The organism is Achromobacter xylosoxidans (assembly GCF_002192695.1).
In the GTDB taxonomy this organism is placed as follows: domain Bacteria; phylum Pseudomonadota; class Gammaproteobacteria; order Burkholderiales; family Burkholderiaceae_B; genus Achromobacter; species Achromobacter xylosoxidans_C.
The window spans coordinates 55,468-111,653 of sequence record NZ_MTLG01000104.1 but is presented as its reverse complement, the minus strand read 5'-3'; the positions used below and the strand labels follow the sequence as shown (position 1 = coordinate 111,653).

General features: G+C 68.4%; 54 protein-coding genes (2 of these 54 only partly in view). 41 read left to right on the top strand and 13 right to left on the bottom strand.

What is annotated here, in order from left to right; genetic code table 11:
- Together moaA and BRO63_RS25095 are read right to left on the bottom strand one after the other, a co-directional pair.
- Positions 1 to 278, bottom strand: partial view of a GTP 3',8-cyclase MoaA gene (moaA, locus tag BRO63_RS25100; RefSeq protein ID WP_088142394.1) — the 5' end (the start) only. It extends 826 nt beyond the left edge of the window; only the first 278 of its 1,104 coding nucleotides appear in the window; its start codon is at positions 276 to 278; its stop codon lies beyond the left edge, outside the window.
- Positions 279 to 313: 35 nt separating this feature from the next.
- Positions 314 to 1,393 (bottom strand): substrate-binding domain-containing protein, encoded by a 1,080-nt coding sequence (locus BRO63_RS25095; protein WP_088142393.1) that lies wholly within the window; start codon positions 1,391 to 1,393, stop codon positions 314 to 316.
- A gap of 140 nt (positions 1,394 to 1,533) precedes the next feature.
- Here BRO63_RS25095 and BRO63_RS25090 point away from each other — a divergent pair, with 140 nt between their 5' ends.
- From BRO63_RS25090 to BRO63_RS25060, 7 genes are all read left to right on the top strand, one after another.
- A complete protein-coding gene (locus BRO63_RS25090) occupies positions 1,534 to 2,091 on the top strand; it encodes a formate dehydrogenase subunit gamma (RefSeq protein ID WP_179215208.1) in 558 nt (185 codons plus the stop codon).
- Positions 2,088 to 3,659, top strand: a complete 1,572-nt coding sequence (locus tag BRO63_RS25085) for a formate dehydrogenase beta subunit (protein WP_088142392.1) — start codon at positions 2,088 to 2,090, stop codon at positions 3,657 to 3,659. Before BRO63_RS25090 ends, BRO63_RS25085 begins: the two co-directional genes overlap by 4 nt.
- Before the next feature lie 13 nt (positions 3,660 to 3,672).
- Positions 3,673 to 6,549, top strand: coding sequence for a formate dehydrogenase subunit alpha (gene fdhF, locus BRO63_RS25080; RefSeq protein ID WP_088142391.1), 2,877 nt, complete (start codon positions 3,673 to 3,675; stop codon positions 6,547 to 6,549).
- 29 nt (positions 6,550 to 6,578) lie between these two features.
- A complete protein-coding gene (gene fdhD, locus BRO63_RS25075) occupies positions 6,579 to 7,400 on the top strand; it encodes a formate dehydrogenase accessory sulfurtransferase FdhD (RefSeq protein ID WP_088142390.1) in 822 nt (273 codons plus the stop codon).
- Positions 7,401 to 7,418: 18 nt separating this feature from the next.
- Entirely contained in the window at positions 7,419 to 7,676 is a 258-nt protein-coding gene (locus BRO63_RS25070; RefSeq protein ID WP_088142389.1) for a formate dehydrogenase subunit delta, read from the top strand.
- Positions 7,677 to 7,783: 107 nt separating this feature from the next.
- Positions 7,784 to 9,451, top strand: coding sequence for an OFA family MFS transporter (locus BRO63_RS25065; RefSeq protein ID WP_088142388.1), 1,668 nt, complete (start codon positions 7,784 to 7,786; stop codon positions 9,449 to 9,451).
- A gap of 139 nt (positions 9,452 to 9,590) precedes the next feature.
- Complete coding sequence (locus BRO63_RS25060) at positions 9,591 to 10,709, top strand: methyltransferase (protein WP_088142387.1); 1,119 nt, start codon at positions 9,591 to 9,593, stop codon at positions 10,707 to 10,709.
- A gap of 108 nt (positions 10,710 to 10,817) precedes the next feature.
- On the opposite strand, the gene BRO63_RS25055 is transcribed toward BRO63_RS25060, so the two are convergent.
- The 3 genes from BRO63_RS25055 to BRO63_RS25045 are packed head-to-tail and all read right to left on the bottom strand — an operon-like array spanning position 10,818 to position 12,635.
- Complete coding sequence (locus tag BRO63_RS25055; protein WP_088142386.1) at positions 10,818 to 11,504, bottom strand: DUF1345 domain-containing protein; 687 nt, start codon at positions 11,502 to 11,504, stop codon at positions 10,818 to 10,820.
- A 34-nt stretch (positions 11,505 to 11,538) separates the two neighbouring features.
- Entirely contained in the window at positions 11,539 to 12,063 is a 525-nt protein-coding gene (locus BRO63_RS25050) for a chromate transporter (protein ID WP_088142385.1), read from the bottom strand.
- Positions 12,060 to 12,635 (bottom strand): chromate transporter, encoded by a 576-nt coding sequence (locus BRO63_RS25045; RefSeq protein ID WP_373557796.1) that lies wholly within the window; start codon positions 12,633 to 12,635, stop codon positions 12,060 to 12,062. The genes BRO63_RS25050 and BRO63_RS25045 overlap by 4 nt, the downstream gene beginning before the upstream one ends.
- A gap of 127 nt (positions 12,636 to 12,762) precedes the next feature.
- Here BRO63_RS25045 and BRO63_RS25040 point away from each other — a divergent pair, with 127 nt between their 5' ends.
- The 4 genes from BRO63_RS25040 (at position 12,763) to BRO63_RS25025 (ending at position 15,508) form a co-directional block, all read left to right on the top strand.
- The gene (locus BRO63_RS25040; protein ID WP_088142383.1) at positions 12,763 to 13,683 is read left to right on the top strand and encodes a LysR substrate-binding domain-containing protein; all 921 of its coding nucleotides are present in this window, start codon (positions 12,763 to 12,765) and stop codon (positions 13,681 to 13,683) included.
- Between the two features lie 46 nt (positions 13,684 to 13,729).
- Positions 13,730 to 14,533, top strand: a complete 804-nt coding sequence (murI, locus tag BRO63_RS25035) for a glutamate racemase (RefSeq protein WP_088142382.1) — start codon at positions 13,730 to 13,732, stop codon at positions 14,531 to 14,533.
- Between the two features lie 104 nt (positions 14,534 to 14,637).
- Complete coding sequence (locus tag BRO63_RS25030; protein WP_088142410.1) at positions 14,638 to 15,063, top strand: universal stress protein; 426 nt, start codon at positions 14,638 to 14,640, stop codon at positions 15,061 to 15,063.
- A 16-nt stretch (positions 15,064 to 15,079) separates the two neighbouring features.
- Positions 15,080 to 15,508, top strand: a complete 429-nt coding sequence (locus BRO63_RS25025; protein WP_088142381.1) for a universal stress protein — start codon at positions 15,080 to 15,082, stop codon at positions 15,506 to 15,508.
- A gap of 15 nt (positions 15,509 to 15,523) precedes the next feature.
- Here BRO63_RS25025 and BRO63_RS25020 read toward each other — a convergent pair whose 3' ends face one another.
- The 3 genes from BRO63_RS25020 to BRO63_RS25010 are packed head-to-tail and all read right to left on the bottom strand — an operon-like array spanning position 15,524 to position 17,858.
- Positions 15,524 to 16,900, bottom strand: coding sequence for a sensor histidine kinase (locus BRO63_RS25020; protein ID WP_088142380.1), 1,377 nt, complete (start codon positions 16,898 to 16,900; stop codon positions 15,524 to 15,526).
- Positions 16,897 to 17,559 (bottom strand): response regulator transcription factor, encoded by a 663-nt coding sequence (locus BRO63_RS25015; protein WP_088142379.1) that lies wholly within the window; start codon positions 17,557 to 17,559, stop codon positions 16,897 to 16,899. Before BRO63_RS25015 ends, BRO63_RS25020 begins: the two co-directional genes overlap by 4 nt.
- Positions 17,559 to 17,858 carry a PepSY domain-containing protein gene (locus BRO63_RS25010; protein ID WP_223283490.1) on the bottom strand — a complete coding sequence of 100 codons (300 nt, stop codon included), beginning with the start codon at positions 17,856 to 17,858 and terminating at the stop codon, positions 17,559 to 17,561. Before BRO63_RS25010 ends, BRO63_RS25015 begins: the two co-directional genes overlap by 1 nt.
- A gap of 219 nt (positions 17,859 to 18,077) precedes the next feature.
- On the opposite strand from BRO63_RS25010, the gene BRO63_RS25005 reads away from it, so the two are divergent.
- From BRO63_RS25005 to BRO63_RS24980, 6 genes are all read left to right on the top strand, one after another.
- Positions 18,078 to 18,386, top strand: coding sequence for a PepSY domain-containing protein (locus BRO63_RS25005; protein ID WP_088142377.1), 309 nt, complete (start codon positions 18,078 to 18,080; stop codon positions 18,384 to 18,386).
- A gap of 74 nt (positions 18,387 to 18,460) precedes the next feature.
- Positions 18,461 to 19,804 (top strand): ferredoxin reductase family protein, encoded by a 1,344-nt coding sequence (locus BRO63_RS25000; RefSeq protein WP_088142376.1) that lies wholly within the window; start codon positions 18,461 to 18,463, stop codon positions 19,802 to 19,804.
- A 62-nt stretch (positions 19,805 to 19,866) separates the two neighbouring features.
- Positions 19,867 to 21,201, top strand: coding sequence for a PQQ-dependent sugar dehydrogenase (locus tag BRO63_RS24995; RefSeq protein WP_088142375.1), 1,335 nt, complete (start codon positions 19,867 to 19,869; stop codon positions 21,199 to 21,201).
- Positions 21,202 to 21,220: 19 nt separating this feature from the next.
- Positions 21,221 to 21,925 carry an SDR family oxidoreductase gene (locus tag BRO63_RS24990; protein WP_088142374.1) on the top strand — a complete coding sequence of 235 codons (705 nt, stop codon included), beginning with the start codon at positions 21,221 to 21,223 and terminating at the stop codon, positions 21,923 to 21,925.
- 99 nt (positions 21,926 to 22,024) lie between these two features.
- Positions 22,025 to 23,590 carry a DUF1800 domain-containing protein gene (locus BRO63_RS24985; protein WP_088142373.1) on the top strand — a complete coding sequence of 522 codons (1,566 nt, stop codon included), beginning with the start codon at positions 22,025 to 22,027 and terminating at the stop codon, positions 23,588 to 23,590.
- Complete coding sequence (locus BRO63_RS24980) at positions 23,587 to 24,978, top strand: DUF1501 domain-containing protein (RefSeq protein WP_088142372.1); 1,392 nt, start codon at positions 23,587 to 23,589, stop codon at positions 24,976 to 24,978. Before BRO63_RS24985 ends, BRO63_RS24980 begins: the two co-directional genes overlap by 4 nt.
- A gap of 22 nt (positions 24,979 to 25,000) precedes the next feature.
- Here BRO63_RS24980 and BRO63_RS24975 read toward each other — a convergent pair whose 3' ends face one another.
- Together BRO63_RS24975 and BRO63_RS24970 are read right to left on the bottom strand one after the other, a co-directional pair.
- Positions 25,001 to 26,638: an acyl-CoA synthetase gene (locus tag BRO63_RS24975; protein WP_088142371.1), complete on the bottom strand. Its 1,638-nt coding sequence runs from the start codon at positions 26,636 to 26,638 to the stop codon at positions 25,001 to 25,003.
- A gap of 36 nt (positions 26,639 to 26,674) precedes the next feature.
- Complete coding sequence (locus BRO63_RS24970) at positions 26,675 to 27,964, bottom strand: hypothetical protein (protein WP_088142370.1); 1,290 nt, start codon at positions 27,962 to 27,964, stop codon at positions 26,675 to 26,677.
- A gap of 101 nt (positions 27,965 to 28,065) precedes the next feature.
- Between BRO63_RS24970 and BRO63_RS24965 the strand changes: the two genes are divergently transcribed.
- The 17 genes from BRO63_RS24965 to BRO63_RS24885 all read left to right on the top strand — a co-directional run bounded on the left by BRO63_RS24965 (position 28,066) and on the right by BRO63_RS24885 (position 42,297).
- Positions 28,066 to 28,911, top strand: a complete 846-nt coding sequence (locus tag BRO63_RS24965; protein WP_088142369.1) for a GntR family transcriptional regulator — start codon at positions 28,066 to 28,068, stop codon at positions 28,909 to 28,911.
- 73 nt (positions 28,912 to 28,984) lie between these two features.
- Positions 28,985 to 30,166, top strand: coding sequence for an ABC transporter substrate-binding protein (locus BRO63_RS24960; RefSeq protein ID WP_088142368.1), 1,182 nt, complete (start codon positions 28,985 to 28,987; stop codon positions 30,164 to 30,166).
- A 66-nt stretch (positions 30,167 to 30,232) separates the two neighbouring features.
- Positions 30,233 to 31,162, top strand: coding sequence for a ferritin-like domain-containing protein (locus tag BRO63_RS24955; RefSeq protein WP_088142367.1), 930 nt, complete (start codon positions 30,233 to 30,235; stop codon positions 31,160 to 31,162).
- Positions 31,163 to 31,179: 17 nt separating this feature from the next.
- Positions 31,180 to 32,085: a hypothetical protein gene (locus tag BRO63_RS24950; protein ID WP_088142366.1), complete on the top strand. Its 906-nt coding sequence runs from the start codon at positions 31,180 to 31,182 to the stop codon at positions 32,083 to 32,085.
- Between the two features lie 27 nt (positions 32,086 to 32,112).
- Positions 32,113 to 32,991 carry a branched-chain amino acid ABC transporter permease gene (locus BRO63_RS24945; protein WP_256943403.1) on the top strand — a complete coding sequence of 293 codons (879 nt, stop codon included), beginning with the start codon at positions 32,113 to 32,115 and terminating at the stop codon, positions 32,989 to 32,991.
- A gap of 11 nt (positions 32,992 to 33,002) precedes the next feature.
- Positions 33,003 to 34,019 carry a branched-chain amino acid ABC transporter permease gene (locus tag BRO63_RS24940; RefSeq protein WP_088142364.1) on the top strand — a complete coding sequence of 339 codons (1,017 nt, stop codon included), beginning with the start codon at positions 33,003 to 33,005 and terminating at the stop codon, positions 34,017 to 34,019.
- Positions 34,012 to 34,791 carry an ABC transporter ATP-binding protein gene (locus BRO63_RS24935; protein WP_088142363.1) on the top strand — a complete coding sequence of 260 codons (780 nt, stop codon included), beginning with the start codon at positions 34,012 to 34,014 and terminating at the stop codon, positions 34,789 to 34,791. Before BRO63_RS24940 ends, BRO63_RS24935 begins: the two co-directional genes overlap by 8 nt.
- Positions 34,784 to 35,497: an ABC transporter ATP-binding protein gene (locus BRO63_RS24930; RefSeq protein ID WP_088142362.1), complete on the top strand. Its 714-nt coding sequence runs from the start codon at positions 34,784 to 34,786 to the stop codon at positions 35,495 to 35,497. Before BRO63_RS24935 ends, BRO63_RS24930 begins: the two co-directional genes overlap by 8 nt.
- A gap of 18 nt (positions 35,498 to 35,515) precedes the next feature.
- Positions 35,516 to 36,388, top strand: coding sequence for an alpha/beta hydrolase (locus BRO63_RS24925; protein ID WP_088142361.1), 873 nt, complete (start codon positions 35,516 to 35,518; stop codon positions 36,386 to 36,388).
- 20 nt (positions 36,389 to 36,408) lie between these two features.
- On the top strand, positions 36,409 to 36,801 hold the full coding sequence (locus BRO63_RS24920; RefSeq protein ID WP_088142360.1) for a RidA family protein: 393 nt from the start codon (positions 36,409 to 36,411) through the stop codon (positions 36,799 to 36,801).
- A gap of 34 nt (positions 36,802 to 36,835) precedes the next feature.
- The gene (locus tag BRO63_RS24915) at positions 36,836 to 37,597 is read left to right on the top strand and encodes an SDR family NAD(P)-dependent oxidoreductase (RefSeq protein WP_088142359.1); all 762 of its coding nucleotides are present in this window, start codon (positions 36,836 to 36,838) and stop codon (positions 37,595 to 37,597) included.
- A 14-nt stretch (positions 37,598 to 37,611) separates the two neighbouring features.
- On the top strand, positions 37,612 to 38,835 hold the full coding sequence (locus BRO63_RS24910) for an acyl-CoA dehydrogenase family protein (RefSeq protein ID WP_088142358.1): 1,224 nt from the start codon (positions 37,612 to 37,614) through the stop codon (positions 38,833 to 38,835).
- The gene (locus tag BRO63_RS24905; protein WP_088142357.1) at positions 38,832 to 39,875 is read left to right on the top strand and encodes a phosphotransferase; all 1,044 of its coding nucleotides are present in this window, start codon (positions 38,832 to 38,834) and stop codon (positions 39,873 to 39,875) included. The genes BRO63_RS24910 and BRO63_RS24905 overlap by 4 nt, the downstream gene beginning before the upstream one ends.
- A gap of 128 nt (positions 39,876 to 40,003) precedes the next feature.
- Positions 40,004 to 40,468 (top strand): GNAT family N-acetyltransferase, encoded by a 465-nt coding sequence (locus BRO63_RS24900; RefSeq protein WP_088142356.1) that lies wholly within the window; start codon positions 40,004 to 40,006, stop codon positions 40,466 to 40,468.
- 100 nt (positions 40,469 to 40,568) lie between these two features.
- The gene (locus BRO63_RS24895; protein WP_088142355.1) at positions 40,569 to 40,937 is read left to right on the top strand and encodes a COG4315 family predicted lipoprotein; all 369 of its coding nucleotides are present in this window, start codon (positions 40,569 to 40,571) and stop codon (positions 40,935 to 40,937) included.
- A 30-nt stretch (positions 40,938 to 40,967) separates the two neighbouring features.
- Positions 40,968 to 41,480: an RNA polymerase sigma factor gene (locus BRO63_RS24890; protein ID WP_013395832.1), complete on the top strand. Its 513-nt coding sequence runs from the start codon at positions 40,968 to 40,970 to the stop codon at positions 41,478 to 41,480.
- 1 nt (position 41,481) lies between these two features.
- Positions 41,482 to 42,297: an anti-sigma factor family protein gene (locus BRO63_RS24885; RefSeq protein ID WP_088142354.1), complete on the top strand. Its 816-nt coding sequence runs from the start codon at positions 41,482 to 41,484 to the stop codon at positions 42,295 to 42,297.
- On the opposite strand, the gene BRO63_RS24880 is transcribed toward BRO63_RS24885, so the two are convergent.
- The 3 genes from BRO63_RS24880 to atzF are packed head-to-tail and all read right to left on the bottom strand — an operon-like array spanning position 42,294 to position 48,541.
- Positions 42,294 to 43,043, bottom strand: coding sequence for a GntR family transcriptional regulator (locus BRO63_RS24880; RefSeq protein ID WP_088142353.1), 750 nt, complete (start codon positions 43,041 to 43,043; stop codon positions 42,294 to 42,296). The genes BRO63_RS24885 and BRO63_RS24880 overlap by 4 nt on opposite strands.
- A gap of 2 nt (positions 43,044 to 43,045) precedes the next feature.
- Positions 43,046 to 46,678: an urea carboxylase gene (gene uca / locus BRO63_RS24875; RefSeq protein WP_088142352.1), complete on the bottom strand. Its 3,633-nt coding sequence runs from the start codon at positions 46,676 to 46,678 to the stop codon at positions 43,046 to 43,048.
- Between the two features lie 42 nt (positions 46,679 to 46,720).
- Positions 46,721 to 48,541: an allophanate hydrolase gene (atzF, locus tag BRO63_RS24870; protein ID WP_088142351.1), complete on the bottom strand. Its 1,821-nt coding sequence runs from the start codon at positions 48,539 to 48,541 to the stop codon at positions 46,721 to 46,723.
- A gap of 367 nt (positions 48,542 to 48,908) precedes the next feature.
- Between atzF and urtA the strand changes: the two genes are divergently transcribed.
- The 7 genes from urtA to BRO63_RS24835 form a co-directional block, all read left to right on the top strand.
- Positions 48,909 to 50,162: an urea ABC transporter substrate-binding protein gene (urtA, locus tag BRO63_RS24865; protein ID WP_088142350.1), complete on the top strand. Its 1,254-nt coding sequence runs from the start codon at positions 48,909 to 48,911 to the stop codon at positions 50,160 to 50,162.
- Positions 50,163 to 50,182: 20 nt separating this feature from the next.
- Positions 50,183 to 51,814 (top strand): urea ABC transporter permease subunit UrtB, encoded by a 1,632-nt coding sequence (urtB, locus tag BRO63_RS24860; RefSeq protein ID WP_088142349.1) that lies wholly within the window; start codon positions 50,183 to 50,185, stop codon positions 51,812 to 51,814.
- Positions 51,811 to 52,938, top strand: coding sequence for an urea ABC transporter permease subunit UrtC (gene urtC, locus BRO63_RS24855; RefSeq protein ID WP_088142348.1), 1,128 nt, complete (start codon positions 51,811 to 51,813; stop codon positions 52,936 to 52,938). The genes urtB and urtC overlap by 4 nt, the downstream gene beginning before the upstream one ends.
- On the top strand, positions 52,935 to 53,774 hold the full coding sequence (gene urtD / locus BRO63_RS24850) for an urea ABC transporter ATP-binding protein UrtD (protein ID WP_088142347.1): 840 nt from the start codon (positions 52,935 to 52,937) through the stop codon (positions 53,772 to 53,774). Before urtC ends, urtD begins: the two co-directional genes overlap by 4 nt.
- 1 nt (position 53,775) lies before the next feature.
- Positions 53,776 to 54,474, top strand: coding sequence for an urea ABC transporter ATP-binding subunit UrtE (urtE, locus tag BRO63_RS24845; protein WP_088142346.1), 699 nt, complete (start codon positions 53,776 to 53,778; stop codon positions 54,472 to 54,474).
- Positions 54,475 to 54,549: 75 nt separating this feature from the next.
- Complete coding sequence (locus BRO63_RS24840; RefSeq protein ID WP_088142345.1) at positions 54,550 to 54,963, top strand: DUF2946 family protein; 414 nt, start codon at positions 54,550 to 54,552, stop codon at positions 54,961 to 54,963.
- Between the two features lie 180 nt (positions 54,964 to 55,143).
- Positions 55,144 to 56,186, top strand: the 5' portion of a protein-coding gene (locus tag BRO63_RS24835; RefSeq protein ID WP_088142344.1) for a TonB-dependent receptor. 1,159 nt of this gene lie beyond the right edge of the window; the window shows 1,043 of its 2,202 coding nt (coding positions 1–1,043); its start codon is at positions 55,144 to 55,146; its stop codon lies beyond the right edge, outside the window.

Genomic DNA, 56,186 nt, shown 5'->3' with positions numbered 1-56,186 from the left:
TCCACGCCCAGTTGCGTGAAGATGCCCGCCAGGCGGCTGATTTCCTCGAACGACAGCAGTGCCGAATGCGGCATGAAGGTATAGCTGCTGTCGAAGACTTCGCGCGGCATGCAGTAGGTGCAGCGGAAGTTGCAGCGGTCCGTGACCGAGATCCGCAGGTCGCGCAGGGGACGCGCGCGCAGGTCCAGCGCGGGCTGTCCGTGCGGCGGCAGTTCGCCGGGCGCCAGAGGGGCCAACGGGCCGCCGCGGCGATCGGCAAGAAAGATCACTTTGCTCATGGGAGCATCATATCCCGGCGCATCGCGTTTCGCGCTCATGGAAAGGCCTCCTGCAGCGACTGCAACCGGCCGGTGTCGCGGGCGTCGTAGCCTGCCAGCTGGCTGACGTAGCCGACATAGTCCGGGCTGCGCATGATGGACAGCAGGTCGCGCATGGCGGGCGTCTCCAGCGACGATTTCCGGATGGCGAAGAAATAGCGCTCGCGCACCAGCGGGATGAAATCCAGCCCAAAGCGGCAGGCGGCCGTCTCCACCCCCACGCCCGTGTCGGCCATGCCGCTGGCGATGTGCGCGGCGATGGCCATATGGGTGAATTCATTGGTTTCGTAGCCCTGGACCTCGCTGATCGAGACTCCCGCGCGCTGCAGCATCAGGCCCACCAGATAGCGGGTGCTGGAGCCGATCTGGCGGTTGACGAAGCGCACGTCGGGCCGCGCCAGGTCCGCCATGCCGCGTATGTGCTTGGGGTTGCCGGCGGTGACGAACAGGCCGGCATTACGCACCGCCAGGTGGATCAGCATGTACTCGTCCGCATGCAGCCATTGCGCGTAACGCTCCATGATGGGCGCCTCGAAATCGCCCAGCGGCACCTGGAAGCCCGCCAGGTCGCACTCGCGCCGCTCCAGCGAGGCCAGCGCCTCGATGGCGGTGCGGTAGCGCAACTCCAGGCCCGGCTTGCGGTTGCCCATGTGCTGCATCAGCGATTCCACCGCGAAACCGTGGCTGGCATGCAGCCGCAGGTGCGGGCCGCTCTCGGGCAGCAGGCGCTCCAGCTCTTCCTGCAATTCCGAGGCCATGCTGTCCAGCGTCGGCATCAGGCGCGCCTCGATGCGGCGGTTGGCCCACAGCAGGCGCTGCGCGAATGGCGCCAGTTGCGTGCCCTGGCGCCGGTTGGTGATGAGCAGCTGCGTGCCGAAGATGGCCTCGAAACGGCGCAGCACGCCCCAGGCGTGCCGGTACGACAGGCCGCAGGCGCGACAGGCCCCGGCAATATTGCCAGTGGCGTCGATCGCCGACAGCAGCGCCAGCATATCCTGCAGCGGTACGGGCGCCGGGTCGTCGTCTCCGCCCAGGCTCCATTGCGGCCGCAGGCCGATACGGAACTTATATGTCATTTATTTCTTATTGAAGACGGTGAATTACCCCGCTAGAGTACACAAATAACGCGGTTGGAGGGATTTTTATATGCTTTTTAAAACATATAAAACCACAAAACATCCAGCCCGACACAACAGCAACACAGGAGGAGACCGACGTGCAACAGCGCGAGGCAACATCCGATCTGGCGTCCAGCGGCGGCGCCCGCGGCGGCCAGATGGCCCTGGACGCGGCCCAAGCGTCCCCCACCCCGGCCATTGCGGCCACCGCCCGCATACTCGCCCGGCTGAAGGACCAGCCCGGCCCGCTGCTGCCCGTGCTGCACGCGGTCCAGCATGAACTGGGCTGTATTCCGGCCGCGGCGGTGCAGACCATCGCCGAGGCCCTGAACCTGTCCCGCGCCGAAGTCCACGGCGTCATCACCTTCTACCCCCATTTCCGCAGCGAACCCGCCGCGCGCCACACCCTGGAGGTCTGCCGCGCCGAAGCCTGCCAGGCCATGGGCGGCGAACGCCTCGCCGCCCATGCGCGCACGGCGCTGGGCTGTGATTTCCACGCCAACAGCAAGAACGGCGATTTCACCCTGGAACCGGTGTACTGCCTGGGCCTGTGCGCCCAGTCGCCGGCGGTGATGATCGACGGCCGGCCCCACGCCCGCGTCACGCCGGAAAAGCTGGACCGCCTGCTGGCCCGCACGCTGGAGGCGCAATCATGAGCTCCCCCATCGTCATCTACGTGCCGCGCGACGCCGCGGCGCTGGCCATGGACGCCGACACGGTGGCGCGCGACATCGAACGCGCCGCCGACGCCCGCGGCCTGTCGGTGCAAATCGTGCGCAACGGCTCGCGCGGCCTGCTGTGGCTGGAACCCATGGTCGAAATCACTACCCCGCAGGGCCGCGTCGCCTACGGACCGGTGCAGCCCGAGGACGTCGCCGCGCTGTTCGACGCCGGCTGGCTGGCGGGCGGCGAGCACCCGCTGCGCCTGGGCCTGACCGAAGAAATCCCCTACCTGAAGCACCAGGAACGCCTGACCTTCGCCCGCGTCGGCGTGACCAATCCGCTGTCCTTGCAGGACTATGCCGCCCATGGCGGCCTGCAGGGCCTGCAACGCGCCCTGGCGATGGAGCCGGGGCAGATCGTCGACGAAATGGTGGCCTCGGGCCTGCGCGGCCGCGGCGGCGCGGCATTCCCGACCGGCATCAAGTGGAAGACGGTGGCCGGCACCCCCGGCGCCCAGAAATACATCGTCTGCAACGCCGACGAAGGCGACTCCGGCACCTTCGCCGACCGCCTGCTGATGGAAGGCGACCCCTATGTGCTGATCGAAGGCATGACCATCGCCGGCCTGGCGGTGGGCGCGACCTACGGCTACATCTACGTGCGCTCCGAGTATCCGCAAGCCATAGCCACGCTGGAAGCCGCCATCGCGCGGGCGCGCAGCGTGGGCTGGCTGGGCGATGACGTGCACGGCAGCGGCCGCCGCTTCGACCTGGAAGTGCGCAAGGGCGCGGGCGCCTATATCTGCGGCGAGGAAACCTCGCTGCTGGAGAGCGTCGAGGGCAAGCGCGGCGTGGTCCGCGCCAAGCCCCCGCTACCCGCAATCTCGGGCCTGTTCGGCAAGCCCACGGTCATCAACAACGTGATTTCGCTGGCCACCGTGCCCATCATCCTGGCCAAGGGCGCGGCCTACTACCGCGACTACGGCGTGGGCCGCTCGCACGGCACGCTACCGTTCCAGCTGGCCGGCAATCTAAAGCACGGCGGCCTGGTCGAAAAGGCCTTCGGCCTGAGCCTGCGCGACCTGCTGTACGGCTTCGGCGGCGGCAGCGCCTCTGGCCGCCCGCTGCGCGCGGTGCAGGTGGGCGGCCCGCTGGGCGCCTACCTGCCGGAATCGCAATGGGACGTGCCGCTCGACTACGAGGCCTACATCCAGATATCCGCCATGGTCGGCCACGGCGGGCTGGTGGCCTTCGACGACACCGTCGACATGGCGCGCATGGCGCGCTACGCGATGGAGTTCTGCGCCATCGAATCCTGTGGCAAATGCACGCCCTGCCGCATCGGCTCGACCCGCGGCGTGGAAACCATAGACAAGATCGTCGCGGGCGGCCCCGGCCGCGAGCAGCAGGTGCATCTGCTGCGCGACCTGTGCGACACGATGCTGGGCGGCTCGCTGTGCGCCCTGGGGGGCATGGCGCCCTACCCGGTGCTGTCCGCGCTGAACCACTTCCCGCAGGACTTCGGCATCGAGTCCTCCCAGTCTGCCGCGCACGCGGCCTGAACCCGAGACCGACATGCTAGAAACCGTCATCAAGCGCGATCGCGACCTGGGCACGCCGGCGCGCGAGTCCGCCGTAACCGTCACCCTGACCATAGACGGCCAGGAAATCACGGTGCCCGAAGGCACCTCCCTGATGCGCGCGGCCGCCGAGGCCGGCATCAACATTCCCAAGCTGTGCGCCACCGACAGCCTGGAGCCCTTCGGCTCGTGCCGGCTGTGCCTGGTGCAGATCGAAGGCCGCCGCGGCTATCCGGCATCGTGCACCACCCCGGCCGAGAACGGCATGGTGGTCTACACCGAAACCCCCAAGCTGCACGACCTGCGCCGCGGCGTGATGGAGCTGTACATCTCCGACCACCCGCTGGACTGCCTGACCTGCCCGGCCAACGGCGACTGCGAGCTGCAGGACATGGCCGGCGTGGTGGGCCTGCGCAATGTGCGCTACGGCTACGACGGCGCCAACCACCTGAAGAGCGAAAAGGACGAGTCCAATCCGTACTTCACCTATGACGCCTCCAAGTGCATCGTCTGCAACCGCTGCGTGCGCGCCTGTGAGGAAACCCAGGGCACCTTTGCCCTGACCATCTCCGGCAAGGGCTTCGAATCGCGCGTGTCGCCGGGGCAGGACCAGCCTTTCCTGGACAGCGAATGCGTGTCCTGCGGCGCCTGCGTGCAGGCCTGCCCGACCTCCACGCTGCAGGAAAAGACCGTCATCATGATGGGCCAGGCCGAACACTCGGTCGTGACCACCTGCGCCTACTGCGGCGTGGGCTGCGGCTTCAAGGCCGAAATGAAGGGCCAGGAAGTGGTGCGCATGGTGCCCTGGAAGGACGGCCAGGCCAACCGCGGCCATTCCTGCGTCAAGGGCCGCTTCGCCTGGGGCTACGCCACGCACAAGGAACGCGTGCTCAAGCCCATGATCCGCAAGCACATCACCGACTCCTGGAAGGAAGTGTCCTGGGACGAGGCGATCAACTACGCGGCCTCCGAATTCCGCCGCATCCAGGGCCAGTACGGCCGCGACGCGGTCGGCGGCATCACCTCGTCGCGCTGCACCAACGAAGAAACCTGGCTGGTGCAGAAGCTGGTGCGCGCCGCCTTCGGCACCAACAACGTCGACACCTGCGCGCGGGTCTGCCATTCACCCACCGGCTACGGCCTGAAGCAGACGCTGGGCGAATCCGCCGGCACCCAGACCTTCGATTCCGTCATGCACACCGACGTGGTCATCGTGATGGGCGCCAACCCCAGCAGCGGCCATCCGGTGTTCGCCTCGCGCCTGAAGCGCCGCTTGCGCCAGGGCGCGCGCCTGATCGTGATCGATCCGCGCCGCATCGAACTGGTCAGCTCGCCGCACATCAAGGCCGACTTCCACCTGCAGGTGCGCCCCGGCACCAACACCGCCCTGCTATCCTCGCTGGCACACGTGATCGCCACCGAAAACCTGATCGCCGAGGACTTCGTGGCCGAGCGCTGCGAGGCCAAGGCCTTCAAGGAATGGCGCGACTTCGTCTCGCTGCCGGAAAACTCGCCGGAAGCGATGGAAGAGATCACCGGCGTGCCGGCGCAGGCCGTGCGCGGCGCGGCGCGCCTGTTCGCCACGGGCGGCAACGGCTCCATCTATTACGGCCTGGGCGTGACCGAGCACAGCCAGGGTTCCACCACCGTCATGGCGATCGCCAACCTGGCCATGGCCACCGGCAACATCGGCCGCGAGGGCGTGGGCGTGAACCCGCTGCGCGGGCAGAACAACGTGCAGGGTTCCTGCGACATGGGCTCGTTCCCGCACGAGCTGCCGGGCTACCGCCACATCTCCGACAACACGGTGCGCGCGCAGTTCGAGCAGGACTGGGGCGTGACCCTGCAGCCTGAACCGGGCCTGCGCATCCCCAACATGTTCGAAGCCGCGCTGGGCGGGACCTTCAAGGGCCTGTACTGCCAGGGCGAGGACATCGTGCAGTCGGATCCCAACACCCAGCACGTGGCGGCGTCGCTCGCGGCCATGGAGTGCATCGTGGTACAGGACCTGTTCCTGAACGAAACGGCCAAGTACGCCCACGTGTTCCTGCCCGGCTCATCGTTTCTGGAAAAGGACGGCACCTTCACCAACGCCGAACGCCGCATCTCGCGCGTACGCAAGGTGATGGAACCCAAGAACGGCAAGTCCGACTGGGAAGTGACGGTGGCGTTGTCCAACGCGCTGGGCTACCCCATGGACTACAAGCATCCGCGCGAGATCATGGCCGAGATCGCGCGCCTGACGCCCACCTTCTCCGGGGTCAGCTACGAAAAGCTGGACAAGCTGGGCAGCCTGCAATGGCCCTGCAACGACGAAGCGCCCGACGGCACGCCCATCATGCACATCGACGAATTCGTGCGCGGCAAGGGCAAGTTCATGATCACCAAGTACGTGCCCACGGACGAGCGCAGCACGCGCCGCTTCCCGCTGCTGCTGACCACCGGCCGCATCCTGTCGCAGTACAACGTGGGCGCGCAGACGCGGCGCACCCCCAACGTCATGTGGCATGGCGAGGACGTGCTGGAACTGCATCCGCAGGACGCCGAGGACCGCGGCGTGAAGGACGGCGACTGGGTCGGCATCCAGAGCCGCGCGGGCGAGACCGTGCTGCGGGCCACGCTGACCGACAGGGTGCAGCCGGGCGTGGTATACACCACCTTCCATTTTCCCGAGTCCGGCGCCAACGTCGTCACCACCGACAGCTCCGACTGGGCCACCAACTGCCCTGAATACAAGGTGACGGCCGTGCAGGTCACGCGCGTGTCCCAGCCTTCGGAGTGGCAACGCCAGTGGTCGCGCTTTGCGGACATCCAGCACAAGCTGCTGCGCGAGCGTTCGCGCGAAAGCGAGGCGGCGCTGACCGGGAAATAACCCCCAGCCCGAACCGCCAGGACGCCGCCATGCCCACGCCACCGCCTTCCCGCCCCGACTGCACGCAGGTACAGGTCACCCGCGTGCGGGGCGGCGCCCTGGTCCCCGAGGTCGAAACCGACTCCGTGGCCGAGGAAACCCCGGTGGCGCTGGAGTTCAACGGCATCAGCCACGCCACCATGCTGGCCACGCCGGCCGACCTGGAAGACTTCGCCGTGGGCTTCGCGCTGTCCGAAGGCATCATCGACGGCGTCAACGACGTGCGCGGCATCGACCTGTTGCCGCAATGCGACGGCATCGTGGTCCAGCTGGAAATCTCCACCGCCTGTGAAGTGCGGCTGAAGTCGCGCCGCCGCGCCATGGCCGGACGCACCGGCTGCGGCCTGTGCGGCGTGGAAACGCTGCCCGAAGTACTGCGGCCGGTGGCGCCGGTCACCAATGGTTCGCCCGTGCGCATCCAGTCCGTGCTGGCCGCCATGCGCGACATGCGTGCGCGCCAGGCGCTGCACGACATCACGGGCGCCACCCATGCGGCAGGCTGGGCGGGCGCCGATGGCACTGTCGCGCTGGTGCGCGAGGACGTGGGCCGCCACAACGCGCTGGACAAACTAATAGGTGCACTGGCGCGCCAGGCCATGCATGCTGGCGACGGCATCGTGGTGGTGTCCAGCCGCGCCAGCTTCGAAATGGTGCAGAAAACCGCCGCCGCCGGCGTCGCGGTGCTGGCATCCGTGTCCGCGCCCACCGCGCTCGCCATCCGCCTGGCCAATGACGCCAACGTCAGCCTGCTGGGTTTTCTGCGCGGCGACGACGCCACGCTGTACTCACACCCCCAACGCATCATCTCCTGAACCGGACTTCACGCAAGCATGGAAATCGGCAACCTGATCCGCATGGCCAACCGCATCGGCCAATTCTTCGAAGCCATGCCCGACCGGCCTGAGGCCCTGGAAGGCGTGGCCAACCATATCCACAAGTTCTGGGAGCCGCGCATGCGCAATGAACTCCTGAACTTTCTCGAACAAAACCCCGACGGCGATGCCGGCGGGGAACGCCTGCGCCCGCTGGTGCTGGAAGCGGTCACGCAGAACCGCCAGCGCCTCACGCCGCTCGCCCGCGTGGCGTAGCGCGGCGGCAGCAGGCAAGACGGCAGGAACATCACAAGAAAAGGCGGCGGGACCGGCCGGATGCCGGACCACGCGCGCCAACGAGCGGCCCCCAAAGAGGAGACAACATGCAAAGCACTGCCACGCTGGACCTGCCCGGTTCGAAGCCGGGATTTTTCGACAAGGAACGCACCATCGCCGGCCCGGGCTTCTCGCGCTGGCTGGTTCCCCCGGCCGCCCTGGCCATCCATCTGTGCATCGGCATGGCCTATGGCTTCTCGGTGTTCTGGCTGCCGCTGTCCAAGGTGGTGGGCGGCGCCAAGCCGCTGGCCTGCCCCGCGGACATGAGCCTCGCAGCCGAGCTGTTCGCCACCAACTGCGATTGGAAGATCTCGACCATGGGGTGGATGTACACCCTGTTCTTCGTGCTGCTGGGCTGCTCGGCCGCGCTGTGGGGCGGCTGGCTGGAACGCGCCGGTCCGCGCAAGGCCGGCGTGGTGTCGGCCCTGTGCTGGTGCGGCGGCCTGGTCATCTCCGCCATCGGCGTATACCTGCACCAGATGTGGATGCTGTGGCTGGGCTCGGGCGTTATCGGCGGCATCGGCCTGGGACTGGGCTACATCTCGCCCGTGAGCACGCTGATCAAGTGGTTCCCCGACCGCCGCGGCATGGCCACGGGCATGGCCATCATGGGCTTTGGCGGCGGCGCCATGATAGGCGCGCCGTTGGCCGACCTGCTGATGCGCCACTTTGCCACCCCCGATTCGCCGGGCGTCTGGCAGACCTTCCTGACCATGGCGGCGGTGTACTTCGTCTTCATGATGTCGGGCGCGCTGGGCTACCGCGTGCCGCCCACCGGCTGGAAGCCCGAAGGCTGGACCGCTCCGGCCAAGCATGCCGGCAACGCCATGATCACCAAGGGCCACGTCCATGTGCAGCGCGTCTGGGGCGTGCCGCAGTTCTGGCTGGTGTGGTGGGCGCTGTGCCTGAACGTCACGGCGGGCATCGGCATCCTGGGCATGGCTTCGCCGCTGCTGCAGGAAGTGTTCGGCGGCGGCCTGATCAACCAGCCTGAACTGGGCTACTCGCAGCTGGACAAGAGCCAGTTGGCGGCCATCGCCGCCATTGCCGCCGGCTTCACCGGCCTGCTCAGCCTGTTCAACATCGGCGGCCGCTTCTTCTGGGCCAGCCTGTCCGACAAGCTGGGCCGCAAGACTACCTACTTCATCTTCTTCGTGCTGGGCTTCGCGCTGTACTCAGCCATCCCCTGGACCGCGCACATCGGCGCGCTGGCCCTGTTCGTGGCCGCTTTCTGCATCATCCTGTCCATGTACGGCGGCGGCTTTTCCACCGTGCCGGCGTACCTGGCCGACCTGTTCGGCACGCAGATGGTAGGCGCCATCCATGGCCGGCTGCTGACGGCCTGGTCGGCGGCGGGCATCTTCGGACCGGTGCTGGTGAACTACATCCGCGAATATCAGTTGTCCATCGGCGTGCCGCGCGCCCAGGTGTACGACATCACCATGTACATCCTGGCGGGCATGCTGGTGCTGGGCTTCCTGTGCAACCTGGCGATCCGGCCCGTGAATCCCAAGTACTTCATGAATGACGAGGAACTGGCGCGCGAAAAGGCGCTGGCCCACGAACGCGCGGTCGCCACGGAAACGCACGGGGTCGGAACATCCGCGTTCCGCACGCCGGCGGCGCTGGTGGTTTTTGCCTGGGCCTGCGTGGGCATCCCGCTGGCCTGGGGCATCTGGATCACGCTGCAGAAGGCGGTGGTGCTGTTCCACTGAAGCCGGCATCTGGCATCGCGGCAGGCGGCGCCTGCCGCGACGGGGCGCGAAGCTGCTACATTGGCAGCCCGCGCCCCTTCTTTTTTGCCTTCTCCATGACCACCCTGCCCCGCGCGCCCCGCCTTGCTGGAGCGACACGTTGACCGTCCCTGAAATCCGCTGGGAAGAAAACCAGACCCCGCACGCCGCCCGCTGGCGCTCCGAATCCGGCGCCGCGCCGCCCAAGCGCGTGGTGGTGGCGGACGACACCATGACCGCCGACATGGCCTACCGCCAAGCCTGCGAAGGCGTCGGCCTGCTGTGGCGCGGCGACTTCCAGAACGCGCGGCAACTGCTGCAGGCCATCACGCGGCGGGTCGACAAGCGTCCCCGTAAACCCGTGGACAGCCTGCTGGACGCCTTCAACCAGCACCGCCAGATCCAGTCCCAGCGCGCCCGCATCCTGGGCATGCTGCTGATTCCGTTCGACGCCGGCCACGGCATTCCGCTGCGCCGCGCGCCCGACGCCCGGCTCGCCTGCGAGGAAGCCCATGGCCCCGCCGCGGAACCCTATGTGGCATCGCTGCGCGAACTGCTGGGCCTGATCGGCGCCTTCGAATGGCGCAAGAAGGGCGTGGAAATTCCTGCGCTGAACGCCCGCATCCATCCGCACTACGGCGTGTTCTCGCCGCTGCGCGGCGAGTACGTCGATCTGGTGGCGCGCACCCCGATGCCGCGCGGCAGCGTGGCCTTCGACATCGGCACCGGCACCGGCGTGCTGGCCGCCGTGATCGCGCGCCGCGGCGGCAAGCGCGTCATCGCCACCGACACGGATCCCCGCGCCCTGGCCTGCGCCCGCGAAAACCTGGAGCGGCTGGGCCTGTCCAAGCAGGTCGACGTCGAAGAAACGGACCTGTTCCCCGAAGGCCGGGTGTCGTTGATCGTCTGCAACCCGCCGTGGCTGCCCGCCCGCCCCAGCTCGCCCGTCGAGCATGCGGTCTACGATCCCGACAGCCGCATGCTGCGCGGTTTCCTCAATGGCCTGGCGGCACATCTGACGCCCAACGGCGAAGGCTGGCTGATCCTGTCGGACCTGGCCGAACACCTGGGCCTGCGCAGCCGCGAAGCGCTGCTGGAAATGATCAGCCAGGCTGGCCTGCAGGTCATCGAGCGCATCGACACGCGCCCCACGCACGGCCGCGCGCAGGACGCGAGCGACCCGCTGCATGCGGCCCGTTCGAAGGAAGTCACGTCCTTGTGGCGCCTGGGCGCGGCCTGACTCGCGGCCCGGCCTGACTCGCGGCCCGGCCTAACTCGCGGCCCGGCCTAACTCGCGGCTCGGCCTAACTCGCGGTCCGCCCCCGGCCATGGCGCCGGGGGAGTGTCCCTAGGCCCGCCCCGCCGCCACGTTCACGCTGATGGCGATGATGAAGACGTTGAAGAAAAAGGCGATGACGCTGTGCGTCAGCGCCGTGCGGCGCAGGCGCCGGTTCACAATCTGCACGTCCGACACCTGGAACGTCATGCCCAGCACCAGCGCGAAATAGGCGAAGTCCCAGTAATCCGGGTCTTCCGTGCCCGGGAAGTCCAGCCCCTTGTGCATGGCGTTGCGGTGGCCGTAATAGCCATGCGCGTAATGCAGGGCGAAGATCATGTTCATGTAGAGCCACGACAGGATGATGGTCGCGGCGGCGGCCAGCATGGCCAGCACGCTGCCCACGCCGCTCTCCCCCTGCAGCTCCACCCACAAGGCCATCATCACCATGCAGGACAGCGCCACGCTGCTCCACAGCACGCCGGTGCGCCCCACGTCCTGCTGCTGCGCATGCTGCCGCATGGCCGCCGCGCTGGTGCGGCCGAACACCCGCGCCGTCATCAGCAGGAACACCAGCGCCCCCGCGTCGAACCCCAGCAACAGCGCCAGCACCCACGGCACGCCCAAGGCGTACAGCGCGCCCGCCATGACCAGCAACAGCGCGGCGCAGCCGACCAGGCGGCGATGCGCATGGAAGAACGGCAAGGCTGCGCCGGCAGCGGAATCGTCCTCGGGCTCGAAATCCTTGAGTGGCGGCATGCGGCTGCTCCTTTTGGTATGAGCAGCCCTAACGCTAACCGATGCCGAGCAAACCGGCCAGCGCGCCGCCGAACAGCAGCCACAACGGATGGATGCGGGTGAGGCTGCCCAGCAGCGCCACCACAGCGGTAATGGCGCCCAGCAGCCAGGTATGCACCGAGGCTTCGGTGATGAGCGCCGCGCTGGCCGCCACCAAGCCAACCGTCATCGGGAAGATGCCCGCCTGGATCACCCCGCGCCAGGGGCGGTCCTTGAAGCGTTCCCACAGGCCCAGCGCGATCACGGTGATGATGGACGAAGGACCGAACTTGGCGATGGTGGTGACCAGCATGCCCAGGCCGCCCGCCACATGCCAGCCGACCAGCGTGACCACCATCAGGTTGGGGCCCGGAGCGGCCTGGCCCAGGGCGAACAACGCGGAGAAATCCGCCGCGCTCATCCAGCCGTGCACTTCCACCACCTGGCGCTGCATCTCGGGCAGGATGGTGTTGCCCCCGCCGAACGCCAACACGGACAACTCGGAAAAGATCAGGGCCAGGGCGATCAATGTATGGATCATCGACGTTGCCTCCAGACCATCAGGATGCTCAGCGGCGTCAGCACCGCCATGGTGGGCAGGAGCGGAATGCGCAGCACGGCGATGGCGATGAAGCAGGCCGTGGCCACCACGCCGGCCAGCCAGTCTCGGCGCTTGACCACCGGCAGCCCGATCTTCACCGCCATGGAAATCAACAGGCCCGCGGCGGCGGCGGCCAGCCCGGCGAACAGGTGCTGAATATGCGGATCGTTCTGGAAGCGGTCGTACACCATGCCCAGCAACACCACGATGGCCGACGGCGCCAGGATCAGCCCCATCAGCGCCGCGAACGCGCCGCGCGGGCCGCGGAACTTCATGCCCAGGGCCACCGACAGGTTGATGATGTTGCCGCCGGGCAGGAACTGGCACAGGCCCAGCAGGTCGGTGAACTCGGCGCCGCTGAGCCAGCGGTGCTTTTCGACGACCATGCGGCGCGCCAGGGGCAAGGCGCCGCCGAAGGCCGTCAGGCCGAGCATGAGGAAGCCGTAGAACAGTTGCCCGCAAGTGGGCGCGGGCCGCAGTTCGGCCTCGGACGTCAAAGGTGCTGCATTCATCATTTTCATGCCGGCGCCGGGGAAAGGGCGCGGGGTGGAACCAGGGAAGGACAACGAGATTGCAGCCTACTCTTCGCCTCGGATAATGTCTAATATATGACTATCTATATATTCATATCGGTTGAATATGGCATCCGTAGACTTGAGGCTGTTGCGCTACTTCCTGGCCGTGGCCGAGGAATCCCACCTGACCAAGGCCGCGGCGCGGCTGGGCATACGCCAGCCGCCGCTGAGCCAGCAGATCCGCGTGCTGGAGCAGGAACTGGGCGTGACGCTGTTCCACCGCCTGCCGCGCGGCATGGAGCTGACCGAAAGCGGCCGCGCACTGCTGGACGACGCGCGCAATATCGTGGCCCTGGTGGACCAGGCCGTGGAAGGCGTGCGGCGCGTGTCGCAAGGCGAGGCCGGGCGCCTGACCGTGGGCTTCACCGGGTCGGCGGCCTTCCACCCCTTCGTGCCGTCCGTCATCCGCCGCTTCCGCGAAGCCGCGCCCAATGTGCGGCTGGTGCTGGAGGAAAGCAGCACCGGCGAACTCATGGAGGCCGTGGCCGCGGGCCGCGTGGACGTGGCGTTCATCCGCGGCCCCTATGGCCTGGGCCCGGGCGTGGCAGTGGAAACCGTGCTGGAAGAGCCCATGCTGGCCGCGTTTCCCGCCGACCACCCCACCGTCAAGGGCCGGCCGCGCAAGCGCATCGCGCTATCCGAGCTGGCCGACGAATCACTCATCCTCTACCGCCGCCACAGCGGGCCAGGCCTGTACGACGCCATCATCGCGGCCTGCGGCGCCGCCGGCTTCAGCCCGCGCGTGGCCCAGGAAGCGCCGCGCATGCTGTCCACCCTGAGCCTGGTGGCCGCCGGTCTGGGCGTGTCGCTGGTGCCCGCGTCCCTGCGCCGCGTGAACATCGAAGGCGTGGTCTACGTCAACCTGGCCCAGCCCGCGGAACTGCGCGCGCCGCTGAACCTGATTTGGCGCGACGAAGCGCTCTCCGGCGCAGCCCGCAAGCTGATCGGCGAGGCGCGGCGGCAGCGCGAGGAATCGCCGGCCTGAGCGCGCGGCGCTACACTGCCCGGCACCCGCACTCCGCATTGCAGCCATGTTCCCAGATTCACCCATAGGCATCTACGACTCCGGCGTCGGCGGCCTGAGCGTGCTGCGCGCCATCCGCGACGCCCTGCCCCACGAACCCCTGCTGTACGTGGCCGACTCCGCCCACGTGCCCTATGGCGAAAAAACGCAGGACTACGTCGAGCAGCGCGCCAGCACGATTGCCGATTACTTCGTGTCGCGCCAGGCCAAGGCCATGGTGGTGGCCTGCAATACCGCCACCGCGGCCGCCATCGCCCAGCTACGCCTGCGCCATCCGCAACTGATCATCATCGGCGTGGAACCGGCCATCAAGCCCGCCGCGCACCTGACCACGAGCGGCGTGGTCGGCGTATTCGCCACCACAGGCACCCTGGCCAGCCCCAAATTCGCGGCGCTGGTCCGGCGCGAGGCGCCCGAAGTCCACATCCTGTTCAGGCCCTGCCCCGAGTGGGTACGGTTGGTGGAACAAGGCGTGCTCAGCGGCCCCGAGGCCGAAGCCGCGGTGCGCGCGCCCGTGGCGGAATTGCGCGAGGCGGGCGCCGACGTGCTGGTGCTGGGCTGCACCCACTTTCCCTTCCTGCGCGACGCGATCCAGGCGGCCGCCGGCGCCGACGTGCCGTTGCTGGAAACAGGCGCGCCAGTCGCGCGCCGTCTGCGCCACCAGTTGCAGGAACGCGGCCTGCTGCGCGCCGATGGCCCGGGCGGGTTGCGCCTGGAGACCAGCGGCTCGGCCGAGGCCCTGGGCGCGCTGGCCGCCCGCCTGCTCGGGCAGGCCCCCGCCGCGCACGCGCTGGAGCCGCGCTGGCGCTGATTGCGCCCGGTTTGATCCCGCGCATGACGCGCCTGTCCGATTCGGCGAATAATTCGGATAAAGTGGACTACAACGCCGCCCGCGGCGCGCACAAGGAGACGCTCATGAAACGCATCCTGATCCCCGTGGACGGCTCCCAGCCCGCCGTCCATGCGGTCCAAGCCCTGCTCGACGCCCGCAGCTACGACCCGGTCGAACGCGTGGAGCTCCTGACGGTCCAGATCCCCCTGAAAGCCGGCAAGATCGGCCGCGGCCTGCCGCAAGCCGAGATCGACGCCTATCACGAGGAAGAAGGCCGCAACGCGCTGCAAGCCGCCAGCGAACTGCTGACCCAGGCCGGCGTGCCCTTCCAGACCCACATCGAAATCGGCGCCGCCGCCGAGACCATCGTGCGCGTGGCGGACGAATCCGGCGCCGACGAAATCTACATGGGCTCGCGCGGGCTGGGCTCGGTGTCGTCCTGGTTCCTGGGTTCGGTCGCGACCCGCGTCCTGCATCTGACGGAGTTGCCCGTCACCCTGGTCAAGTAACCGTCAAGGAGCATCCATGCTGAACATCCTGGTCCCTGTCGACGGCTCTGAAAACGCCAACCGCGCCGTCCTGTACGCCCGCCAGCTCGCCCAAGGCGCCGGCGCCGCGCGCATCCATCTGCTCAACATCCAGACGCCCGTGCAAGGCCGCGCGGGCCTGTCGCGCCTGATCACGCAGGACATGATCGACGAGTTCTACCTGCGCGAAGGCCAGGAGGCCACGGACGAGGCGCGCAAGCTGCTGGACGTGACCGGCGCCGACTACACCAGCCACGTGGCGTTTGGCCACGCGGCCACGGAAATCGCCGGCTACGCCCAGGACCACGGCTGCGCCCGCATCGTCATGGGCACGCGCGGCAACGGCTCGCTGACCAACATCCTGATCGGCTCGGTGGCCAATCAGGTGCTGCAACTGGCCGAAGCGCCGGTCACGCTGGTGAAGTAAGCCCGAGCGCCGGCCTCAGGCGGCCGGCAGCCACAACGACACCCTCAGGCCGCCCAGCGGCGAACGCTCGGCGCGCGCCTGGCCGCCGTAGGTACCGGCCAGGTCGCGCACGATATCCAGGCCCAGGCCCGATCCGGGACGCTGTTCATCCATGCGCACGCCGCGCAGGAAGATGCGTTCGCGCTCATCGTCGGCGATGCCGGGGCCGTCATCGTCGATCTGGATCAGCAACTGGCCCGGGCCGGCGGCGCTTGCGCTGACCTGCACCTGGCGTTCGGCCCATTTGCAGGCGTTGTCCAGCAGGTTGCCGACCATCTCCTGCAGATCCTGTTCCTCGCCGCGAAACACCAGGCCGTCGGCGAACGCCGGCATTTCCAGCTGCAGCCCACGCTGCGCGTACAGGCGCTGCATGACGCGCAGCAAACCCTCGATGGGCTTGCGCAGCGGCGTGCGGCTGTCGGCCGCGCCGGATGCGGCGGCGGCGCGGGCGCGCGCCAGGTGATAGTCGATCTGGCGGCGCGCCATGCCGACCTGCTCCTGCACCAGCGCCGCCAGCGGCCCGTCCTCGCGCGCCGCGGCATTGCCCAGGATCGTCAACGGCGTCTTCACCGCATGCGCCAGATTGCCGGCCTGCGTGCGCGCGCGCTGCACCATGTCGGCATTGACGTCCAGCACGCGATTGAAATCATCGACCAGCGGCTGGATTTCGCTGGGAAAACTGCCCTCGATGCGCACGCTGGCGCCCCCGTGCTGGCGCGCGAGCTGCCGCCTGAGCCTGGCCAGCGGCCGCAACCCGACCAGGACCTGGACCACGGCCGCCAGCGTCAGGCCTGCCGCCAGCGCGCCCAGCGAAATGAGCAGCATGTGGTTGAAGCGTTCGATAGGCTCGGCCAGCACCTGGCTGTCGGCGGCCACGATCAGGCGCAACGGCGATGCCTCGGTCTCGGCCGGTTCCAGCGTGCGCGTCAGGGCCGTCAGGCGGTGCTTTTCCGGCCCCGCGATTTCATAAACGCCATCGGCGCTGTCCGCGGCCGGAAGCGCCAGCACCTGGTCCCACAGCGAACGCGAGCGCGCCGCGCCCACGGCCACGGAACGGCCCTGCTCGTCGAGCCGGTCGATCTGCCAGTACAGGCCGGACAGAGGTTGCTCCAGCCGCGGGTCGCTCAAGGGCGGGGAAACCACCAGGCGGCCATCCGGAGCGGTGTTCACCGCGGCCGTCAGCTGGTTCAGGTGCAGGGTCAGTTCGGCGCGCAACTGCTCGGTGACGTGCTGGCGGAACAGGCTGCCCAGGCCCCAGCCGGCCAGCACCACCGTGACCAGGATCCAGGCCAGCGTGCCAGCCAGCAGGCGCCAGCGCAGCGAGCCCGGCGCACGCGCGCGTTGCGGCATCATGCGGCGCAGGCCAGGCGGTAGCCCAGGCCGCGCACGGTCTCGATGGTGTCGGGCGGCAGTTTCTTGCGCAGCCGCGCGATGAACACATCGATGGTGTTGGAATCACGGTCGTGGTCCTGGGCGTAGACGTGCTCAGTCAGCTCGCTGCGCGAAATCACTTCGCCCGCGCGCTGCATCAGCACCGCCAGCACCTTGAATTCATGGCTGGTGAGGGACAGCGCCTGGCCGTCCACCGTGACCTTGGCCAGCCGCGTGTCCAGCATCAGCGGCCCGCAGCGCCATTGCGCGCTGGCGTGGCTGCTGGAACGGCGCAAGAGCGCCCGCACCCGCGCCAGCAGCTCTTCCATGTGGAAGGGCTTGGTCAGGTAATCGTCGGCGCCGGCATCGATGCCGGCGACCTTCTCGTGCCAGTTGTCGCGCGCCGTGAGGATCAGCACCGGCATGCCCTGGCCGCCCGCGCGCCACTGCTTGAGCACGGTGAGGCCGTCCATGACCGGCAGGCCCAGGTCCAGCACCACCACGTCGTAGGTCTCGACCGCGCCCATGTACTGGGCCGTTCCGCCGTCCGCGGCGGTGTCGACGGTATAGCCCGCTTGGCGCAAGGCATCGGCCAACTGCGTGGCCAGGGTCGGCTCGTCTTCAACCACGAGTATGCGCATCAGTGCTTGTCCCGGAATTGGATGTCGCGCCCCTTCACGCCCAGCACCTTGCCGTCGCGCGCGTCGATCTTCAGCTTGACCAGCCGGCCGCCGCTTTGCAGCAGCCGGATCTCGTAGATGAACTCGCCGTCGTCCTCTTCGAACTCGACCTTGACCACCTGCCCAGGATAGTCGCGTTCGACGATGTCCAGCACCGAACGCAGGGGCAGCACCTTGCCGGCCTGCAAGGCCTGGCGCGCTTGTTCGTGGTCGCTTTCATCGGCCAGGCCCGCGTTGGGGCCCGCGGCCAGCGCCAGCATCAGCGCGCCGCAGGACAGCCAGGTTCGGGTACGGGTTCCTCGGGTCATGGTTTCTTTCGCATTCGGGGTCCGCCATAAGCGGCGATTGTCCGCCCAGTTATAGCGCCGGAAAAATGAACGGCACGTGAACGGCGGCTTCAGAATTGGTTCATCCGCACACCCGAATAATGCGGTCATGGTCGCCATTCCGGCAACCCGCAACAACCTAGGAGCCATTCCATGACCGCAATCCGCAACACCCTGGCCGCCCTGGCGCTTGGCGCCGCAACCCTCGCCGGCGCCGCCGCCGTGCACGCCCAGACGGCCCCGGCACCGGCCCAGCCTGCCGCCACGGCCCCCGCCAACGCGACGCTGACCGTGCGCCAGATCTACGACACGCTGACCGCCGCAGGCTATCGCAACATCACCGAGATCGAGCTCGAGCACGGCCGCTACGACGTCAAGGCCGACGACGCGCAGGGCCAGCGCGTCAAGCTGCGGGTCGACGCCCAGAGCGGCGCCGTCCTGCGCAGCCGCATCAAGGACTGAAGCACCGGCGCCCGCGCGCCTTTCCACGCTCCGCCCGCATCCGGCGGGCCGGGCGCCCCTACACGGATGCCATCATGAAACCGATAGGAACCGGCGCCGCCATAGGCGGCTTTTTGCTAGCCCTCACCCTGGCCTGGGGCCTGGACGCGTTCATCCTGCAGCCGCCGGCCACCGGCGCCTGGTATTGGGTGGCGCGCCAGCAGGGCCTCTACCTCACCGGCGTCTGGTCCATCGGCTTGATGGCATCGATCATGCTGCTGGCGCTGCGGCCCGCGTGGCTGGAACGGCCGCTAGGCGGCATGGACAAGATCTACCGGCTGCATAAATGGGCCGGCATCCTCGCCGTATCGGCCGGCGCCGCGCACTGGCTGCTGAAGCTGGCCAGCGGCCCCTTGAAGAGCCTGGCGGACGCGGGCAGCCGCCCGGCCCGTGATGTCGTGCTGGCGCTGTTCGAAAGCTCGCGCGGCCTGGCCAAGGACCTGGGAGAATGGTCGATCTACCTGCTGCTGGCGATGCTCGCCATCACCTTGTGGCGGCGCTTTCCCTACCGGGGCTGGCGTTTCCTGCACCGCGCAATGCCTGTGCTGTTCCTGGCGCTGGTGTTCCACACGGCGGCGCTGGCTCCCGCGCGCTACTGGAGCGGCCCCGTCGGCCTGCTGCTGATTCCGCTGCTGGCTGCGGGATCCTATGCCGCGCTGGTGGCGCTGCTGGGACGCGTGGGCAGCGGCCGCCGCGCGCAAGGCAGGATCGTGTCCCTGACGCACCAGCCTGGCGGCATTCTGGAGGTCGGCTGCGCACTCGACGGCAATTGGCGGCAGCATCAGGCGGGGCAATTCGCCTTCGTCACTTTCGACCGCAAGGAAGGCGCCCATCCCTACACCATCGCCAGCGCGCCCGTGTCGGGCGAACCTCGCGTCACGTTCCAGATCAAGGCGCTGGGCGACTACACCCGCAGCCTGGCGCGCACGCTGCGCATCGGCCAGCCGGTAGCCGTCGAAGGCCCCTATGGACGCTTTCAGCTGGCGCCGGACGCTGCCGCAACGTCGCAGGCCTGGGTGGCGGGCGGCATAGGCGTCACCCCTTTCCTCGCATGGCTGGAAGCCCTGCAGGAAGGACAAGCGCCCACGCCGCGCGTGTGGTTGCACTATTGCGTGCGCGATGCCTCGACGGATCCCTTCGTGTCGCTGCTCAAGGAACGCTGCGCCGCGCTGAACGGCGTGACGCTCGCCATCCACAGCGCGCGCGACGGCGACACACTGACGGCTGCCGCGCTGGCGCAGGGCGAGGTGGCCGCGGGCCGCGTGGCCGACGTCTGGTTCTGCGGACCCGCCGGCCTTTCTGACGCGCTCAGGCGCGGCCTGCGCAAGCTGGGCGCCAAGCCCGTGCGCTGGCACCAGGAAGCGTTCGAGATGCGCTGATCGCCCCGGACCCGCGCAGGTCCAAGCGTATGATGGACCTCACCGCCCCCGGAGCATGCGCCATGCCCAACCCACGCCTCCTGCTGGCGGCCGCGATGGCCGCCGCCACTCTCAATGCCTGCGGCGAAATGGCCACCTTGCCGGTCGAAGCCGGCATGGGCCCGGCGCCCCAGCTGCCCGCCCCCAATCCGACCACGATTCCCACCGTGAAAACGGCCAAGGCCGTGGGCTGGCCGACGGGCGCGCATCCTGTGGCCGCCAGCGGCCTGGCGGTGACGCAATTCGCGGGCGGCCTGGACCATCCGCGCTGGCTGTATGTGCTGCCCAACGGCGACGTGCTGGTGGCCGAGACCAACGCGCCGCCCAAGCCCGAATCAGCTTCCGGCGGCTTCAAGTCCTGGGTCGCTGGCCTGGTAATGAAACGCGCCGGCGCCAGGGCCCCGAGCGCCAACCGCATCACCCTGCTGCGCGATGCCGACCATGACGGCGTCGCCGAGACCCGCAGCGTCCTGCTCGACGGCCTGAACTCGCCCTTCGGCATGGCCTTGATCGGCGATCAGCTCTACGTCGCCAATGCCGACGCCGTGCTGCGCTTTCCCTACCAAGCCGGGCAAGAGCGGATCAGCGCCCCCGGCGTGAAGGTCACCGACCTGCCCGCGGGCCTGAACCATCACTGGACCAAGAACCTGCTGGCCAGCCCCGACGGCCGCAAGCTGTACGCGTCCGTGGGCTCCAACAGCAATGTCGGCGAGAACGGCATGGACATCGAAGAAGGCCGCGCCGCCATCTTGGAAATCGACGTGGCCAGCGGCAACAAGCGCCTGTACGCCAGCGGCCTGCGCAACCCCGTGGGCATGGCCTGGGCGCCCGACGGCAAGACGCTGTGGACGGCCGTCAACGAACGCGACGAACTGGGCAGCGACCTGGTGCCCGACTACATGACCTCGGTGCGGGACGGCGGCTTCTACGGCTGGCCCTACAGCTATTTCGGCCAGCACGTCGACACCCGGGTCCAGCCACCGCGCCCCGACCTGGTGGCGCAAGCCATCGTGCCCGACTACGCGCTGGGTCCGCACACCGCCTCGCTGGGACTGGCCTGGTCGGGCGGATCGCGCCTGCCCGCGCCCTACACGGACGGCATGTTCGTGGGCCAGCACGGTTCCTGGAACCGCGATCCACGCAGCGGCTACAAGGTCATCTTCGTGCCGTTTCGCGACGGCAGGCCCGACGGGCCGGCGCGCGACGTGCTGACGGGCTTCCTGAACGAAAGCGGCGAAGCCCAGGGCCGGCCGGTAGGGGTGGCGATAGACCGCCAGGGCAACCTGTTGACGGCCGACGACGTCGGCAATGTGGTGTGGCGGGTCGCTCCCGCTTCTACAATGGCCGCTCCCAAATAATTCAAGACCAGGAGTGAGCATGAGCACGGAAAAAGTGGCGATCGTCACCGCCGGCGGCAGCGGCATGGGCGCGGCGGCGGCGCGCAAACTGGCGGCCGACGGCTGGCGCGTGGCTATCCTGTCTTCCTCCGGCAAGGGCGAGGCCCTGGCGCAGGAACTGGGCGGCCTGGGCATCACGGGATCCAACCGCTCGCCCGAGGACCTGGCGCGGCTGGTGGACGCCACCCAGCAGAAATGGGGCAGGATCGATGCCGTGGTCAACAGCGCCGGCCACGGCCCCAAGGGCCCGCTGCTGGAGATCAGCGACGAGGACTGGCACCTGGGCATGGAGTACTACCTGCTGAACGTGGTGCGCATCGCGCGCCTGGTCGCGCCGGTGATGAAACAGCAGAAGTCCGGCGCCATCGTCAATATCTCGACCTACGCCACCTTCGAACCCGAAGCGCTGTTCCCGACCTCGGGCGTGTTCCGCGCCGGGCTGGCCGCCTTCACCAAGGTGTTCGCGGACGAATACGCCGCACACAATGTGCGGATGAACAACGTGCTGCCGGGCTTCATCGACAGCCTGCCCGAAAAGGAAGACCGCCGCACGCGCATTCCGATGGGCCGCTACGGCACCGCGGAAGAAGTCGCGGACCTGATCGCCTTCCTGGCGTCCGACGCGTCTTCCTACATCACCGGCCAGAACATCCGCATCGACGGCGGCATCACGCGCTCGGTCTGAATCTCATTCTTTTGTACTAGCCTCTCGTCCGAATGACGGTATTGAAGCCCGCCCGGGGCTTCAGTACCGTAGGTTTTCGCATTCGACGAGGTGCCGCGCATGTCCGCTACGCCGTCAGCGGCTGCGCCGCAGTCCGCCGATATGTCCCCCGCAAGACCGACCCCGGGCCAGGCCTCGCGTTTCCTGGCGCAGGCCACGTTCGGCCCCACGCCCGCCGAGATCGAGGCCGTGGTGCGCGAGGGCTACGCGCCCTGGCTGGATGCGCAACTGGCCATGCCGCCGTCGCAGACCCATTTCGACTGGCTGCTGCAGCAGCGCAAGAACACCGAGGAATTCAAGGGCAACGGCATCAACGCGCCACTGGAGTCCACGCTGTGGCGCAAGTTCATCTCCGCCCCGGACCAGGTGCGCACCCGGGTGGCGTTCGCGCTGTCGGAGATCTTCGTGGTGGGCGTGTCGTCCATCACCGCGTCCTGGCCGCTGTTCGGCGCCGCGGGCTTCATGGACCTGCTGGCCGAACATGCCCTGGGCAACTACCAGCAGCTGCTGACGGCCGTGACCCGCAACCTGTCCATGGGCTGCATGCTGACCTACCGCGGCAACCGCAAGGAAGACCCCAAGACCGGCCGCCATCCCGACGAGAACTACGCCCGCGAGGTCATGCAGCTGTTCAGCATCGGCCTGCTGGAACTGGAGCCGGACGGCGCCGTCAGGATGGTCCAGGGCGCGCCCGTGGAAACCTACACCAATGCGGACGTGCAAGGGCTGGCCAAGGTCTTCACCGGCTGGGACATCAATGGTCCGGAAACCGACGTGGAGTTCCACCGCCGTCCCATGGCCTTGAACAACGCGCTGCACTCGCTGGCCGAGAAGCGCTTTCTGGGCGCGGTGGTGCCGGCGGGCACCGACGGCCACCTGTCGCTCAAGCGCGCCATGGAAGTGATCTGCGCTCATCCCAACGTGGGGCCCTTCATCGGCACCCAGCTGATCCAGCGCCTAGTCACCAGCAATCCCAGTCACGCCTATGTCGCGCGCGTGTCCGCGGCCTTCAATGACGACGGCAGCGGCGCGCGCGGCAACCTGAAGGCCGTGGTGCGCGCCGTCCTGCTCGACCCCGAGGCGCGCCAGCCCGACCTGGCCGCGCCCGGCTGGGGCAAGGTGCGCGAGCCCATCGTGCGCTTCGCGGCCTGGGCGCGGGCCTTCGGCGCCACCTCCAACAACGGCGCCTGGGCCATGCCCGACACCACCGACAACACGATCCGGCTGGCCCAGAGCCCGATGCGCTCGGCCAGCGTCTTCAACTTCTTCCGCCCGCGCTATGTGCCGCCGGTGACCGAGCTGGCGCGCCAGCACCTGGTGGCGCCGGAACTGCAGATCACCGACGAGACCAGCATCGCCGGCTACCTGAATTTCCTGGCCATCTATGTGGACCGGGGTTGGGAGGATCTGCAGACGCCCTACACCGCCGAGATCGCGCTGGCGCAGGATCCGTCCGCGCTGGTGGCGCGGGTGGCGCTGCTGCTGGCGGGCGATGCCTATTCCGCCGAGACCGCCGGCAGCATCGCGCGCGCCGTGGCCACGATACCGGCGGGCCGGCCGCGCGACCGCGTGCGCGCCGCCATCATGCTGGTGGCCGCCAGCCCCGAATACCTGGTGCAGAAATGAAGACTTCCCGCCACGCCGCGCAAACCAGCCGCCGCGAATTCCTGCTGCGCGCCTGCGCGCTCGGCGCCACCGGGGCCGCCGCGCCGCTGGCGCTGAACCTGGCGGCCCTGGGCGCGGCCGCGGCACAATCGGCGCCGGCCTCCTCCTACAAGGCGCTGGTCTGCGTGTTCCTGTACGGCGGCAACGACCCCTACAACTCGCTGGTGCCTTACGACATGGCCGCCTACAAGGCCTATGCCCAGGCGCGCACCGATATCGCCCTGCCGCGCAACGCGCTGCAGGCCACGGCGCTGCGCGGCAAGGAACCCGCTGCCGGCGGCGCCCAGTTCGCGCTGGCGCCGTCGCTGGCGCCGCTCAAGCCCTTGTACGAAAGCGGCGACATGGCGGTGCTGCTGAACATAGGCCCCCTGGTGGTGCCCACGTCCAAGCAGGAATACATCGGCGCGCGCGTGCCCCTGCCGCCCAAGCTGTTCTCGCATAACGACCAGCAGTCGTACTGGCAGGCACTGGCGCCGGAAGGCGCGGCATCGGGCTGGGCCGGAAGGCTGACGGACCTGTACGCGGATGCCAACGCGCAACGCACCTTCACGGGCATCACCGCAGGCGGCAGCAGCGTGCTGCTGGCCGGACGCAAGATCGCCGGCTACCGCGTGGGCATCCATGGTTCCACGCAGATGGACCTGTTGACCCGCGACATGTATGGCTCCAGCGCCTGCACGGCCTTGCTGCGCCAGTTGATCACGCAACCGCGCGAGCACCTGATGGAGCGCGAGATGTCGCGCATCGCCGCGCAGTCCATCGACGCCGATGCGCGCCTGCGCGCAGCCCTCGCGGACGTGGCGGTTCCAGGTGATTTCTCGTCACCCCTGGCGCAGCAGTTGAAGATCGTCGCCCGCATCATCGCGGCGCGCCAGGCGCTGGGCGCGCGCCGCCAGGTCTTCTTCGTATCCCAGAACGGCTATGACAACCACGCCGGATTGAACGACACCCACCCCGCCCTGCTCAAGGAACTGGGCCAGGCCCTGGCCACGTTCCAGCAGGCGCTGTCGGCGATCGGCGTGGCGGACCAGGTGACCACGTTCACGGCATCCGAATTCGGCCGCACCCTGGGCTCCAACGGCAATGGCTCCGACCATGGCTGGGGCTCGCATCACTTCGTGCTGGGCGGCGCCGTCAAGGGCGGCCGCTACTACGGCAGCCATCCCGAAATCGCCCTGGACGGCCCCGGCTTCGTCGACAACGGCCGCCTCTTGCCGACCCTGGCCGTGGACCAGCTCGGCGCGTCCCTGGGCGGCTGGTTCGGCGCCAGCCGCGACGATCTGGGGCTGGTGTTCCCGAACCTGCGGCGCTTCGACGCGCAGGCGCTGGATCTGCTGCCGCGCGCCTAGGGCCGCGCCGGCGGCGGCGGACTCACAGCTGCCGCGCCTGTACACGCAGCAGGTACTTCTGGATCTTGCCCGTGGCGGTCTTGGGCAAGGGGCCGAACACAAAGGTGCGCGGCACCTTGAAGCCCGCCAGGCGGCCCCGGCAGAAGCTGGCCAGTTCCTCCGCGGTCGCGGCGCAGCCGTCCTTCAGCGTGACGAAGGCGCAAGGCGTCTCGCCCCACTTGGCATCCGGCCGCGCCACCACCGCCGCTTCCAGCACGGCGGGATGCGCGTACAAGGCATCCTCGACCTCGACCGTCGAGATGTTCTCGCCGCCGGAAATGACGATGTCCTTGGCGCGATCCTTGATCTGCATGTAGCCGTCGGGATGCACCACGCCCAGATCGCCGGTGTGAAACCAGCCGCCGGCGAAGGCCTCGGCCGTGGCTTGCGGATTCTTCAGGTAGCCCTTCATGAGCGTGTTGCCGCGCATCATGATTTCGCCCACGGTGGCGCCGTCCGGGGGCACGGGCTCCAGGGTGGCGGGATCCAGCACGCGGACCTGTTCCATCGTGTGCTTGCGCACGCCGATGCGGGCCTTGAGCGCAGCCTGTTCATCCAACGGCAAATCGCTCCAGGCCTCGTGCCAGGCGCAACTGATCGACGGACCGTAGCTCTCCGTCAGGCCGTACAGATGCGTGACGTCTATGCCCAGTTCGTCCATCGCCGCGATGACGGCGGCCGGAGGCGGAGAACCGCCAGTGAGCACCTGCACCGGCCGGACCGCACGCCGCTTGATCGCTGGCGGACTGTTGATCAGCATGCCGAGCACCACCGGCGCGGCGCAGAAATAATCGACCCCATGCGCCTGGATGGCGTCGAAGATGGCGCCGGCCTCGACCCGCCGCAGGCAGACATTGGTTCCCGCCAGCAGCGCGATGGCCCAGGGAAAGCTCCAGCCATTGCAGTGGAACATCGGCAAGGTCCAGAGGTACACGGCATGCTGGCGCATGTCGCAGGCCAGGGCGTTGCCCATCGCGTTCAGATAGGCGCCGCGATGGTGGTACAGCACACCCTTGGGGCGGCCGGTGGTGCCGGAGGTGTAGTTCAGGCACAGCGATTGCCATTCGTCCGCCGGCCAGGGGAACCCGGCCGCCGCATCGCCCGATGCCAGCAGCGCTTCGTAGTTCATTTCCCCGATCAGCTCGCCGGGCCCGCCGTATTCGGGATCGTCGATATCCACCACCCGGATCCGCCTGCGGGTCTGGGCCAGCGCCTGCGCCATGACGGGCGCGTACTCGCGGTCCGTCAACAACACCACCGCCGCGCCGTGCTCCAGGATGAAGGACAGCGTTTCCGCGTCCAGCCGGGTATTCAGGGCATTGAGCACCGCGCCCGCCATGGCGACGCCGAAGTGGGCCTCGTACAAGGCCGGGATGTTGGGCGCCATCACGGCCACCGTATCGCCAGGCCGCACGCCCAGGCGCGCCAGCCCGCTGGCCAGCCGGCGGCAGCGCGCGTAGGTTTCGCGCCAGCTCTGGCGCAGCGCGCCGTGAACGATGGCGGTGCGTTCCGGATAGACCTTCGCCGCGCGCTCGATGAACGTCAGCGGCGAAAGCGCCAGATAATTGGCGCTGTTGCGTTCGATATCCTGCGCGTGATGGTCGGGAGTGTCGGCGGGCATCGGAGTCTCACAGAAGCGAAACGCTCACCGCGCCCTTCAGGCGCCGGCTAGCGGGGACAGGCCGCGCAGCGTCGCGCGCAGCAGGGAATCGCTCAAGTCCGCGTCCGCCTGCATCAAGCGCTGCAGCAGGCGGTCGGGACTGTCGCCGGAAGTTTGCAGATGCCAGCCGTACAGGTGCAGTCCGTTCAGCACATAGGCATCGTCCAGGCCTTCCAGCACGGCATGCCGGCGCGGCGCGCGCGCGGACGGCGGCAAGGCGTTGTCGGCGCAGTCCGCGACCAGGATGGACGTGGGCCGGGAAAAATAATCCGCCACCCGCAAGCGGGCCTCGTCCAGCCGGCGCAGCGCCGCGGCGTCCAGCGGCTCGTCCGCCAGACGCACCTTGAGCAGCAGGTTGCGCTGGTCGAGTTCGACGATGTGCAGGTCTTTCTCGACCCAGTCGGCATGAACCGGCACGCTCTTGCGGCGGAAGACTTCCGCGGCCGCCAGCCCCGCTCCCAGACCTTCGCCGGCAAGCAGCTGCTTGAAGAAGTCCCGCTCGGCCATGGCGCGATCCAGTTCCTGCAGCTCCAGATCCAGCGCATGGCGCTCGCGCAGGCACTGCGCGCGGCGGGCGTGCAATTGCTCGTCTGCCGGACCGCGCTGCAGGTCCAGCCACCCCGCCAGGCGCACGCCGCTGCGTTGGCCCAGGCGCTCGATGCAGCGGCGCAACTCCCGCAGGAACAGCGCCGCGCCCGCCTCGTCCTGCGCCAGGTCCGGCGCCAGCGCCGGGAGCAGCAGCAGGCGGCCCGGCGGCTCGCTGGCGTAGCTCGCCAAGGTCATGCCCACGCCGTCCTCGAGTATGCCCGCGCCCGGCGCCGCGGCCAGCGTCGCGCAGGGTTGGAAACAGCGCGCGGCTTCGGTGAAGAGCGTGCGGAAAGGCTCGCCCGCCTGGCGCGGCAGCGCATCGCCATCGATCGGCTGGCTGCGCACCGTCCGCGGCCAGAGCGGATCGGACCAGTCGTAGGGAAGAATGTCTTGCAGGGTGTGCACGCCCACCGTGCGCGGCGCGGGAACCAGGACGACCAGCGTGCCGCCCGCGCCCAGCAGGCGTTTGAATTGCTCGCGCCAGTGGCGGCTGGTGGCCAGCAGCCATTCCGACGCGCCCACGCCCAGCACCGGCGGATCGGCGCGTTCGCAGGCGGCCTCCAGCACCGGGTACAGGCCGGCGGGATTCCATATGAGCACGTCAGCCCGGTCCAGCGAGGCGGGCTGATCAAAGGACAGAACGGCATCCAGGCTGTGGGGCGCAAGCGCCAGCGCAAGGTCGAGCGTAGAAATATTCATATCGCTAATCCGTACTTGACTTTCGAAATCAATATATCATAAAGTCTAGTTAACTAGACAAATATACAAATCCTATATACATATTCCGGAATCCAGCTGTCATGTCCACTCTTACGAACGTCCGCAACGAGTCCCCCGCCTCCAGCAGCCCCGTGGCGCTGGACCGCGACTCCCCTCTGCCGCTCTATGTGCAGATCAAGCGGCGCGTGCTGATGATGATCCTGAACTGGCAGCAGGAAAGCGACCGCTTTCATACCGACCACGAACTGAGCGAACAATTCGACGTCAGCCGCATGACGGTGCGCCAGGCCATCCAGGAACTGGTGGACGAAGGCTATCTGCGGCGGGTCCGAGGGTCCGGCACCTTCGTCTGCGCCCCCAAGATCGACGAGCAGTTCAGCCCCGCCATGGACTTCATCGACCAGTGGTCCGCCCACGGCCGCCCGCTGAGCCTGCGCGTGCTGCACTGTGCCCAGGAACCCGCCACCGCCGCGGTGGCGCGCCAGCTGGACGTGGCGCCGGGCACGCCGGTCTGGAGCATCCTGCGCCTGCGCACGGTCCAGCTGGTGCCGATTTCGATCGACTACCGCTATGTGCGCGTCGACCGCATCCCCCGCATCGACGCCAGCCAGGTCGAGGCAGGCTCCCTGCTGGAGTTGATCGGCCGCCAGGTCGAACTGGCCTACGGCAATCTCAAGATCGAGGGCGGCGCGGTGCAGGCCGAGCATGCCGACTACCTCAGCCTGCTGCCCGGAGATCCCATCCTGACACGGCACCTGGTTTATTTCGACAAGCAGGACCAGCCGGTCATGTCCGGTTTTTCCCACTATCGCGCGGATCAGGTCCGGTACTCGGTGCGCGTGCCGTTGCAGAACGGCGCAGGCAAGACGGACCAGGTGTCTGACTCGCTCGAGTTCCGCAATCCCCCGGGCGCGGCGGAGAACTAGCGCGCTTGCGTTTTCGCTGTTCGTGGAAGTTGCTGCACCCCTTAAATCCCGCATCAGGCACAGGAGTAGCACCATGACTTGCATAAAGACGTTTCTGGAGTTCTCGCGGCGCGCGGCCATTGCGCTGCCGGCCGCCGCGCTGATGCTGGGCATGCACGCCGCCAGCGCGCAGGATGCGGTGCGGATAGGATCCATCCTGTCCGTGACCGGTCCCGCCGCCTTTCTGGGCGAAGACATGAAGGCCGGCATGGAAATGGCCATCGACGACATCAACGCCGCCGGCGGCATCGGCGGCAAGAAGGTCGAATGGGTGTTCTACGACGCCGAAAGCCAGACCGCCAAGGCGATCAACGCCACCAAGCGGCTGCTGTCCCAGGACAAGGTGGACATCATCGTCGGCGGCGGCAACATGAGCGGCATCGCCATGGCCATGGTGCCGATGGTGGACAAGGCCGCCACGCCCTTCATTTCCACCGAAGGCTCGATGCAGATCGTGATGCCGGTGGCGGAACGCAAGTATGTATTCAAGAGCACCGTGGACGACGACCAGGTGATCGACCGGGTGCTGGATTACTTCGACAAGAAGGGCATCAAGCGCGCCGCCCTGCTGGCCGACAACAGCGGCTTCGGCCAGAGCGCCGTCGAACAGATGAAGCGGCTTGCCGCCAAGCGCGGCATCGACATCACGTATGAATCCTTCAACCCCGCCGACACCGACCTGACGCCGCAGCTCACGCGCATCAAGAACGCGTCGGTGCAGGCCATCATCTGCTGGACCGTCACCCCGGCCGGCGTGGTGTTCATCAAGCAGGCGCAGCAGCTGGGCCTGGACAAGCTGACGCTGGTGCACAGCTATGGCTTCGTCGACCAGCGCTACATGAAGCTGGCGGGCGACTCGGTCAAGGACCTGCTGCTGGTCAGCGTCAAATTCCCGGTGGGCCAGGACCTGCCCGACGCCGATCCCATCAAGACCCGCATCGTGGACCTCAGCAAGCGCTTCGAGGCCCGCTACAAGCGCAAGCCCAACCAGTTCGTGGCCCAAACCTACGACGCCATGATGCTGGCGCGCGCCGCCCTGGACAAGAGCGGCGGCGACAAGGAAAAGACCCGCGAACAGCTGACCGCCATCACCGGCTACCAGGGCGTGGGCGGGGTCTTCAATTTCTCGCCCCAGCGCCACTCGGGCCTGGATAAGGATGACATCGTCATGCTCGGCTACCGGGACGGGCAGTTCCGGCTGGCCGACTACAAGTAAAGCAGCTCCTACTCCGCAACCTCCACTCACGCGCGCCGCGGGCGCAGCAAATCAGGGAGTGCAGTCATGAACGTAGCAAGCGCCGAGCCGCGTACGATCCTGGACGATCCGGAAAGCATCTTTCCGCTGGACCTGGACACCCGGATTCCCAAGATCCGCGACCTCTACCACCTGGCAACGGTCAAGCAGTGGGACCCGCGCACCGACATCGACTGGCATCTGTTCGACGCCTCGCAGTACACGCCCGAGCAACGCTACGCGGCCCGCCAGTACTGGAGCCGCCGCGCCTGGAGCGAATACGGCGCCATCTCGGAAAGCCCGGCCCTGCAGATCCGCTTCTGCCACGACAAGTGCGAACCCGACCTGCGGCTGTTCTTCACCATCCGTTCGCAGGAAGAAAGCCGCCACGCCGAAGCCTGCTACCGCATGGCCGAAGCGCTGGGCGGCTACATGGAGCAGCCGGCCCAGGCCGCCTACCAGGGCTCCGTCGCCACCCACGGCGTGCGCAAGATGGCGCTGGACCCCGAGGTGTCGGTCGAGGCGATCCTCGCGGCGCTGGTCTGCGCCGCCGAGGAAATCGCGTTCGACGTCTTCCGCCACTTGGTCGAGATCACCCGCGACCCCGTCGCCAAGCAGATCTGCGCCCGCATCATGCGCGACGAGGTCCGGCACTGCGCGTTCGGCTGGCGCTTCCTCGACCACCGCATTCCGCAGATGTCCGCCGCCGAAATCAAGGTGGTGGAAAACGCCGTGATCAACATGATGGAAAAGGTCGAGCTCAACGGCTATCACAGCGCATGGCTGGCGCCCGACAACCCGGCTTCGCGCGCCGAAATGGAAGTGGACCGGCTCACCTGGGAAGCCGGCCTGGGCTCCACGGTCGAAGAACTGGAAAAGCCCCTGTTCGTTGAAACCGTGCAGCGCGTGCGCCGCCAGATGGAGCCCTGGGGCGTGCGCCTACCCCTGCTGCACCACCCGAAGATCGGCGAATTCTGAACCCGAGGGAACCCGTCATGAACGCAGCTACGACCAGAATTCCCGTTGAGCGCCGCTTCCCGCTGACGCTCAAGCAGTCCATCACCTCGATCCGCGAACTGTACGAAACCGGCAAGCAGCAGCGCTGGGCGCCGGAAACGGACATTCCCTGGGCCAGCCTGGACCTCGGCGCGCTCGATGCGCAGGTCCGCGACGCCGCCCGCCTGACCTGGAGCCGCCGCGCCTGGGTGGAATACGCGGGCCTGAGCGAAACACCGGCGCTGCTGGTGCGCCTGTGCCTGGAGAGCGGCCGCGAGTCCGACCCCAAGTACTTCCTCACCGTGCGCAACACCGAGGAAGCCTGGCAGATCGAGTGCTTCCACCGCTACGCCACCCTGCTGGGCGGCTACCTGAACCGCCCGCCCAGCCCCCAGCAGGAAGCCATCTTCAATCAATGCAGGCATCGCCAGGTGCTGGATGCCGCCTGCAATGCCGACGCCTTCTTCACCACGCACGCCGCGGTGGAAGACGGCCTGGAGCTGGAGCTGTTCCGCGCGTACCTGGAAAACGCCCGTGAACCGGTAGCGCGCCGCATCCTGGAACAATGCGTCCAGGCCAAGGAACGCCACGCCACCTTCGGCTGGCTCTATGTCGCCGAACGCGCCGCCGCCTGGTCCGACGCCGACCGCGCCGCCGTGGCCCAGGCCGTGTCGGGCTATCTGAACGAGGTCGAACTGCGCGGCTATCACTGCCCCTGGCTGGCGGAACCCGATGGTCCCGAAAGCCGGGCCAACGCGCTGACGGCCGAAGCGGGCCTGGGCGCTGCGTCGGCCGACCGGGAGCACGAGGTCCTGTGGTCGTACCTGGAGACGGTGACGCGGCGGCTGGCCGATTTCGGCGTCGAACTGCCGGGCATCGCGCTCACCACGCGCCGGCCCAACTGAGCCGGCGCCGGGGGCCCTGCCATGGACATGTCCGCGCAAATCATCCAACTGCTGGTCGCCGGAATCACCACCGGCAGCATCTACGCCATCGTGGCGGTGGGATTCAACGTCATCTTCAAGAGCACCGACGCCATCAACTTCGCCCAGGGCGAATGGGTCATGATGGGCGGCATGGTGGCGGCGGCCTGTTACGCGGTGGCCGAGCTGCCGCTATGGCTGTCCTGCCTGGCGGCCGTGGCCCTGGTGGCCTTGGCGGGCGGCGTGTCCGAACGCCTGGTGATCCATCCGCTGAAAAAGCCCGCGCCCCTGCTGGTGACGCTGCTCAGCATCGGCCTGGCCATCTGTACCAAAAGCCTGGTGATGCTGGGGCTGGGCAAGACGCCGATGGGCTATCCCGCATTCTCGGGCGATGCGCCGGTGCCGCTGGCCGGCGCGCAGATTCCGCCGCAGAGCTTCTGGGTGATGGGGGTGGCGCTGGCCTTCATGCTGGGGACGCACTTCTTCTTCGAGCGCACCCTGCTGGGCAAGACCCTGCGCGCGACCGCCATCGACCGCGACGCGGCCGCCCTGGTCGGCATCAACGTGCGGCGGTCGGTGACGGTGGCCTTCGTGCTGGCGGCGCTGGCCGGCGGCATCGCGGGCGTGATCATCGCGCCGCTGACCTTCACCTCCTATGACCACGGCACCATGCTCGGCTTCAAGGGCTTCAGCGCGGCCATGCTGGGCGGCCTGGGCAGCCTGCAGGGCGCCTTGCTCGGCGGCGTGCTGCTGGGCGTGATCGAAGCGCTGGGCGGCGGCCTGATTTCCTCGCAGTACAAGGACGCGCTGTCCTTCATCGTGCTGCTGCTGGTGCTGTTCTACCGTCCCCAGGGCCTGCTGGGCAAAGCCGAAATCAACAAGGTCTGAAAGGGGTGACGATGAAATCCGAAATCCATCCGCCCGGGGACGGCGCGCGCCACGATTTGCGCATCCTGCTGGCGCTGTGGGGCCTGTTCCTTCTGTTTCCGCTGGTGGCGCCGAACAGCTATGCCGTGGGCCTGGCGGTGACGTTCAGCATCAACCTGATGCTGATCGCCAGCCTCAACCTGCTGATGGGCTACTGTGGGCAGATCTCCATGTGCCAGGCCGGCTTCTTCGGCCTGGGCGCCTATGTCAGCGGCGCCTTGTCGGCCAAGTACGGCCTCCCCGCGCTTGCCAGCATCCCGGCCGCGCTGGCGGTCGCAAGCACGGCGGCGCTGTTGATCGCCCTGCCCGTGCTGCGGCTGCGGGGTCACTACCTGGCGATGGCAACGCTGGGATTCAACGCCATCCTGTCGGTGCTGTTCGTCGAACTGGTGGACTACACGGGCGGCCCCAACGGCCTGTCGGGCGTCGAACCCATCACGGTCGCGGGCTATGCCTTCGATACCGACCGGCGCTTCTTCTACCTGGCCTGGGCCGCGGGCCTCTTACTGATGTGGGGTTTCCTCAACCTGACCCGCTCGCGCATCGGCCGCGCCATGATCAGCGTGGCCGGCAGCGAGGTCGGCGCGGCCAGCCTGGGCATCAACACCTATGCGCTCAAGGTGGCGGTGTTCGTGCTCTGCGCCGCGGTCGCGGCCCTGGCGGGCACGTTCTATGTCCACTTCAACCAGTTCGCGTCGCCCGAGACCTTCAGCTTCTCCGCATCGGTGCTGCTGCTGGTCATGGTCGCGGTCGGCGGCTGGGGCAAGTACTGGGGGCCGCTGTTCGGCGCGCTGGTCTACACCGCGGTGCCGGAACTGCTGCGCGCCTTCCACGACGTCGAGCTGCTGCTGTTCGGGCTGGGCATGATCCTGGTCCTGATGTTCTTCCCGGGGGGGCTGGCGGGACTGGCGCAGCGGCTGTGCAGGCGTTCAGCCCGCCTGCCCGCGTCCCCGGTGGCGGCAACAAAGGGAAAGGTGCGCCATGGCTGATCACGATTTCCTGTCGGTGCGGGACCTGGGCATCAATTTCGGCGGACTGGCCGCGCTTGCCGACCTGTCCTTCGACCTGAAGCAAGGCCAGATCAAGGGCCTCATCGGCCCCAATGGCGCGGGCAAGAGCACCCTGTTCAACATCGTCGCGGGGTTGCTGCAGCCGGGCAACGGCGAGGTGCGCTTTCGCGGCCGCTCGGTGCGGGGCCTGCCGCCGCACCAGCGTGTCCGGCTGGGCATCGCCCGCACCTTCCAGAACCTGCAGATCTTCAAGGACCTGACGGTGCTGGAGAACGTCATGGTCGGCTGCCATGCGCGCTTCGGCTCCGGCCTGTGGGCCTGCATGCTGCGCACGCCCCGCCAGCGCCGCGACGAACGGCGGATGCGCGACATCGCGATGCAGCGGCTGGAACAACTGCATCTGGCCCGCCAGGCCGACGTGCTGGCCGCGGACCTGAGCTTCGGCCAGGCCAAGATCCTGGAAATCGCCCGCGCCCTGGCCGCCGATCCCACGCTGCTGCTGCTGGACGAACCCGTCGCGGGCGTGCCGCATGCCGAAGTGGCGCAGGTGGCCCAGGTCATACGCGAAGTCAACGCCAGCGGGGTGACCGTGCTGCTGGTCGAGCACAACATGAGCTTCGTCATGCAGCTGTGCGACGACATCCTGGTCCTGAACTACGGCCGCAAGATTGCCGAAGGCCAGGCCGACGCGGTGCGCGTCGATCCCCTGGTCCTGAAGGCCTATCTCGGGGAGGACATGCCCGATGCTTGAAATCACCAACCTGTGCGCCTCGTATGGCGCCGGCGACGTCCTGCGGGAAACCAGCCTGGAGATTCCCGCCGGGCAGATAGGCTGCCTGCTCGGCGCCAACGGCGCCGGCAAGACCACCGTCATGCGCAGCCTGAGCGGCCTGCTGCGCCCCCTGCGCGGCAGCGTGCGCTTCGAAGGGGAAGCGATAGAAGCGCTGCCCGCCGACCGCATCGTCGACCGCGGCATCGTCCTGGTGCCCGAAGGCCGGCGCGTGTTCGCGCCGCTATCGGTCAGCGAAAACCTGGAAATGGGCGGCTACAAACTGCTCAAGCAACGCCGCCAGTCGGAATTTCGCCGCAACCTCGACTTCGTCCTGGACCTGTTCCCGCGGCTGTCCGAGCGCGCCCGCCAGCCTGCGGGAACGCTGTCCGGCGGCGAACAGCAGATGGTCGCGATCGGCCGGGCCCTGATGAGCAGCCCGCGCCTGTTGATGCTGGACGAACCGTCCATGGGCCTGGCGCCCCTGGTCGTGAAGGACATCTTCCTGTCGCTGCGGCGGCTCAAGCAGGAAGGCCTGACGCTGTTCATCGCCGAACAGAACGCCAGGCTGACCTTGAGCGCCGCGGACTACGGCTACGTGCTGCAGGAAGGCCGGGTGGCGTATTCGGGCAGCGCCCAGGCGCTGCGCGACGATACACGGGTACAGGCCGCCTATCTGGGCGCCTGACAGGAGACAGGTGACGCGATGACGTGTTCTACCCAGGGACAGGCGATCGATCCGGAGCAGGAAGCGCAGTACAACCTGCGTGCCCGGCATCCCGAACGCGAGGAAATCTACTTTACCTACGCACGCCGCAGCGCGAATACCCGCAACCGGCCCGAAGCGCGCCTGGACCTGCGCTTCGGCGAGCGGCCCTCGAGCGTGCTGGACCTGTTCGTTCCCGGCCACGTGCCGGCGCCGCCGCTGCTGGTTTTCATCCATGGCGGCTACTGGCGCGCGCTGGACAAGCATGGCTTCTCGTTCATCGCCGACGAATACCTGGCTCGCGGCGTGGCCGTGGCGCTGCCCAACTACACGCTGGCGCCGCATGCGAGCGTCTCCGAAATCGTCGACGAAGCCTGCGCCGCCGTGTCCTGGCTGACCGCGCAGGGCGAGCGCCACGGTTACGACGCCAGCCGCATCGTGCTGTCCGGCCACTCCGCCGGCGGGCACATGGCCGCCCGCGCGCTGTGCCGCGACCTGGTGCCCGCCCTGGCGGGCAGGATACGCGGCTATGTGGGCTTAAGCGGCCTGTTCGATCTGGAACCGCTGCTACGCACTTCCATCAACCGCGATCTCCACATGAGCGCGGCCGAAGCCCGCAGCCTGGGGCTGTACCAACAAGCCACGCTGTACGAGGTCCCCATGGTGTTCGCGGCCGGCGCCCTGGAAACCGAGGGCTTCCGCGGCCAGAGCCGGGACTTCTCGCAACACTGCGCCAGCCACGGCCACGCGGTCGAGAACCTGGTGGTGCCGCAGCGCAACCATTTCGATCTGCTGACCGATTTCGCCGGCGGCGGCTATCCGCTGTTCAACAAGACGCTCGATCTGCTGCTGTCCGGCGCAGGCCGGGCCTGATCTTTCCACAAGGAGTCCCCATGGCAGGCCAACCACTCAATCCCGCGGGCGTCTGCGCGCCGCTGGGCCCCTACAGCCAGGGCGTGCTGACCGAAGGCGCCGGGCGCTGGCTGCACATTGCCGGCCAGGTGGGAGTATCGTCGGAAGGCGCGCTCGCCCAGGGCTTCGAAGCCCAGGCCCATGCCGCCTGGCGCAACATCCAGGCCATGCTGGAGGCCGCGGGGATGCATGCGGGCGATCTGGTCAAGGTCGTGACCTACATCACGGACGAAAGCCAGCTCCCGCTGCTCGGCCCGGTCAGGCTGGCCTATCTGGGCGAGGCCCGTCCCGCCGCGACGCTGGTCGTGGTGCGCGCCCTGGCGCGGCCCGAGTGGCTGATCGAAGTGGAAGCGTCGGCGTACAAGCCTGCATGACCGCCGCGGCGGCATCGCCCGAAGGAGAACAAGCATGTTCGAGGACCTACGCAACAAGCGGGCCCTGGTGACCGGCGCCTTCGGCGGACTGGGCGCCGAGTTCGCGCGCACCCTGTCCGCGGCGGGCGCGCACGTGGCCCTGGCCGGACGCAGGCTGCAGGCCGGCGAGCAGCTGGCCGCGGAACTGGCCGCCACGGATCGCCAGGCATGCGCCATCGCGCTGGACGTTACCCAGCCCGACAGCGTCGCGGGCCTGTTCGATGCCGCGTCCGAGCGCCTGGGCGGCGCCATCGACATCCTGATCAACAACGCCGGCGTCACGGCCACACGGCCGGCGCTGGAGCATACCGAAGCCGACTGGATGGACGTGATCGACGTCAACCTCAATGGCACCTGGCGCGTGGCGCAGGCAGCCGGGCGCCACATGCAGGCGCACGGCGGCGGCAGCATCATCAACATTGCCTCCATCCTCGGGCTGCGGGTGGCCCAGCAGGTGCCGGCCTACGCCGCCTCCAAGGCTGCGCTGATCCAGCTGACGCAGGCCCTGGCGCTGGAATGGGCGCGCCACGGTATCCGCGTCAATGCGCTGGCGCCAGGCTACATAGAAACCGACCTGAACCGCGAATTCTTCGCCAGCGACGCGGGACAGGCGCTGATCCGGCGCGTGCCGCAGCGCCGGCTCGGGCAGGCGCGGGAGCTGTCGGCTCCCCTGCTGCTGCTGGCTTCCGACGCCTCTTCCTTCATGACCGGGTCGGTCCTGGTGGTGGACGGCGGACATCTCATTTCCACGCTTTGACTCCGGGACGCAACATGGACTTCAGCCTCACGCCAGAAATCGAAAGCTATCGCCGGCGCATCAAGGACTTCGTCGAAACCCACATCCTGCCGGCGGAGGCGGACCCGTCCTCCTACGACGAACACGAGAACATCCGCGAGGAAGTCCTGCAGCCGCTGCGCCGCCGCGCGCGCGAAGCCGGGCTGTGGGCGCTGCAGATGCCGCGCGAACGCGGCGGCCAGGGCCTGTCGCGCGTCGGCATGGCGGCCTGCTACGAGGAAATGAACGTGTCGATCTTCGGACCCGTGGTGTTCAACAGCGCGGCGCCCGACGACGGCAACATGATGGTGCTGGAGAAGGTCGCCACCGAGGCGCAGAAGGCGCGCTGGCTGCAGCCCATCGTGGACGGCAAGGTGCGATCGTCGTTCGCCATGACCGAACCGCATCCGGGCAGCGGCTCCGACCCTTCCATGATGCGCACCACCGCCACCCTGCAAGACGGCAAATGGCGGGTGCATGGCAAGAAGTGGTTCATCACCGGCGCGGGCGTGGCGCAGCACTTCATCCTGATGGCCAAGACCTCGGACGATCCGCGCAAGGGCCTGACAGCCTTTCTCTTCGACGCGGACCAGCCCGGCTGGCGCATCGAACGGCGCATCCCCATCATGGGGCCGGAGGAACACGGCGGCCATTGCGAACTGGTGTTCGACGGGCTGGAGATCCCCGACGAGAACCGCCTGCTCGGCGTGGGCGACGGCCTGAAGGTCACGCAGATCCGCCTGGGGCCCGCGCGGCTGACGCATTGCATGCGCTGGTTGGGGCTGGCGCGCCGCTCCCTGGCGATCGCGCGCGACTACGTCGCAACCCGCCAGAGCTTCGGCACCGCGCTGGCCGAACGCGAAGGCGTGCAATGGATGCTGGGCGAATGCGCCATGGCGATCGAGATCGGCCGCCTGCTGACGATGCGCGCCGCCGTCGCCTTGGACCAGGGAAGCTACGCGCGCAAGGAAGTCTCGATGGCGAAGATCGTCGTCTCCGAAACGCTGCACAAGGCGGTCGACACCGCCATCCAGCTGACCGGCGCGCGCGGCTATTCGCGCGATACGGCGCTGGCCTGGATCTACCGCTACGCGCGCCAGGCCCGGCTGGTGGATGGCGCCTCGGAAGTGCACAAGATGGTGCTGGCGAGGTTCCTGATGGACGAAGGCGACGACTTCTGGCATTGGCAGGCGCAGGAATCGAGCGGAGCGCAATCGTGACGGGCGCATCCGAAGACCCGATCGCCGGCCGCGACGCGTTGGCCGCCTATCTGGTCCGCGCCGGGTATGCGGGGCGGACGGAGGAAGTGGCGCTGCGCCGCCTCGCTGGCGGCCAGTCGAATCCGACCTACGTCGTGACCACGGCCCGCGGCCAGTACGTGCTGCGCAAGCAACCCGCGGGCAAGCTGCTACCCTCGGCGCACGCCATCGACCGCGAGTTCCAGGTCATGCGGGCGTTGCAGGGCAGCGAGGTGCCCGTGCCGCGCATGCTGGACTATTGCGCCGATGACAGCCTGCTCGGCACGCCCTTTTATCTGATGGACTACGTGCAGGGACGCAGCTTCGTCGACCCGGCCCTGCCGGGCCTGGAGCCGGCCGAACGCGGCGCCATCTACGCGGAAACCAGCCGCGTGCTCGCCGCCCTGCATCAGCTGGACTACGCCGCCCTGGGCCTGGAAAGCTATGGCCGTCCCGGCAACTACTACGCGCGCCAGATCTCGCGCTGGACGCGGCAATACCGCGAAAGCCGGCCGGCCGCCGACTTGCCCGCCATGGAATCGCTGATCGACTGGCTGCCGCGCAACATTCCCGCCAGCGACGAAACCCGTCTGGTGCATGGCGATTTCCGGCTGGACAACCTGATCTTCCACCCCACCGAGCCCCGCGCCCTGGCCCTGCTGGACTGGGAGCTTTCCACGCTGGGGCACCCGCTGGCGGACCTGGCCTATTACTGCATGTGCTGGCGCGTATCGCCGCAACTGTGGCGCGGCGTGGCCGGCTCCGATCTCCGCGCGCTGGGCATCCCCACCGAGGACGAGGCCGTGGCGGCGTATTGCCGGGCGCGCGGGCTGGCCGGCGTGTCCGATTGGGGCTTCTACCTGGCCTACAGTTTCTTCCGCATGGCCGCCATCCTGCAGGGCGTTGCCGCGCGCGCCTCGGGCGGCAACGCCGCGGCCGACGACGCCCTATCCATGGGCGCCAAGGTGGAACCGCTGGCCGAGCTGGGCTGGGAGTGCGCCCGCGGCGGCGGCGCGGCTTGACGGGTCCGAGTCCCGGTCCAAGCTCCAGTCCGGCCCCGGCGGCGGGCTGGCGTCCGGAGCCCAACCGCTCTATAACCTGATAATCGGGCCGGCGCGGCCGCCGGACGCCTCATACTTCCCTCGTTTCCATGACCCAGACCTGCTCCTTGGCGCTGCAACCCGCCACCGAAGACGACCTGCCCTTCCTGCTGACCCTGCGCAAGACCACCATGCAGGAACACCTGCAGCGAGCGGGCGCGCCGCTGGACGACGACCATCACCTGGCCCGCATCCGCTACCGCTTCGAGGATGCCCGCATCGTCTGGCTGGACGGCCGGCCCGCCGGCCTGTTCAAGCATGGCCGGGACCCGGCCGGCTGGCGCATCGTGCAGATCCAGATCGACCCCGCCTTCCAGGGCCGCGGGCTGGGCCGCCGCCTGCTGCAAGGCGTGCTGGACGAAGCCGACGCCGCAGGCGTCCCCGTCACCCTGAGCGTGCTCAAGGGCAGCCCCGCCCGGCGCCTCTACGAAGCGCTGGGCTTCATCCCCGTGGAGGAGACCGACCTGGAATATGAAATGCGTCATGAACCCGGCGCGGTCCGGCCGGCCGGCTGACCCTTTGCAACTTCTTTCAATCCGGCTGGAATAAAGCCGGAACCGGCAGCGTCTGTAGGGGGCAGTCTCCCACTTTCCCTATCTACGTACGAGGCACACCATGCGCAAACACATCGCCGCAGCCCTGGCCATCTCCGCCGCCGCCCTGTTTTCGGCCGGCGCCCAGGCCCAGGCCGTCAAGACCCAGGACGGCATGCTGGTCAACAGCGCCGGCATGACGCTTTACACCTTCGACAAGGATGCCGGCGGCAAGAGCGCCTGCAACGACCAGTGCGCCAAGATCTGGCCGCCCGTCATGGCCAGCGCCGACGCCAAGCCCATGGGCGACCTGACCGTCATCACCCGCGATGACGGCAGCAAGCAATGGGCCAGCAAGGGCAAGCCGCTGTACACGTTCGCCAAGGACGCCAAGGCGGGCGACAAGACCGGCGACAATTTCAAGGAAGTCTGGCACGTTGCCAAGCCCTGATACGGTGTCCGCCATCCAACGCAGCAACCCATGCGCGCCGAAGACGAAGCCCTGATCCTGGCCTGCATCCCCAGCCTGCGGCGTTATGCCCGCGGGCTGACGGGCGACCCCCACCGGGCCGACGACCTGGTCCAGGACACGCTGGAGCGCGCATGGAGCCGCTATTCACGCTGGCAGCGGCGCGGCGAGCTGCGCGCCTGGATGTTCGGCATCATGCACAACCATTTCATCGACGGCGTGCGCGCCAGCAGCCGGCGGGCCGAACAGACCGCCCCGGGCGAACTGCCCGACGCCCCGGTGCGCGCCACGCAGACCGACCACCTGGAGGTGCGCGACCTGGACCGCTGCCTGCAAGCCCTGCCCGCCGAACAGCGGGAAGTGCTGTTGCTGATATGCGTGGAGGACCTGTCCTATCAGGAAACCGCCCGGATACTGGACGTGCCGATGGGCACGGTCATGTCGCGCCTGTCGCGCGCCCGCGAAAAGCTGGGCGCGCTGATGCAGGCGCGCGATACCGTCAGCAAGCTCCATCGCGTGAAATGACATGAACGAAAAACACCTCCATGCGGTGCCCGGCGCGGGCACCCCGATTACCGAAGCCGACCTGCATGCCCATGCGGACGGCCAGCTGCCGCCCGCGCGCCGCGCCGAGGTCGAGGCCTTTCTGGCCGCGCATCCGCAGGACCAGGCCCGCGTCGACGAATGGCGCGAGCAGCGGCGCCTGCTGCACGCCATGCTGGATCCGGTGCTGGACGAGCCGCTGCCGCTGCGCCTGCCTCTGGCGCGGCCCGCGAACCCCTGGCCCTGGCGCGCCCTGGCCGCCGGCGTGGCGATCGCCGCCGTCAGCGCCAGCGCCGCCTGGATCACCCGCGGCGCCATGGACGCCCGCCAGCTGCAGGCCGCGCTGGCGACCGCCGCGCCCGAGCGCATCGCCGGCGGCTATGCCCAGCGCGCGGCCATCGCCCACGCAGTCTACGCACCCGACATGGGCCGGCCCGTGGAGGTCGGCGCCGACAACGAGAAGGGCCTGGTCACCTGGCTGACCAAGCGCATGGGCGCGACCATGCGCCCGCCATCCCTGTCGCAGGCCGGCTATGAACTGGTGGGCGGCCGCCTGCTGCCCGGCGGTGCGGGACCTGTGGCGCTCTTCATGTATGGCGCGGCCGACGGCCAGCGCCTGACGCTGTACGTCACCCGCGAAGCCGCGGGCGGCCAGACGGCATTCCAGTTCACCCAGGAAGGTCCGGTGCGGGTGTTCTACTGGGTCGAAGGACAGTTCGGCTATGCGCTGTCCGGCGCGGTCAGCCGCGACGAGCTGCTGCGCGTGTCGCAGGAGGTCTACCAGCAGTTGCAGGGCTAGTCCGGGGACGCAAGCCCCCGCCCGCCAGCGTGCTCGCGCGCCTGGTGCAGCATGTGCAGCGTGATCTTGCGCACCTCGGCGCGGCTCATGCCGATATGCGAACGCAGCATGCGGGCGGCCTCGTCGGCGCGGCTCGCCAGCACCGCGCGCAGAATGGCGGCGTGTTCGTCGTAGGTGGCGTCCACGCGGAAATCCTTGGTGAAGTCCAGCCGCCGCACGATGCGTATCTTCTCGGTCACGTCGCGATGGATCTGCGCCATCTCGGGATTGCCGGCGGCGGCCACCAGCGAACAATGAAATGCCTCGTCCAGTTGCGCCACCAGCCGCCCGTCCAGGATGCGCTGGCGGGGCGGCGCCAGCCACACGTCCTTCAGCGCGCCCAGGATGCCGGCCTCGTCCATGTGCTCGCGCGCACACAGCCGCTCCACCGCGGCCTGCTCCAGCACCACGCGCACGTCGTACAGCGCCTCGAAACGTTCGAAGTCGAAAGGCCGCACCTGCCAGCCGCTGCGCGGACGGGGCAGCACATAGCCCTCGCGCTCCAGCCGCGCCAGTCCCAGCCGCACCGGTGTGCGGCTGACGCCCAGCCGCGCCGCCACCTCGGCCTCGGTAAAGCGCTCGCCCGGCAGCACGCGGAAGTCGAACAGATCGTCCTTCAGGCGCTGATAAACCTGATCGGCCAGCGAGCCGGCCAGGGCCGGCGCCTGGCGGATGGCCGGAGCGGCCTGCACGGATTCCAGGCGCATGCTCAAACCACGGGGCAGGTCGCGTCTTCGGCCAGCACGATGAGCGGATCGCCCGCGTTCACCGGCTTGCCGGGAACGCAGCGGATAGCGGCCACGGTCCCCGACGCGGGCGCGATGACGGACAGCTCCATCTTCATGGCCTCGACCACCACCAGCGTGTCGCCGGCCGATACGCTCTGGCCCACCTGCACCGGGATCTTCCAGATGTTGCCGCACATATCGGCGCTGACCAGGCTTTCTCCTTCCTTCAGTGCCGCCTCGGCCTCGGGCTCGGGCGCAGCCGCGTCCTGCTCCACCGCCGCATCCTCGCTTTTCCACAAGGCGACCTCGGCGTCGAAGGCGCTCTTCTGGCGCGTCTGGAACGCGGCGATACTGTCAGCCTCTTGCGCCAGGAAGCGCTGGTGCGCGGCGAAGTCGAACATCTCTTCCTCGATGCGGACGGTGGCCCGGCCTTCGCGGAAGTCCTCGCGCAACACGTCGAGCTCGGCCTCGGTCACCGGGTAGAAGCGCACCTGGTCGAAAAAGCGCAGCAGCCAGGGCTTGCCATCCTGGAACACCGGGTTCTTCAGGAACTTGTTCCAGATGGGCAAGGTGCGCCCGACCAGCTGATAGCCCCCAGGCGAATCCATGCCGTAGATGCACATGTAGACCCCGCCTATGCCTACCGTGCCTTCGGCGGTGTAGGTGCGGGCCGGGTTGTACTTGGACGTCAGCAGGCGGTGGCGCGGATCTATCGGCACCGCGCAGGGCGCGCCCAGGTACACGTCGCCCAGGCCCATGATCAGGTAGCTGGCGTCGAATACGATGTCGCGGACCTGCTTGCGGCTGGCCAGGCCGTTGATGCGCTGGATGAAGTCCACATTGTTCGGCAGCCAGGGCGCGCTGGCGCGCACGGTTTCCTGGTAGCGCTGCACCGCGCCCAGTGTGGCCGAATCCTCGAACGCCATGGGCAGGTAGACCACGCGGGTAGGCACCTTGAGCGTGGCCACGTCGGCCAGGCCGCTCTCGATCCGCAGCAGGCGCTCGATCAGCGCGCCTTGCAGGATGACCCGGCTGTCGTAGCGGATCTGCAGCGAACGCACGCCGGGCGACAGCTCCAGCACGCCGGCGATGGGATCGGCGTTGAGCGCCTCCATCAGCAAATGGATGCGCATGCGCAGCGCCAGGTCCAGCACGTTGTCGCCATATTCCAGCAGCAGGTAGCCGTCGCCCGCCTGGCGGTAGGAAACCGCAGGGCGCGCGCCCTGCGCCGGCAGCGCCGCCACGATGGGTTCCGCCACGACGGCAGGCGCCGCGGCTTGCGCGGGCTGCGCGGGCGCCGCCAGTTCGGCCACGCAACGGTCCTGCGCCGCCTCCAGCGCCACCGCCTGCCGATAATCGATGCGCACGAAGCGGATGCGGTCGCCCGGCTTGACCTGCCCGACCTTCCACAGTTCGGCGCGGGCAATCGTGACGGGGCAGACGAAGCCGCCCAGGCTGGGGCCGTCGCGCGTCAGGATGACGGGGCTGTCGCCGGTGAAGTTGATGCTGCCGATGGCGTATTCGCAATCATGGATGTTGGACGGATGCAGGCCGGCCTCGCCGCCGTCCTCGCGCGCCCAGGCGGGCTTGGGGCCGATCAGGCGCACGCCCAGCCGGTTGGAGTTGTAGTGCACTTCCCAGTCCGCGGCGAAGAAGGCCTCGATGGCTTCGGGCCGGAAGAAATCCGGCGCGCCATGCGGGCCGTAGAGCACGCCGATTTCCCAGGTGTTGCCATAGGCCGGAATCAGCGCGGCAGGCGCAGCCTGAGGCTCGGACACGGGCGCGGCGGCATCATTGGCCAGCTCCGGCCGGACCCGCGGCAGCATGTCGCCCACACGCAAGGTGCGGCCGGCATGGCCGCCAAACTGGCCCAGCGCAAAGGTCGAACGGCTGCCCAGGTAGAGCGGCACGTCCAGGCCGTTGCGCACCGCCAGATAGCTGCGGCAGCCCGACAGCGCGCGGCCGGTCGCCAGCACCTGACCGGAACGCACGGCCACCGGTGTCCACATGGGCACCGGTTCGCCGTCCAGGGTGGCGGCGCAAGTTGCGCCCGTCAGCGCCACGATGGCATCGCCGTGAAAGCGCAAGGTCGGGCCGACCAGCGTAGCCTCGATGCCGGCTGCGTCGGGCGCATTGCCGACGATGCGGTTGGCCATGCGGAAGGCATAGTCGTCCATCGGCCCCGAGGGCGGCACGCCGATGTCCCAGTAGCCCACCCGCCCGGGGTAGTCCTGCACGCTGGTGTAGGTACCCGCCGCCAGCACCTCGATCGCGGCGGGCCGGTACGTGAAGGTCTCCAGAAAGCGCGTGGACAGCTCGCCGGCGCGAAAGCGCGCGTCGTCCACGATCTGCCGCAGATAGTCCAGGTTGGTGGCGATGCCATGCAGGCGCGTGCGGGCCAGCGCGTGCGCCAGCTTGTCCAGCGCGGCCTCGCGCGTGCCGGCATGCACGATCAGCTTGGCCAGCATGGGGTCGTAGAACGCCGGCACCTCGGTGCCGGTCGCGACCCAGCCGTCCACCCGCAGGCCTTCCGGAAAGTACACATCGGTCAACGCGCCCGGCGACGGCTGGAACTGGCGCAGCGGATCCTCGGCATACAGCCGCACCTCGATCGACGCGCCTTGCGGCGCGCGCGACATGGCGGCGTAGTCCAGCGGTTCGCCCGCGGCCACGCGCAGCATGCATTCGACCAGATCCAGGCCCGTGACCGCTTCCGTGACAGGATGCTCGACCTGCAAACGGGTATTGACCTCCAGGAAATAGAAGCTGTCGCGCGCCGGGTCGTAGATGAACTCCACGGTGCCGGCGGAACGGTAGTTGACCGACTCGCCCAGCCGCACGGCGGCGGCGTGCAGGGCCTGGCGCGTGGCGGCGGGCAGCAGCGGCGCGGGCGTCTCTTCGATGACCTTCTGGTTGCGGCGCTGCACCGAACAATCGCGCTCGCCCAGGGCCAGCACGCGGCCGGCGCCATCGCCGAAGATCTGCACCTCGACGTGGCGCGCGTTGTCGACGTAACGCTCGATGAAGGCGCCGCCGTCGCTGAAGAAGTGTTCGCCCATGCGCTGCACGCTATCGAAGGCCGCGGTCAGCTCGGCCTCGTTGTCGCAGCGCGAAAGACCGATGCCGCCGCCGCCCGCCGTGCTCTTGAGCATCACCGGATAGCCGATGCGCTCGGCCTGCGACAGCGCGGCGCCCAGGCTGTCGAGCAGGCCCGTGCCCGGCGTCATCGGCACGCCGGCCTCGGCCGCCAGTTCGCGGGAGCGGTGCTTCAGGCCGAACTCGCGGATCTGCAGCGGCGTCGGGCCGACGAACGCGATGCCGGCATCTTCGCAGGCCTGTGCGAACTCGGCGCTTTCGGACAGGAAGCCATAGCCGGGGTAGATGGCCTGCGCGCCATGCGCGCGGGCGGCGGCCAGCAGCAGGTCCATGCGCAGGTAGCTGTCGGCGGCCTTCTCGCCGCCCAGCGCCACGGCCTCGTCGGCCGCGCGCACGTGGGCGGCATTGCGGTCCGGGTCGGAGTAAACGGCCACGCTGCGGATGCCCAGCCGCTTGAGGGTGCGGATGGCGCGGACGGCGATCTCGCCGCGGTTGGCAATCAGAACGGTATCGAACACGGTGCGACTCCCAGGTTTCTTGCGGGTTATCGAAAGCGGAGATCAGGCCAGGCTGGCCAGGTAGGCGCGCCAGCCGCCGAACTCCGTGATGTCGCGCGCGCCCTCCAGGCCGCGCGGCTCGCAGATGAAGCCCTTGACCTGGCGGCCGTCCGCCAGCTCCAGCGTGCCGATACCCAGCGGCGCGGGGATCTCGGCCACGAAGGCGCCGAAGGCGGCCAGCGGTACGTCCCAGAGTTCGACCTCGATGGGCGCGCCGCTCGCGGACTTCACCAGGCCGGGCTTGGGCGGCGTGGTATTGGCCAGGGCGTATAGGCGGTAATCGCCGGCCGTGCGCGCCGCTTCGACGAACACGGCGCGGCGCGAGGTCAGTTGATGGTTCAGCGGCATGCCGCGCAGGTGCGCGCCCACCACCGATACGCGCACGGTGTCGCGCGCGGGCGGGGCCGCAAGGCCGGCTGCGGGCAACGGCGCGCCGGTGGCGCCCAGCGGCAGCGCCAGGCGCGCCTGCCACTGTCGTCCGAACTGCGCCAGCGCATGGTCCTGCCAAGCCATGCCGATCAGCGTGATGCCCGCGGGCAGGCCGTCGCCGCGCATGCCCGCGGGCAGCGCCAGCGCCGACAGGTCGGCCAGGTTCGTGAAGTTGGTGTAGATCCCCAATCTCGAGTTCAGCGTCACCGGATCGGCTTCGAGCTGGGCGATGGTGTAGATCGAGGGCGTAGTCGGCACCACCAGCGCATCGAAGCCTGCCAGCGCCTGATGGATGCCGCGCGTCAGCTCGGCGCGCCGGTACTCGGCCTTGAACCCGTCCAGCGCGCTGTAGTTGGCTGCCTGTTCGACGATGCCGCGTACCACCGGATGGATGGCGTCAGGGTTCTGCTTCCACAGCGCTTCCACGGCGGCAAAGCGCTCGGCGACCCATGGCCCTTGATACAGCAACGCCGCCAGCTCGCTGAACGGCGTGAAGTCGATGGGTTCGACCGTTGCGCCGCTGGCCTTCAGGTCGCTCACGGCCTGGTCGAACGCCGCCGCGGCCTGCGCATCGCCGAAGAATTCCAGCTGCGCGGGAATCGCCAGCCTGGGTTGCGCCGGCCAAGGATTTCCGCTCCCTACCGGCTGAGCGCGAGAATAGGGGTCGCGCGCGTCCCAACCCGCTGCAATGTCGGCCACCAGTTCGGCGTCGTCCACCGTCAGCGCGAACACCGACACGCAGTCCTGCGTGCGGCATGCCGGCACCACGCCTGCCGCGCTGAGCCGCCCCTTGGTGGGCTTGAGGCCCACGATGTTGTTGAACCCCGCCGGCACGCGGCCCGAGCCCGCAGTGTCGGTGCCCAACGAGAAAGCGGCCAGGCCGCGCGCCACCACGGAAGCCGAACCCGAACTGGAGCCGCCGCTGACGTAGTCCGGATTGAACGTATTGGGCACCGCGCCCAGCGGCGAACGCGTGCCCACCAGTCCGGTGGCGAACTGGTCCAGGTTGGTCTTGCCCACCAGGATGGCGCCGGCCGCACGCAGGCGGGCGACCACGGTCGCATCTTCCTCGGGCGTGTATGCGAATTCCGGGCAGGCCGCCGTGGTGGGCCAGCCGGCGGCGTCGATATTGTCCTTGATGGCGAACGGCACGCCGTAAAGCGGCAGCCGCGTCAGATCGCCGTTGGCCGCTTCCAGCAGCCCTTGCAGGGCATCGAGCTGCCGCGCCAGCGTGGCGCCGTCCACGCGCTTGATCCAGGCATTGTCTGGCGCGTTGCCGCGTTCGGCCCAGGCGGCCAACAAGGTCTCGGGCGTGGCGCCCTCGTTGCGATAGGCGGCCTGCCACTGCGCGATCGTCCAGGCGAGCGGGCCCTTCTGCGTTGCTACGGCGTTCATGCTGGAGTCCTTTCTTGTATACAAGTACGGATTCCCAAGCAATCGGCGTGCCATGTAGGCCGCCGCCCCGCGCCTGCCCCGCTTCCCTGCGGCAACGCGCCGCTTGCGGCCCGCGGCCAGCGCCGCGGCGCGGCGCGCGCGCACCGCCAACGGGCGGCGTGCGCACCCATGTTGTGCATGCGGCACCAGATCGGCCCCTGCCGCGTCGCGCACCGCCTTCACTGGCGCGCGTGTCGTTTCCCCCCTTCATATAGCGGACCGTGCGTGCGCGCGCGGTTGGCATGCCTTTTGCTTTTAGGTCCTCGTTGTCGGGTGTTTTCAGATCGTTCTCGCCGGCGCGGCCGGCCCATTCCATTCAGGAGTCACCATGAAACGCAGACTAGCCCTTAAGCAACTGACCGCCGTGAGCCTGTTGGCCATGTCCGGATGGATGCCGCAGGTACTCGCCGCCGAGGACACCATCAAGGTCGGCATCCTGCATTCGCTCTCGGGCACCATGGCGATCTCGGAAACGTCGCTCAAGGACGTGGCCCTGATGACCATCGATGAGATCAACGCCAATGGCGGCGTGATGGGCAAGAAGCTCGAAGCCGTGGTGGTGGACCCCGCGTCGAACTGGCCGCTGTTCGCCGAGAAGTCGCGCCAGCTGCTGTCCCAGGACAAGGTGGCGGTTGTCTTCGGCTGCTGGACCTCGGTGTCGCGCAAGTCCGTGCTGCCGGTGTTCAAGGAACTCAACGGCCTGCTCTTCTACCCGGTGCAATACGAAGGCGAGGAGCTGGAGAAGAACGTGTTCTACACCGGCGCCGCGCCCAACCAACAGGCCATACCCGCCGTCGAATACCTGATGAGCGAAGACGGCGGCGGCGCCAAGCGCTTCGTGCTGCTGGGCACCGACTATGTCTACCCGCGCACCACCAACAAGATCCTGCGCGCCTTCCTGCACTCCAAGGGCGTCAAGGACAGCGACATCGACGAGGTCTACACGCCCTTCGGCCATTCCGACTACCAGACCATCGTCGCCAACATCAAGAAGTTCGCCACCGGCGGCAAGACGGCCGTCATCTCCACCATCAACGGCGATTCCAACGTGCCCTTCTACAAGGAGCTGGGCAATGCCGGCCTGAAGGCCACCGACGTGCCGGTGGTGGCGTTCTCGGTGGGCGAAGAGGAACTGCGCGGCGTGGACGCCAAGCCGCTGGTGGGTCACCTGGCGGCGTGGAACTACTTCCAGTCGGTCAAGAACCCGGTCAACGACGCCTTCATCCAGAAGTGGAAGGCCTATGCCAAGGCCAAGAACCTGCCCAACGCGAATACGGTGGTGACCAACGATCCGATGGAGGCCACCTACATCGGCATCCACATGTGGAAGCAGGCGGTGGAACAAGCCAAGACCACGGACGTGGACAAGGTGATCGCGGCCATGGGCGGCCAGAAGTTCAATGCGCCCGACGGCTACACCATCGAGATGGACCAGACCAACCACCACCTGCACAAGCCGGTCTACATCGGCGAGATCAAGGCAGACGGCCAGTTCAGCGTGGTGTGGAAGAGCAAGGGTCCGATCCGCGCCCAGCCCTGGAGCCCGTACATCCCGGGCAACGAAGGCAAGCAAGGTCTCTAACGCACCGGGAACAAGCAGCCATGCGCATCGCGGCAATCGCACTCTACCTGCGTCGTTTCCTGCTGGCATGGCTGGTGTCCCTGCCGCTCGCGGCCGCCCCGGCGGCGGCAGGCGGCGTGGACCCAGCCCTGCTGGCGCCGCTGGCCGGCGACGACACGGACGCCAAGCTCCAGGCGATTGCCGCGCTGGGCCAGTTGCCCGAACCCGAGGCCGCAGCGGTGCTGCAGGCGCTGGGCGAGGACCGGCTCTATGCCGCCCCCGATGGCCGCGTGCTGATCGGCAACGGCGGCGCGCGCGCCACCGATGCGGCCACGGGCGCCGCCGCCGAGCTTCCCGCGGACGCGGGCGCCATAGGCATCAACAACCGCCTGCGCCGCGCCATCGAGGCCGCGCTGGCCGGCTCGCGCCTGTACTCCGAACAGCCCGCCGAGCGTCTGGCGGCGGCACGCCGCCTGCAACAGACCGGCGACCCGGCGCGCCTGCCCATGCTGGAGAAGGCCCTGGCCGCGGAAAAGAACGAGGCGGTGCGCGACGCGCTGCTGATCGCGCAGGCCAACCTGGAATTGAAGAGCGGCGATCCCGCCAAGCGACGCCATGCGGTGGAACTGCTGGGCGCCACCCACAATGCCGCCTTCCGCCCTACCCTGGCCGCGCTGGCCGAGGAACGCGACGGCGCTTACGCCGAACCCGACGCCGGCGTGCGTGAGGCCGCCAATCGTGCGCTCAAGCAGATCGACCGTCACCTGGCCACCATCGAATGGGCCGGCAACCTGTTCTACGGCATCAGCCTGGGCAGCGTGCTGCTGCTGGCGGCGCTGGGCCTGGCCATCACCTTCGGCCTGATGGGCGTGATCAACATGGCGCACGGCGAGCTGCTGATGATAGGCGCCTACGTGACCTATGTGGTGCAGACGGCGTTCCGCGCCTGGCTGCCAGGCTGGCTGGACTGGTACGTGCTGGCGGCGTTGCCGCTGGCCTTTGCCGTGACCGCGCTGGTCGGCATGGCGCTGGAGCGCACCGTCATACGCTGGCTCTATGGCCGGCCGCTGGAAACGCTGCTGGCCACCTGGGGCATCAGCCTGATCCTGATGCAAGGCGTGCGCACGCTGTTCGGCGCGCAGAACGTGGAGGTGGGCAATCCCGGCTGGATGTCCGGCGGCGTCACGGTGCTGGGCGGACTGGTGCTGAGCTACAACCGCCTGGTCATCATCGGCTTCGCGTTCTTCGTGGTGTTCCTGGTATGGGCGCTGCTGAACCATACCCGCCTGGGCCTGTTCGTGCGCGCCATCACGCAGAACCGCCGCATGGCCGACTGCGTGGGCGTGCCCACCGGCCGCGTCGACATGCTGGCCTTCGGCCTGGGCTCCGGCATCGCCGGGCTGGCCGGGGTGGCGCTGTCCCAGCTGGGCAATGTGGGACCGGACCTGGGCCGCGGCTACATCGTCGATTCGTTCATGGTGGTGGTGCTGGGCGGCGTGGGCCAACTGGCCGGCACCGTCATCGCCGCGCTGGGCCTGGGCGGCGTCAATAAATTCCTGGAGCCTTACACGGGAGCCGTCATGGCCAAGATCACCATCCTCGCGCTCATCGTGCTGTTCGTCCAAAAGCGGCCGCAAGGCCTGTTCGCCCCCCGCGGCCGGAGCGTCGAATGAAACAGAACGCGCTGACTGACCTGAATCCGCTGACCCGCCGACCGCTGTACTCGGGCCGGGTGTGGGCGGCCCTGGCCGCGGCCGTGGCGCTGCTGGCGCTGCTGCCCTTGCTGAATCTCGTCTTCCCGCCCGGCCATGCGCTGCATGTGTCGGCCTATGCCGTGGCGCTGCTGGGCAAGTTCATGTGCTACGCCATGGCGGCGCTGGCGCTGGACCTGGTGTGGGGCTATGCCGGCATCCTGTCTCTGGGACACGGCCTGTTCTTCGCGCTGGGCGGCTATGCGCACGGCATGTATCTGATGCGCGCCATCGGCCGCGACGGCGTCTACCAGAGCGACCTGCCCGACTTCATGGTGTTCCTGGATTGGAAGAGCTACCCCTGGTACTGGTCCTTTACCGAGCACTTCTGGTACGCCATGCTGCTGGTCGTGCTGGTGCCCGGCGCGCTGGCCTTCGTGTTTGGCTACTTCGCCTTCCGTTCGCGCATCAAGGGCGTGTACTTTTCCATCATCACGCAGGCGCTGACCTTCGCCGCGATGCTGCTGTTCTTCCGCAACGACACGGGCTTCGGCGGCAACAACGGCTTCACCGACTTCAAGCGCATCCTGGGCTTCGACATCACCGCGCCAGGCACGCGCGCGGCGCTGTACTGGATCACGCTGGCCGCGCTGGCGGGCGCGCTGGTGCTGGCGCGCGCGGTCACGCAGAGCAAACTGGGCCGCGTGCTCACCGCCGTGCGCGACGCCGAAAGCCGCCTGCGCTTCATCGGCTACGACCCGCTGGGCTTCAAGCTCTTCGTCTGGACCCTGTCCGCCGTGCTCTGCGGCATCGCCGGCGCGCTTTACGTACCGCAGGTCGGCATCATCAACCCCAGCGAGATGTCCACCGAGACCTCGATTGAAATGGTGATCTGGGTCGCCACCGGCGGACGCGGCACGCTGGTCGGCCCCATCATCGGCGCGGGCGCCGTCAACGGCCTGAAGACTTGGTTCACCAGCGTGCTGCCGGAGTTCTGGCTGTACGCGCTGGGCCTCATCTTCGTGCTGGTGACGCTGTTCCTGCCCACCGGCATCGTCGGCCTGGCGCGACGCATCTCCGCCCGCATCCAGGGGAACAAGGCATGAGTACCACGCACATCGAATCCGCCGCGCTCGACGGCGGCCCCAGCGGCGATGCCGGTTACGGCCGCGTCAGCCCCAAGGGCCTGGACACCAGCCACGGCGCCATCCTCTACCTGGAAGGCATCACCGTCAGCTTCGACGGCTTCAAGGCCCTGAACGACCTGACGCTGGACATAGGCGTGGGCGAACTGCGCTGCATCATCGGCCCCAACGGCGCGGGCAAGACCACCATGATGGACGTCATCACCGGCAAGACCCGGCCCACCTCGGGCACGGCCTATTTCGGCCAGAGCATAGACCTCGCCACGCTGAACGAAGCGCAGATCGCGCATGCCGGCATCGGCCGCAAGTTCCAGCGGCCCACGGTTTTCGAGCAGCACAGCGTGTTCGAAAACCTGGAGCTGGCGATGAAGACCGACAAGCGCGTGCGGCCCACGCTGTTCGCCCGGCTGAGCGGTGAACAGGCCGACAAGATCGGCGAGACGCTGGACCTGATCCGGCTGCGGCCCGAGGCGGCGTTGCCCGCGGGGCTGCTGTCGCACGGCCAGAAGCAGTGGCTGGAGATCGGCATGCTGCTGATGCAGGAGCCGCAATTGCTGCTGCTGGACGAGCCCGTGGCGGGCATGACCGACGCCGAGACCGAACGCACCGGCGAACTGCTCAACGAATTGCGCGGACGCCATTCGCTGATGGTGGTGGAGCACGACATGGACTTCGTCAACCAGATCGCGGGCGACGGCAAGGTCACGGTGCTGCACGAAGGCTCGGTGCTGGCCGAAGGGCCGATGCGCAAGGTGCAGGCCGATCCGCGGGTCATCGAAGTCTATCTGGGGCGCTGAAATGCTGGACGTGAACGCGATCGACCAATACTACGGCGGCAGTCACACGCTGCGCGGCGTGTCGCTGTCCCTGCGCCAGGGCGAATGCCTGGCGCTGCTGGGGCGCAACGGCGTGGGCAAGACCACATTGCTCAAATGCGTGATGGGCGTGCTGCCGGTGGCGCGCGGCGGCATCGCCTTCGACGGCGCGGACGTCACGCGCCTGGCGCCGCACCAGCGCGCCGCGCGCGGCATGGCCTACGTGCCCCAGGGCCGCGACATCTTCGCGCGGCTGACGGTGGAAGAGAACATCCTGATGGGCATGGCAACCAAGCCGGCGGCGCGCGCCCGCCGCATCAAGGAAGAGGTATACGAACTGTTCCCCGTGCTGCGGACCATGCTGTCGCGCCGCGGCGGCGACCTGTCCGGCGGACAGCAGCAACAGCTGGCCATCGCGCGCGCCCTGGTGGCCGAGCCCAAGCTCATCATCCTGGACGAGCCCACCGAAGGCATACAGCCGTCCATCATCAAGGACATCGCCCGCGTCATCCACCTGCTGCGCCAGCGCGGCGACATCGCCATCCTGCTGTGCGAACAGTACTTCGACTTCGCCCGCGAGCTGGCGGACCAGTTCGTGGTGCTGTCGCGCGGCGAAGTGGTGGCGCGCGGCGACCGCGGCGCCATCGACGGCGAGGACGTGCGGCGGCATCTGTCGGTCTAGGGCCTGCGCCGGGCCTCGATTTTTCCTGGTAAACCCTGGACGGCAGCCCCATCTGCTCCGATATAATCGGGCGCCATGTGCTCCGCTGCCTACCTGACCCGCCCCGCCGTGTGGATCGCGCTCGTCGCGATCCTGTGGGCGTCGTTGGCGCCGTCGCTGGCGCATGCGCTGAGCCTGTCTCCGGCCAGCCACAACGCCCATCGCATCAGCGTCGACTTCTGCACCAGCGAAGGCGCGGGGCAGGCGTCCCTGACCCTGGAGGTGCCGGGCGGCAGCAATGACGGCACCCAGGCCGACGATCATGGCGACAGCCATCATTGCCCGCTTTGCCGCAACCCCAACGCCGACGTGGGCATTCTGCCCACCCCCGTTCCCGTCGTGCCCGCTCCGCTTGGGCGCGCCATCACGTATCCGCCGCTGTTCTTCCTTGCGGCGCATCCTCTTCATGCCTGGAGCGCGGCCCAGCCGCGCGCACCGCCCGCGGCCTGAGCCGGCGCACCCCGCCGCCTGACGGCGGCCGGCTTGCGTCCACCGCTGCTACCCCGCCGCCACGTTCCGTCCGCGCCCCCGGCGCGTCCGGATGCGTGCCGTCATTCAGGCTCATGCGTCCCGGCCAGCCCGCTTTTGCGAGGGCCGCCGGGCGCGCGGGCCGGACCACCGGTTCCAGACATGAAGAAGACCACGACCTACACCCTGCTGCTGGCCGCGCTCGCCAGCGGCTCCGCCCAGGCCCTGACCACGGAACCCGCCGTGCCCACCCTGGCGCCCACCACCGTGCAGGGCGCCGCCGCCGAAGAGCCCGCGCCCAACGGCCCCATCGACCTGAACGCGCGCGACAGCACCGGCAGCCGCCTGGGCCTGACCCTGCGCGAAACGCCCGCCAGCGTCACCGTGATCTCGCGCGAGCAGATCGAGGCCCGCGGATCCCTGAACACGCAGGAGATCGCGCGCGGCATTCCCGGCGTGGACAATGCCTCCCCGCCCGGCAATGCCGGCGCGGTCAGCTACCGCGGCTTCTCCGGCGGCCAGGTCTCGCAGCTGTTCAACGGCATTTCCGTGCAGTACGACTCCATCGCCGCGCGGCCGGTAGACAGCTGGATCTACGACCGGGTCGAAGCGATAGGCGGCCCCTCCACCTTCCTGTTCGGCGCGGGCGCGGTGGGCGGCGCCATCAACTACGTCACCAAGCTGCCCGAGCGCGACACCTTCTACGACGGCCAGCTGCGGGTGGGATCGTTCGACAGCCGCCAGGCGTCGGTCGGCCTGAACCAGCAACTGGCGGGCGAGCCCGGCGGCCGCGGCCACTATCTGCGCATCGACGCCAACACCGGTTCCAGCCACGGCTGGGTCGACGGCAATCATTCCCGCGCCAGCCAGGTTGCCGCCTCGCTGCTGTCCGACCTGGGCGCGGACGTGACCCAGACCTTTGCCTTCGAGTACCAACGCGAACAGGTCGACCGCCCCTACTGGGGCACGCCCCTGAAAACCGACGCCAACGGCGTGGTGCAAGGCGCGGGCCGCATCCTGGATGGCACGCGCTTCAAGAACTACAACGTCAACGACGGCTTGTATGAGCAGTCGGTGCTGTGGGCGCGGTCCTTGACCGAATGGCGCGCCAGCTCCAATCTGACCTTCAAGAACACGCTCTACTACTACCGTGCCGAACGCGATTACCGCAACCTGGAAAACTACCGCCTGAATGCCGGCAACAG

Coding starts and splice junctions, on each gene's coding strand:
- BRO63_RS24910 (WP_088142358.1), top strand. CDS start 37,612: ATGGACTTCAGCCTCACGCCAGAAATCGAAAGCTATCGCCGGCGCATC.
- BRO63_RS24895 (WP_088142355.1), top strand. CDS start 40,569: ATGCGCAAACACATCGCCGCAGCCCTGGCCATCTCCGCCGCCGCCCTG.
- BRO63_RS25085 (WP_088142392.1), top strand. CDS start 2,088: ATGAGCTCCCCCATCGTCATCTACGTGCCGCGCGACGCCGCGGCGCTG.
- BRO63_RS24920 (WP_088142360.1), top strand. CDS start 36,409: ATGGCAGGCCAACCACTCAATCCCGCGGGCGTCTGCGCGCCGCTGGGC.
- murI (WP_088142382.1), top strand. CDS start 13,730: ATGTTCCCAGATTCACCCATAGGCATCTACGACTCCGGCGTCGGCGGC.
- BRO63_RS25050 (WP_088142385.1), bottom strand. CDS start 12,063: ATGATCCATACATTGATCGCCCTGGCCCTGATCTTTTCCGAGTTGTCC.
- BRO63_RS24995 (WP_088142375.1), top strand. CDS start 19,867: ATGCCCAACCCACGCCTCCTGCTGGCGGCCGCGATGGCCGCCGCCACT.
- BRO63_RS24840 (WP_088142345.1), top strand. CDS start 54,550: ATGTGCTCCGCTGCCTACCTGACCCGCCCCGCCGTGTGGATCGCGCTC.
- BRO63_RS24990 (WP_088142374.1), top strand. CDS start 21,221: ATGAGCACGGAAAAAGTGGCGATCGTCACCGCCGGCGGCAGCGGCATG.
- BRO63_RS24950 (WP_088142366.1), top strand. CDS start 31,180: ATGAACGCAGCTACGACCAGAATTCCCGTTGAGCGCCGCTTCCCGCTG.
- urtD (WP_088142347.1), top strand. CDS start 52,935: ATGAGTACCACGCACATCGAATCCGCCGCGCTCGACGGCGGCCCCAGC.
- BRO63_RS24945 (WP_256943403.1), top strand. CDS start 32,113: ATGTCCGCGCAAATCATCCAACTGCTGGTCGCCGGAATCACCACCGGC.
- fdhD (WP_088142390.1), top strand. CDS start 6,579: ATGCCCACGCCACCGCCTTCCCGCCCCGACTGCACGCAGGTACAGGTC.
- urtC (WP_088142348.1), top strand. CDS start 51,811: ATGAAACAGAACGCGCTGACTGACCTGAATCCGCTGACCCGCCGACCG.
- BRO63_RS24930 (WP_088142362.1), top strand. CDS start 34,784: ATGCTTGAAATCACCAACCTGTGCGCCTCGTATGGCGCCGGCGACGTC.
- BRO63_RS24880 (WP_088142353.1), bottom strand. CDS start 43,043: ATGCGCCTGGAATCCGTGCAGGCCGCTCCGGCCATCCGCCAGGCGCCG.
- BRO63_RS25025 (WP_088142381.1), top strand. CDS start 15,080: ATGCTGAACATCCTGGTCCCTGTCGACGGCTCTGAAAACGCCAACCGC.
- BRO63_RS25055 (WP_088142386.1), bottom strand. CDS start 11,504: ATGCCGCCACTCAAGGATTTCGAGCCCGAGGACGATTCCGCTGCCGGC.
- BRO63_RS24925 (WP_088142361.1), top strand. CDS start 35,516: ATGACGTGTTCTACCCAGGGACAGGCGATCGATCCGGAGCAGGAAGCG.
- BRO63_RS25005 (WP_088142377.1), top strand. CDS start 18,078: ATGACCGCAATCCGCAACACCCTGGCCGCCCTGGCGCTTGGCGCCGCA.
- BRO63_RS24980 (WP_088142372.1), top strand. CDS start 23,587: ATGAAGACTTCCCGCCACGCCGCGCAAACCAGCCGCCGCGAATTCCTG.
- urtB (WP_088142349.1), top strand. CDS start 50,183: ATGCGCATCGCGGCAATCGCACTCTACCTGCGTCGTTTCCTGCTGGCA.
- BRO63_RS24960 (WP_088142368.1), top strand. CDS start 28,985: ATGACTTGCATAAAGACGTTTCTGGAGTTCTCGCGGCGCGCGGCCATT.
- BRO63_RS25070 (WP_088142389.1), top strand. CDS start 7,419: ATGGAAATCGGCAACCTGATCCGCATGGCCAACCGCATCGGCCAATTC.
- BRO63_RS25015 (WP_088142379.1), bottom strand. CDS start 17,559: ATGCGCATACTCGTGGTTGAAGACGAGCCGACCCTGGCCACGCAGTTG.
- BRO63_RS24885 (WP_088142354.1), top strand. CDS start 41,482: ATGAACGAAAAACACCTCCATGCGGTGCCCGGCGCGGGCACCCCGATT.
- BRO63_RS25095 (WP_088142393.1), bottom strand. CDS start 1,393: ATGACATATAAGTTCCGTATCGGCCTGCGGCCGCAATGGAGCCTGGGC.
- BRO63_RS25040 (WP_088142383.1), top strand. CDS start 12,763: ATGGCATCCGTAGACTTGAGGCTGTTGCGCTACTTCCTGGCCGTGGCC.
- atzF (WP_088142351.1), bottom strand. CDS start 48,541: ATGAACGCCGTAGCAACGCAGAAGGGCCCGCTCGCCTGGACGATCGCG.
- BRO63_RS25020 (WP_088142380.1), bottom strand. CDS start 16,900: ATGATGCCGCAACGCGCGCGTGCGCCGGGCTCGCTGCGCTGGCGCCTG.
- BRO63_RS24935 (WP_088142363.1), top strand. CDS start 34,012: ATGGCTGATCACGATTTCCTGTCGGTGCGGGACCTGGGCATCAATTTC.
- fdhF (WP_088142391.1), top strand. CDS start 3,673: ATGCTAGAAACCGTCATCAAGCGCGATCGCGACCTGGGCACGCCGGCG.
- BRO63_RS25030 (WP_088142410.1), top strand. CDS start 14,638: ATGAAACGCATCCTGATCCCCGTGGACGGCTCCCAGCCCGCCGTCCAT.
- BRO63_RS24975 (WP_088142371.1), bottom strand. CDS start 26,638: ATGCCCGCCGACACTCCCGACCATCACGCGCAGGATATCGAACGCAAC.
- BRO63_RS24940 (WP_088142364.1), top strand. CDS start 33,003: ATGAAATCCGAAATCCATCCGCCCGGGGACGGCGCGCGCCACGATTTG.
- BRO63_RS25010 (WP_223283490.1), bottom strand. CDS start 17,858: ATGCTGGCGCTGGCCGCGGGCCCCAACGCGGGCCTGGCCGATGAAAGC.
- BRO63_RS25000 (WP_088142376.1), top strand. CDS start 18,461: ATGAAACCGATAGGAACCGGCGCCGCCATAGGCGGCTTTTTGCTAGCC.
- BRO63_RS24970 (WP_088142370.1), bottom strand. CDS start 27,964: ATGAATATTTCTACGCTCGACCTTGCGCTGGCGCTTGCGCCCCACAGC.
- urtE (WP_088142346.1), top strand. CDS start 53,776: ATGCTGGACGTGAACGCGATCGACCAATACTACGGCGGCAGTCACACG.
- BRO63_RS24985 (WP_088142373.1), top strand. CDS start 22,025: ATGTCCGCTACGCCGTCAGCGGCTGCGCCGCAGTCCGCCGATATGTCC.
- BRO63_RS24890 (WP_013395832.1), top strand. CDS start 40,968: ATGCGCGCCGAAGACGAAGCCCTGATCCTGGCCTGCATCCCCAGCCTG.
- BRO63_RS24965 (WP_088142369.1), top strand. CDS start 28,066: ATGTCCACTCTTACGAACGTCCGCAACGAGTCCCCCGCCTCCAGCAGC.
- BRO63_RS25065 (WP_088142388.1), top strand. CDS start 7,784: ATGCAAAGCACTGCCACGCTGGACCTGCCCGGTTCGAAGCCGGGATTT.
- BRO63_RS24915 (WP_088142359.1), top strand. CDS start 36,836: ATGTTCGAGGACCTACGCAACAAGCGGGCCCTGGTGACCGGCGCCTTC.
- urtA (WP_088142350.1), top strand. CDS start 48,909: ATGAAACGCAGACTAGCCCTTAAGCAACTGACCGCCGTGAGCCTGTTG.
- BRO63_RS24900 (WP_088142356.1), top strand. CDS start 40,004: ATGACCCAGACCTGCTCCTTGGCGCTGCAACCCGCCACCGAAGACGAC.
- BRO63_RS24955 (WP_088142367.1), top strand. CDS start 30,233: ATGAACGTAGCAAGCGCCGAGCCGCGTACGATCCTGGACGATCCGGAA.
- BRO63_RS25045 (WP_373557796.1), bottom strand. CDS start 12,635: ATGAATGCAGCACCTTTGACGTCCGAGGCCGAACTGCGGCCCGCGCCC.